General features: G+C 72.8%; 52 protein-coding genes and 2 pseudogenes (1 of these 54 cut by a window edge). 23 read left to right on the top strand and 31 right to left on the bottom strand.

Annotated elements, in window-relative coordinates:
* Positions 1-1,221 carry the 5' portion of an enoyl-CoA hydratase-related protein gene (locus AB0C59_RS30020; protein WP_363010127.1) on the bottom strand. The gene continues 510 nt to the left of window position 1, outside the view, so 1,221 of the gene's 1,731 nt are visible here — the first part of the coding sequence; the start codon lies at positions 1,219-1,221; the stop codon falls past the left edge of the window.
* A gap of 396 nt (positions 1,222-1,617) precedes the next feature.
* On the opposite strand from AB0C59_RS30020, the gene AB0C59_RS30015 reads away from it, so the two are divergent.
* Positions 1,618-4,437: a SpoIIE family protein phosphatase gene (locus AB0C59_RS30015; protein ID WP_363010125.1), complete on the top strand. Its 2,820-nt coding sequence runs from the start codon at positions 1,618-1,620 to the stop codon at positions 4,435-4,437.
* Between the two features lie 35 nt (positions 4,438-4,472).
* Here AB0C59_RS30015 and AB0C59_RS30010 read toward each other — a convergent pair whose 3' ends face one another.
* Positions 4,473-4,859, bottom strand: a complete 387-nt coding sequence (locus tag AB0C59_RS30010; protein WP_363010123.1) for a phage holin family protein — start codon at positions 4,857-4,859, stop codon at positions 4,473-4,475.
* A 225-nt stretch (positions 4,860-5,084) separates the two neighbouring features.
* On the opposite strand from AB0C59_RS30010, the pseudogene AB0C59_RS30005 reads away from it, so the two are divergent.
* The 7 genes and pseudogenes from AB0C59_RS30005 to AB0C59_RS29975 form a co-directional block, all read left to right on the top strand.
* Positions 5,085-6,113, top strand: a pseudogene (locus AB0C59_RS30005) (hypothetical protein); the annotation flags it as partial.
* 255 nt (positions 6,114-6,368) lie between these two features.
* Positions 6,369-7,355, top strand: coding sequence for a hydrogenase expression protein HypE (locus AB0C59_RS30000; protein ID WP_363010175.1), 987 nt, complete (start codon positions 6,369-6,371; stop codon positions 7,353-7,355).
* Between the two features lie 43 nt (positions 7,356-7,398).
* Positions 7,399-9,192: a nickel-dependent hydrogenase large subunit gene (locus tag AB0C59_RS29995; protein WP_363010121.1), complete on the top strand. Its 1,794-nt coding sequence runs from the start codon at positions 7,399-7,401 to the stop codon at positions 9,190-9,192.
* The gene (locus AB0C59_RS29990) at positions 9,185-9,757 is read left to right on the top strand and encodes a NifU family protein (RefSeq protein ID WP_363010119.1); all 573 of its coding nucleotides are present in this window, start codon (positions 9,185-9,187) and stop codon (positions 9,755-9,757) included. The genes AB0C59_RS29995 and AB0C59_RS29990 overlap by 8 nt, the downstream gene beginning before the upstream one ends.
* On the top strand, positions 9,754-10,341 hold the full coding sequence (locus AB0C59_RS29985; RefSeq protein WP_363010117.1) for a DUF5947 family protein: 588 nt from the start codon (positions 9,754-9,756) through the stop codon (positions 10,339-10,341). The genes AB0C59_RS29990 and AB0C59_RS29985 overlap by 4 nt, the downstream gene beginning before the upstream one ends.
* Positions 10,342-10,351: 10 nt before the next feature.
* Positions 10,352-10,558, top strand: coding sequence for a hypothetical protein (locus AB0C59_RS29980; RefSeq protein WP_363010115.1), 207 nt, complete (start codon positions 10,352-10,354; stop codon positions 10,556-10,558).
* A 29-nt stretch (positions 10,559-10,587) separates the two neighbouring features.
* On the top strand, positions 10,588-10,737 hold the full coding sequence (locus AB0C59_RS29975) for a hypothetical protein (RefSeq protein WP_363010113.1): 150 nt from the start codon (positions 10,588-10,590) through the stop codon (positions 10,735-10,737).
* A gap of 103 nt (positions 10,738-10,840) precedes the next feature.
* Here the strand turns inward: AB0C59_RS29975 and AB0C59_RS29970 are convergent, their stop codons facing one another.
* The 3 genes from AB0C59_RS29970 to AB0C59_RS29960 all read right to left on the bottom strand — a co-directional run bounded on the left by AB0C59_RS29970 (position 10,841) and on the right by AB0C59_RS29960 (position 14,626).
* Positions 10,841-11,866, bottom strand: coding sequence for an RNA polymerase sigma factor (locus AB0C59_RS29970; RefSeq protein ID WP_363010111.1), 1,026 nt, complete (start codon positions 11,864-11,866; stop codon positions 10,841-10,843).
* Between the two features lie 71 nt (positions 11,867-11,937).
* Entirely contained in the window at positions 11,938-12,975 is a 1,038-nt protein-coding gene (locus tag AB0C59_RS29965; protein ID WP_363010109.1) for an amidohydrolase family protein, read from the bottom strand.
* Between the two features lie 31 nt (positions 12,976-13,006).
* Complete coding sequence (locus AB0C59_RS29960; protein WP_363010107.1) at positions 13,007-14,626, bottom strand: FAD-dependent monooxygenase; 1,620 nt, start codon at positions 14,624-14,626, stop codon at positions 13,007-13,009.
* Between the two features lie 280 nt (positions 14,627-14,906).
* Between AB0C59_RS29960 and AB0C59_RS29955 the strand changes: the two genes are divergently transcribed.
* Positions 14,907-16,181: a cytochrome P450 gene (locus AB0C59_RS29955; RefSeq protein ID WP_363010106.1), complete on the top strand. Its 1,275-nt coding sequence runs from the start codon at positions 14,907-14,909 to the stop codon at positions 16,179-16,181.
* A 27-nt stretch (positions 16,182-16,208) separates the two neighbouring features.
* Here the strand turns inward: AB0C59_RS29955 and AB0C59_RS29950 are convergent, their stop codons facing one another.
* From AB0C59_RS29950 to AB0C59_RS29925, 6 genes are all read right to left on the bottom strand, one after another.
* A complete protein-coding gene (locus tag AB0C59_RS29950; RefSeq protein ID WP_363010104.1) occupies positions 16,209-16,790 on the bottom strand; it encodes a PadR family transcriptional regulator in 582 nt (193 codons plus the stop codon).
* A 127-nt stretch (positions 16,791-16,917) separates the two neighbouring features.
* Positions 16,918-19,137 carry a catalase/peroxidase HPI gene (gene katG, locus AB0C59_RS29945; RefSeq protein ID WP_363010102.1) on the bottom strand — a complete coding sequence of 740 codons (2,220 nt, stop codon included), beginning with the start codon at positions 19,135-19,137 and terminating at the stop codon, positions 16,918-16,920.
* 60 nt (positions 19,138-19,197) lie between these two features.
* Positions 19,198-19,635: a Fur family transcriptional regulator gene (locus AB0C59_RS29940; RefSeq protein WP_363010100.1), complete on the bottom strand. Its 438-nt coding sequence runs from the start codon at positions 19,633-19,635 to the stop codon at positions 19,198-19,200.
* Positions 19,636-19,698: 63 nt separating this feature from the next.
* Positions 19,699-20,493, bottom strand: coding sequence for an SDR family oxidoreductase (locus AB0C59_RS29935; protein WP_363010098.1), 795 nt, complete (start codon positions 20,491-20,493; stop codon positions 19,699-19,701).
* A gap of 122 nt (positions 20,494-20,615) precedes the next feature.
* A complete protein-coding gene (locus tag AB0C59_RS29930; RefSeq protein WP_363010096.1) occupies positions 20,616-21,479 on the bottom strand; it encodes an aminoglycoside phosphotransferase in 864 nt (287 codons plus the stop codon).
* Between the two features lie 74 nt (positions 21,480-21,553).
* Positions 21,554-22,822: an aminotransferase class V-fold PLP-dependent enzyme gene (locus AB0C59_RS29925; protein ID WP_363010094.1), complete on the bottom strand. Its 1,269-nt coding sequence runs from the start codon at positions 22,820-22,822 to the stop codon at positions 21,554-21,556.
* 299 nt (positions 22,823-23,121) lie between these two features.
* Here AB0C59_RS29925 and AB0C59_RS29920 point away from each other — a divergent pair, with 299 nt between their 5' ends.
* Both AB0C59_RS29920 and AB0C59_RS29915 read left to right on the top strand, forming a co-directional pair.
* A complete protein-coding gene (locus tag AB0C59_RS29920) occupies positions 23,122-24,948 on the top strand; it encodes an ABC transporter ATP-binding protein (RefSeq protein WP_363010092.1) in 1,827 nt (608 codons plus the stop codon).
* A gap of 255 nt (positions 24,949-25,203) precedes the next feature.
* Positions 25,204-27,069 carry a M1 family aminopeptidase gene (locus AB0C59_RS29915; RefSeq protein ID WP_363010090.1) on the top strand — a complete coding sequence of 622 codons (1,866 nt, stop codon included), beginning with the start codon at positions 25,204-25,206 and terminating at the stop codon, positions 27,067-27,069.
* 66 nt (positions 27,070-27,135) lie between these two features.
* On the opposite strand, the gene AB0C59_RS29910 is transcribed toward AB0C59_RS29915, so the two are convergent.
* Positions 27,136-30,639, bottom strand: coding sequence for a BTAD domain-containing putative transcriptional regulator (locus AB0C59_RS29910; protein ID WP_363010088.1), 3,504 nt, complete (start codon positions 30,637-30,639; stop codon positions 27,136-27,138).
* Positions 30,640-30,780: 141 nt separating this feature from the next.
* On the opposite strand from AB0C59_RS29910, the gene AB0C59_RS29905 reads away from it, so the two are divergent.
* Together AB0C59_RS29905 and AB0C59_RS29900 are read left to right on the top strand one after the other, a co-directional pair.
* Positions 30,781-31,470, top strand: a complete 690-nt coding sequence (locus AB0C59_RS29905; RefSeq protein ID WP_363010086.1) for a hemerythrin domain-containing protein — start codon at positions 30,781-30,783, stop codon at positions 31,468-31,470.
* A gap of 4 nt (positions 31,471-31,474) precedes the next feature.
* Positions 31,475-32,401, top strand: coding sequence for a pyridoxamine 5'-phosphate oxidase family protein (locus AB0C59_RS29900; protein WP_363010084.1), 927 nt, complete (start codon positions 31,475-31,477; stop codon positions 32,399-32,401).
* A 103-nt stretch (positions 32,402-32,504) separates the two neighbouring features.
* Here AB0C59_RS29900 and AB0C59_RS29895 read toward each other — a convergent pair whose 3' ends face one another.
* Entirely contained in the window at positions 32,505-33,296 is a 792-nt protein-coding gene (locus AB0C59_RS29895; RefSeq protein WP_363010082.1) for an MgtC/SapB family protein, read from the bottom strand.
* A gap of 202 nt (positions 33,297-33,498) precedes the next feature.
* Here AB0C59_RS29895 and AB0C59_RS29890 point away from each other — a divergent pair, with 202 nt between their 5' ends.
* From AB0C59_RS29890 to AB0C59_RS29865, 6 genes are all read left to right on the top strand, one after another.
* The gene (locus AB0C59_RS29890) at positions 33,499-33,978 is read left to right on the top strand and encodes a hypothetical protein (protein WP_363010080.1); all 480 of its coding nucleotides are present in this window, start codon (positions 33,499-33,501) and stop codon (positions 33,976-33,978) included.
* A 113-nt stretch (positions 33,979-34,091) separates the two neighbouring features.
* Complete coding sequence (locus AB0C59_RS29885; RefSeq protein WP_363010078.1) at positions 34,092-34,682, top strand: hypothetical protein; 591 nt, start codon at positions 34,092-34,094, stop codon at positions 34,680-34,682.
* A gap of 282 nt (positions 34,683-34,964) precedes the next feature.
* Positions 34,965-35,471 carry a SigE family RNA polymerase sigma factor gene (locus tag AB0C59_RS29880; protein ID WP_363010076.1) on the top strand — a complete coding sequence of 169 codons (507 nt, stop codon included), beginning with the start codon at positions 34,965-34,967 and terminating at the stop codon, positions 35,469-35,471.
* Positions 35,464-36,168, top strand: a complete 705-nt coding sequence (locus tag AB0C59_RS29875; protein WP_363010074.1) for a hypothetical protein — start codon at positions 35,464-35,466, stop codon at positions 36,166-36,168. The genes AB0C59_RS29880 and AB0C59_RS29875 overlap by 8 nt, the downstream gene beginning before the upstream one ends.
* Positions 36,169-36,341: 173 nt before the next feature.
* Positions 36,342-36,734 carry a nuclear transport factor 2 family protein gene (locus AB0C59_RS29870; protein WP_363010072.1) on the top strand — a complete coding sequence of 131 codons (393 nt, stop codon included), beginning with the start codon at positions 36,342-36,344 and terminating at the stop codon, positions 36,732-36,734.
* A 71-nt stretch (positions 36,735-36,805) separates the two neighbouring features.
* Positions 36,806-37,474 (top strand): methyltransferase domain-containing protein, encoded by a 669-nt coding sequence (locus tag AB0C59_RS29865; RefSeq protein WP_363010070.1) that lies wholly within the window; start codon positions 36,806-36,808, stop codon positions 37,472-37,474.
* Positions 37,475-37,737: 263 nt separating this feature from the next.
* On the opposite strand, the gene AB0C59_RS29860 is transcribed toward AB0C59_RS29865, so the two are convergent.
* Positions 37,738-38,334 (bottom strand): XRE family transcriptional regulator, encoded by a 597-nt coding sequence (locus tag AB0C59_RS29860; protein ID WP_363010173.1) that lies wholly within the window; start codon positions 38,332-38,334, stop codon positions 37,738-37,740.
* Between the two features lie 150 nt (positions 38,335-38,484).
* On the opposite strand from AB0C59_RS29860, the gene AB0C59_RS29855 reads away from it, so the two are divergent.
* Entirely contained in the window at positions 38,485-39,474 is a 990-nt protein-coding gene (locus AB0C59_RS29855) for an alpha/beta hydrolase (protein ID WP_363010068.1), read from the top strand.
* 137 nt (positions 39,475-39,611) lie between these two features.
* Positions 39,612-40,103, top strand: a complete 492-nt coding sequence (locus AB0C59_RS29850) for a hemerythrin domain-containing protein (protein WP_363010066.1) — start codon at positions 39,612-39,614, stop codon at positions 40,101-40,103.
* A gap of 87 nt (positions 40,104-40,190) precedes the next feature.
* Here AB0C59_RS29850 and AB0C59_RS29845 read toward each other — a convergent pair whose 3' ends face one another.
* The 4 genes from AB0C59_RS29845 to AB0C59_RS29830 all read right to left on the bottom strand — a co-directional run bounded on the left by AB0C59_RS29845 (position 40,191) and on the right by AB0C59_RS29830 (position 41,454).
* Positions 40,191-40,547 (bottom strand): PRC-barrel domain-containing protein, encoded by a 357-nt coding sequence (locus tag AB0C59_RS29845; RefSeq protein ID WP_363010064.1) that lies wholly within the window; start codon positions 40,545-40,547, stop codon positions 40,191-40,193.
* Between the two features lie 106 nt (positions 40,548-40,653).
* Positions 40,654-40,911: a hypothetical protein gene (locus tag AB0C59_RS29840; RefSeq protein WP_363010062.1), complete on the bottom strand. Its 258-nt coding sequence runs from the start codon at positions 40,909-40,911 to the stop codon at positions 40,654-40,656.
* Between the two features lie 102 nt (positions 40,912-41,013).
* Positions 41,014-41,286, bottom strand: coding sequence for a DUF4190 domain-containing protein (locus AB0C59_RS29835; protein ID WP_363010060.1), 273 nt, complete (start codon positions 41,284-41,286; stop codon positions 41,014-41,016).
* A gap of 3 nt (positions 41,287-41,289) precedes the next feature.
* Positions 41,290-41,454, bottom strand: coding sequence for a hypothetical protein (locus AB0C59_RS29830; RefSeq protein WP_363010058.1), 165 nt, complete (start codon positions 41,452-41,454; stop codon positions 41,290-41,292).
* Positions 41,455-41,795: 341 nt separating this feature from the next.
* Between AB0C59_RS29830 and AB0C59_RS29825 the strand changes: the two genes are divergently transcribed.
* Positions 41,796-42,320 (top strand): GNAT family N-acetyltransferase, encoded by a 525-nt coding sequence (locus AB0C59_RS29825; protein ID WP_363010056.1) that lies wholly within the window; start codon positions 41,796-41,798, stop codon positions 42,318-42,320.
* Between the two features lie 43 nt (positions 42,321-42,363).
* Positions 42,364-43,203, top strand: coding sequence for an alpha/beta fold hydrolase (locus AB0C59_RS29820; protein ID WP_363010054.1), 840 nt, complete (start codon positions 42,364-42,366; stop codon positions 43,201-43,203).
* A gap of 24 nt (positions 43,204-43,227) precedes the next feature.
* Here AB0C59_RS29820 and AB0C59_RS29815 read toward each other — a convergent pair whose 3' ends face one another.
* The 13 genes and pseudogenes from AB0C59_RS29815 to AB0C59_RS29755 form a co-directional block, all read right to left on the bottom strand.
* Positions 43,228-44,106 (bottom strand): sterol desaturase family protein, encoded by an 879-nt coding sequence (locus AB0C59_RS29815; protein WP_363010052.1) that lies wholly within the window; start codon positions 44,104-44,106, stop codon positions 43,228-43,230.
* A 79-nt stretch (positions 44,107-44,185) separates the two neighbouring features.
* A complete protein-coding gene (locus AB0C59_RS29810) occupies positions 44,186-44,812 on the bottom strand; it encodes an HAD family hydrolase (protein WP_363010050.1) in 627 nt (208 codons plus the stop codon).
* Positions 44,809-45,684: a sugar phosphate isomerase/epimerase family protein gene (locus AB0C59_RS29805; protein ID WP_363010048.1), complete on the bottom strand. Its 876-nt coding sequence runs from the start codon at positions 45,682-45,684 to the stop codon at positions 44,809-44,811. The genes AB0C59_RS29810 and AB0C59_RS29805 overlap by 4 nt, the downstream gene beginning before the upstream one ends.
* 37 nt (positions 45,685-45,721) lie before the next feature.
* The gene (locus AB0C59_RS29800) at positions 45,722-47,167 is read right to left on the bottom strand and encodes an FAD-dependent oxidoreductase (RefSeq protein WP_363010046.1); all 1,446 of its coding nucleotides are present in this window, start codon (positions 47,165-47,167) and stop codon (positions 45,722-45,724) included.
* Between the two features lie 56 nt (positions 47,168-47,223).
* Entirely contained in the window at positions 47,224-48,219 is a 996-nt protein-coding gene (locus tag AB0C59_RS29795) for a GNAT family N-acetyltransferase (protein WP_363010044.1), read from the bottom strand.
* A gap of 88 nt (positions 48,220-48,307) precedes the next feature.
* Positions 48,308-49,555 carry a DegT/DnrJ/EryC1/StrS family aminotransferase gene (locus tag AB0C59_RS29790; RefSeq protein ID WP_363010042.1) on the bottom strand — a complete coding sequence of 416 codons (1,248 nt, stop codon included), beginning with the start codon at positions 49,553-49,555 and terminating at the stop codon, positions 48,308-48,310.
* Between the two features lie 31 nt (positions 49,556-49,586).
* Positions 49,587-50,666, bottom strand: coding sequence for a GNAT family N-acetyltransferase (locus tag AB0C59_RS29785; protein ID WP_363010040.1), 1,080 nt, complete (start codon positions 50,664-50,666; stop codon positions 49,587-49,589).
* Positions 50,663-51,688 (bottom strand): glycosyltransferase family 9 protein, encoded by a 1,026-nt coding sequence (locus AB0C59_RS29780; protein WP_363010039.1) that lies wholly within the window; start codon positions 51,686-51,688, stop codon positions 50,663-50,665. Before AB0C59_RS29780 ends, AB0C59_RS29785 begins: the two co-directional genes overlap by 4 nt.
* A 62-nt stretch (positions 51,689-51,750) precedes the next feature.
* Positions 51,751-52,311: a GNAT family N-acetyltransferase gene (locus AB0C59_RS29775; protein ID WP_363010171.1), complete on the bottom strand. Its 561-nt coding sequence runs from the start codon at positions 52,309-52,311 to the stop codon at positions 51,751-51,753.
* Between the two features lie 69 nt (positions 52,312-52,380).
* Positions 52,381-53,349 (bottom strand): NAD-dependent epimerase/dehydratase family protein, encoded by a 969-nt coding sequence (locus AB0C59_RS29770; protein WP_363010037.1) that lies wholly within the window; start codon positions 53,347-53,349, stop codon positions 52,381-52,383.
* The gene (locus AB0C59_RS29765; protein WP_363010169.1) at positions 53,346-54,974 is read right to left on the bottom strand and encodes a PfkB family carbohydrate kinase; all 1,629 of its coding nucleotides are present in this window, start codon (positions 54,972-54,974) and stop codon (positions 53,346-53,348) included. The genes AB0C59_RS29770 and AB0C59_RS29765 overlap by 4 nt, the downstream gene beginning before the upstream one ends.
* Positions 54,963-55,520: pseudogene (locus tag AB0C59_RS29760) on the bottom strand (SIS domain-containing protein); the annotation flags it as partial. The pseudogene AB0C59_RS29760 and the gene AB0C59_RS29765, both read right to left, overlap by 12 nt.
* Positions 55,517-55,948 carry a VOC family protein gene (locus AB0C59_RS29755; protein WP_363010035.1) on the bottom strand — a complete coding sequence of 144 codons (432 nt, stop codon included), beginning with the start codon at positions 55,946-55,948 and terminating at the stop codon, positions 55,517-55,519. The gene AB0C59_RS29755 and the pseudogene AB0C59_RS29760, both read right to left, overlap by 4 nt.
* Positions 55,949-56,296: the final 348 nt, after the last annotated feature.

Genomic DNA, 56,296 nt, shown 5'->3' with positions numbered 1-56,296 from the left:
CCACACCTCGTCGGCCGCGAGGGCCAGCATCACCCCTCCGGCCGCCGCGTTGCCCGCGAGCGCCGCGACCACCAGCCGGTCGGTGGTCGTCAGGACCGCCTCGACCAGGTCGTTCATCGCGTTGATGTTCGCCCACGCCTCGGCCGCGGGGTCCTCGGCCGCCTCGATGACCCCGAGGTGGATGCCGTTGGAGAAGAAGTCCCGGGGTCCGCCGAGGACGAGCACGGAGGTGGGGCGCGCGCAGGCCCGCCGGTAGGCGGCCAGGAGGCGCTCGCACTGCTCGGTGCTCATCGCCCCGCCGGGGAAGGAGAAGGCCAGGAAGCCGGCTCCCGCCTCCTCCCGGTAGCGGATGTCCGTCCAGGTGCCGGGGTCCGCCTCGTCGGGCGCGGGCAGCCGGGGCAGGGGCGGCAGGCGGTCGCCGAGGGCCGTCACGGCGGGGAGCTTGACGGGGCGCGGCTGTCCCGGACGGCGCCGTCGGCGCAGTTCGGGGATCCACACGGCGCCGTCGGCCGTGGCCCGGCAGATCGCCCCGTGGCGGGTGGCGAGCAGGTCCCCCGGCGTGCCGCGCAGGACGTCCTCGGGGTGGCCGCCGTGCAGGTACCACTCCTCGCCGAGCAGGGTGTCCAGTACGCCGGGCCGGGAGTCGGCGGCGCGGAGCTTGGCGAGGACGGTGCCGGTCGGGTCGGCGGCCCAGTCGATGCGGCGCAGGCTCTGGTCCAGGTAGGGGCGGGGGCGGGCGGTGTCCTGGGGCAGGGGGGTGTGGGTGCGGGAGGCGAACCGCTGCACGGCGAGCAGGACGGCGGCCAGGGCGGCGTCGGCGATCTCCCCCCGGTACAGGTCGCTCTTGGCCAGCGGGGGCAGCGGGCAGGCGACGCTCGCCCAGACGTCACCGCTGTCCATCTCCTCCTGGGCCTCAAGGACGGTCACGCCCCACCAGCCGGCCCCGTCCTGGACCGCCCGGTCCAGGGAGGAGGGGCCGCGGTCCCCGACCGGGCCGGGATGGACGATGAGGCACGGGTACGCCGTCCGCACCTCGCGGGGGATCGCCGTCGTCAGCATCGGCGCCAGCACGAGCTGCGGGTCGTGCCGCCGTACCGCCTCGGCCAGCGGGGTGTCGGGCAGGGCCAGTTCCACGGAGACGGTGTGGCCGCGGTCGCGGAGTTCGGCATGGACGCGTTGGGTGAGGCTGTTGAACGCGCTGGCCACGAGCAGGACATGCACGGCGGACTCCCGGCGGACGACGGTGCGGGCACCGTAGCCGCGGCGGGCGCCCCGGGCCGGTACGCCCCGCCCGCACGTGGCCCGGACGCGCCGCCGGGTCACCCGAAAGCGGGGGCCGGTGCCGCGGCGGGCGATGTTCGCCCGTCGAGGAGCGGTGTCCGGTGCGTGCTCTCGCCGTGCCGGGCGGAAGCCCCCCGTACTGGACGCACTCGGGATCTCGGCCGGTGCGGCGAGTGGGGGTCCCCCTGCTCGCAGAGCTTGGGGGAGCGTGCCGGGCGCCGGAACAGGGCGAACGTCGCCTGTCGCGGCCCTGAGTCCCGCCCCGGCCGACGGATCCGGGCATCACGGTGTGTGACGCCCCTCGCCTCAGGAGGCGCGGCAGTGTAGACAAGGCACATGGCGCGGCCTTCACGTCGGACCGGTACCCGGTCGACCCTTCCCATCGGTCGGCGCGCATCCCGTGCGCGCCGCCTCGGCCCGGCGCCCGGGAGCGGCGCGCCCCAGGTCCGGCAGGCGGGGCGGGCCGGGCTGCGGCCCGAGGCCGGGGAGCGGGGCGCGACGGGCGGCGTGGTGCGGCCGGGGGCGCTCACCGAGCTGCGGTCGGCGCTGAGCGGGCGCAGTGTCGCGGGGCAGGTCTTCTTCCTCCAGGTGTTCATCGTGCTGCTGCTGGTCGTCGCGGCGGTGGTGGCGCTGTTCCTGCAGGTCGGGCACGACACCACGCAGGAGGCCCGCAACCGTTCCCTCGCCGTCGCCGAGACGTTCGCCCACGCGCCGGGCACGCGGGAGGCGCTGAGCGGCCCGGATCCCTCGGCGGTGCTGCAACCGCGGGCGGAGGCGGCCCGCCGGGCGGCGGACGTCGACTTCATCGTGGTGATGAACACCGAGGGGATCCGCTACACCCACCCCAAGCCGGACCGCATCGGCAAGAAGTTCGTGGGAACCATCCAGCCGGCCCTGAACGGCGGTGTGGTGGTCGAGGAGGTCAACGGGACCATCGGGCGGCTCGTCCAGGCGGTGGTGCCCGTCAAGGCGCCGGACGGCAAGGTCGTGGGGCTGGTCTCGGCGGGCATCACCACCGAGCACGTGGGCGGCGCCACGAACCGGCAGATGCCGCTCGTCCTCGGCGCCGCCGCGGCCGCGCTGGTGCTGGCGACGGCGGGGACGGCACTGGTCAGCAGGCGGCTGCTGCGCCTGACCCACGGTCTGGGACCGGGCGAGATGACCCGCATGTACGAGCACCACGACGCGGTCCTGCACTCGGTGCGGGAGGGAGTGATCATCGTCGGCGGCGACGGGCGTCTGCTGCTCGCCAACGACGAGGCGCAGCGGCTGCTCGACCTGCCGCCCGACGCCGAGCGGCGCCAGGTGACCGACCTCGGTCTCGCGCCGAACATCGCCGAGCTGCTGGTGTCCGGCCGCCTCGCGACGGACGAGGTGCTGCGGGTCGGGGACCGGCTGCTGGCGGTGAACCAGCGGCCCACGGACCTGGAGGGAGGGCCTCCCGGCCATGTCGCGACGCTGCGCGACTCCACCGAGCTGCGCGCCCTGTCCGGGAAGGCGGAGGTGGCCCGCGAGCGCCTCACGCTGCTCTACGACGCCGGTGTGGGCATCGGGACCAGCCTGGACGTGACGCGCACCGCCGAGGAGCTGGCGGAGCTGGTCGTGCCCCGGTTCGCGGACTTCGTCACCGTGGACCTCTTCCAGGGGGTTCTGGGCGGTGAGGAGCCGGAGCCGGGCGGCGGGCTGCGCCGCACGGCGTTCAGCGGGATCCGCGACGACTGCCCGCTCTACCCGGTCGGCGAGCGGATCCGGTTCGTGGACACCACTCCGCAGGCGCACAGCATGGGCACCGGGGCGTCGGTCATCGCCCCCCGGCTGGGCGACCACTCCGGGTGGCTGGCGCAGGATCTCGACCGCACCGCACGGGTCGTGGACTACGGCATCCACTCACTGATCACCGTGCCGGTGCGGGCGGGGTCGCTGGTCCTCGGCGTGGTCAACTTCTGGCGCTCCGAGAAGCCCGAGCCGTTCGACGAGGAGGAGCTGGCGCTGGCGGAGGAGCTGGTGGCCCGGGCCGCCGTGTCCATCGACAACGCGCGCCGGTACACCCGCGAGCACGGCATGGCGGTGACGCTGCAGCGCAGTCTGCTGCCGCGCCAGCTGCCCGAGCAGAGCGCCCTGGACATCGCCTACCGCTACCTTCCGGCGCAGTCCGGGGTGGGCGGCGACTGGTTCGACGTGCTCCCGCTGTCCGGGGCGCGTGTGGCGCTGGTGGTGGGCGACATCGTGGGCCACGGTCTGCACGCCGCGGCGACGATGGGGCGGCTGCGCACGGCGGTGCACAACTTCTCCGCGCTGGACCTGCCGCCGGACGGGGTCCTCGGGCTCCTGGACGAGCTGGTCGGCCGTATCGACCAGGACGAGACGCCCGACGGCGCGGGCGCCCCCGTCACCGGCGCCACCTGCCTGTACGCCATCTACGACCCGGTCTCCCGGCGGTGCACCGTCTCCCGTGCCGGGCATCCGCCGCCCGCCGTGATCCTGCCCGACGGGACCGTGGAGTTCCCCGACGTGGCGGCCGGCCCCCCGCTGGGCCTGGGCGGACTCCCGTTCGAGACGACCGACCTGGAGCTGGCCGAGGGCAGCCGGCTCGTCCTGTACACGGACGGGCTGGTGGAGGACCGCGACCAGGACATCGAGGCGGGGCTGGGTCTGCTGGGCGAGGCCCTGGCCGAGGCGGGTCCGTCGCCGGAGGACACCTGCCGGGCCGTCCTGGAGGCGCGGCGCACGCACCGGTCGAGCGACGACATCGCCCTGCTCGTCGCACGCACCCGGGCGCTCACCGCGGACCGGATCGCCGAGTGGGAGGTGCCGTCGGATCCCGCGGCGGTCGGCGCGGTACGGGCGAAGGTGACCCGGCAGTTGGCCGACTGGGGGCTCGACGACCTCGCGTTCACCACGGAGCTGATCCTCAGCGAGCTGGTCACCAACGCGATCCGCTACGGCAGCGCGCCGGTCCGGGTGAGGATGCTGCGCGACCGCAACCTGATCTGCGAGGTCTTCGACGCCAGCAGCACCTCGCCGCATCTGCGCTACGCGGCCATGACCGACGAGGGCGGGCGCGGGCTGTTCCTCGTGGCGCAGATGACCGAGCGCTGGGGGACGCGCTACACCCCGACGGGAAAGGTGATCTGGGCCGAACAGCCGCTGCCCTGACGTCGCGCGGGCACGCCCCGCGCCCCTCGGGACGGCTACCGGTCGGGATCCTCCGCGGACACGAACCCCTCTTCGGGCGCCCTGGCCGCCGCGCACAGCCGCTCGCGGGCCGCGAGGGCAAGGGCCACCGCGCCCGCGGCGTACGCCCCGCCCAGGAGGGCGGGGGCGCGGGCTCCCGGCAGCACCGGCTCCAGCGACCGCAGCAGCGTCTCGTGGGCGGACCGCAGCGCGAGCACAGCGCACGCCCCCGCGGCCCCCAGCAGGACGCCACCGGATCCGATGCGCCGCAGCGCCGCCCGGGCCTCGCTCTCCAGCACGAGCAGCTCGTGCCGCGCCATCTGCGCCGTGTCCCGTGCGAGGCGGGCAGCCGCGTCGTCCTCCCGGTCCCTGCCGTCCGACGAGCCGTCGCCCTGGGTGCGCATCGCCGCCTCCGTCCCGCTCCGTCGCGTACGGGAGCCCCCTGACTCAGTACCCGTCCGACGCGCCCATCACCCATACGCCACCAATACGGGATCTTCTCCGCAAAAGGTGTGATCGTTGTAAATCACTGCATGCAGACAGTCGGTGAGTGAGGAGCGACGGTGAGCGACCCTGAGCCGCTGTCCGGGAGGGCGCGGCAGGCCCCTTCCCCGATGGAGGCGGCCTGCGCGGTGGCCGACGCCATCCTCTACGAGGGCTATCTGCTCTACCCGTACCGCAGGTCGTCGCCCAAGAACCGGGTGCGCTGGCAGTTCGGGATCCTCGCCCCGCGCGCCTGGGCCGAGGCGCACGGCCCGGTGGCACCGAGCGTCTCGGGGTCCGTGGAGTCCTGGCGGCAGCGGACCGAGTGCGTGCTGCGGGCGCGACCGGACGCCCTGGTCCAGGTCCGCGTGCGCTATCTGCAGACGCTGGCCCGATGCGTGGAGCGCCGGGACGAGACGGGCCGCCACCGCCCGGTGGACTCGCTGCACACAGCGGGTGCCGTCCATCTCTCCTTCGACGAGGCGGTGCCGCACGAGGCGGACTTCACCGCCACGCTCGCCGAACTGCTCGCCGGGAAGAAGGAGTTCACGTTCGGTGCGCCCGGCGGCGAGGAGAGCGAGGAACTGCCCGGCGGCGAGGGCCGGCTGGTGCGCCGCCGCCGACCCGTCCAGGCACGCACCGTGCTCGGCGCCGAGCGGCTGCCCGGCCCGGATCCGCTGTACCGGCTGACGGTGCGCACGGAGAACCGGGGCGAGTCGACACCGCCCGGCACCCCGCGCGACGAGGCCCTGCGCCACGCCCTCGTCGCGGCGCACACCTTCATCGGCGGCGAGGGCATCGCCTTCTTCTCGTCCCTGGACCCGCCCGACCAGGCGGCCCCGTGGGTACGGGACTGCCGCAACGTGCACACCTTCCCGGTCCTGGCCGGTGAGGAAGGCGCGGCGGGTGAGCCGGGGACGGCCCCGCTGCTCCTGTCCTCCCCGATCATCCTGCCCGATCATCCGCAGGTCGCCCCGGAGAGCCCGGGCGACCTGCACGACGCGGCCGAGATCGACGAGATCCTGACCCTGCGCACGCTCGTACTCACCGACGACGAGAAGCGCGAGGCCCGCGCCACCGACCCCAGAGCCGCGCTGATCCTGGACCGGGTGGAGACCATGCCGCCCGAGGTGCTCGCCCGGCTGCACGGCGCCATCCGCTCCCTCGCCCCCGCCCGGGCGGCCCCGCACGCCGCCGCACTCGGGCAGGAGGGCGCAGAAGGGGGGTCATGGGCTCCGTCGAGTCACTGACGCACGAGCGGGTGCTCCCGGACGCGGACTCCGGGACCGACTGCAAGGAAGGCCGAGCGCATGACCAAGACCACGAAGGCCGCGAAGCACGCCGGCAAGGCGGAGAAGGCCGAGACCAGCAACAGGGCCGAGGGCAAGGGCGGGTTCGACGAGGTCCATATCCTCTGGATCTCCGAGGGCATGAGCTGCGACGGGGACACCGTCTCCATGACGGCGGCCAGCCAGCCCGCGATCGAGGACGTCGTCCTCGGGCTCGTCCCGGGCCTGCCGAAGGTGAACCTGCACAACAAGGTGCTCTCGCCCACCCTGGGCGGCGAGGAGTTCCTCGCCCCCTTCCGCGCCGCGGCACGCGGCGAGTTGAAGCCCTTCATCCTGGTCATCGAGGGGTCGATCCCCAACCAGAACATCATCCAGGGCGAGGGCTACTGGACCTCGTTCGGCAACGACCTGGAGACCGGCGAGCCGCTCACCCTCAACTGGTGGCTCGACCGTCTCGCGCCGCACGCCTGGGCGGTGGTCGCCGCCGGCACCTGTGCCACCTACGGCGGGATCCACGCGATGGCGGGCAACCCGACGGGCTCCATGGGCCTGGCCGACTACCTGGGCTGGGAGTACCGCTCGCAGGGCGACCTGCCCATCGTGAACGTGCCCGGCTGCCCGATCCAGCCAGACAACTTCATGGAGACCCTGACCTGGGTGCTCTACCACGCGGCCGGTTCCGCGCCGCCGCCACCGCTGGACCACATGCTGCGCCCGCAGTGGCTGTTCGGGAAGACGGTGCACGAGGGCTGCGACCGTGCCGCGTACTACGAGCAGGCCGACTTCGCCAAGGACTACAACTCACCGAAGTGCCAGGTGAGGGTGGGCTGCTGGGGCCCGGTCGTCAACTGCAACGTGCCCAAGCGCGGCTGGATGTCGGGTCTGGGCGGCTGCCCGAACGTCGGCGGGATCTGCATCGGCTGCACGATGCCCGGATTCCCGGACGCCTTCATGCCGTTCATGGACGAGCCGACGGGCGCCACCTTCTCGTCCGCGCTCATCCGGCCCTACGGGGCCGTGATCCGGCGGCTGCGCGGCATCACCAACATGGCCGTCAACCGCGAACCGAGGTGGCGTCACGACAAGGCCGAGCTGACCACCGGCTACGACGCGCACTGGCGCGCCTGAGACCCGATCAGCGAGAGAGAACGAGAGCGAGGAACGCACGGACATGACGGCAACCGACGCGCGGGGCGCGGGGCGCAAACCCGCGCAGATCGTGGACATGTCCTGGGACCCGATCACCCGGATCGTGGGCAATCTCGGCATCTACACGAAGATTGACTTCGCGAACCGGGAGGTGGTGGAGTGCCACAGCACTTCCTCGCTGTTCCGGGGCTACTCCGTGTTCATGCGGGGCAAGGACCCGCGGGACGCGGGCTTCATCACCTCACGTATCTGCGGCATCTGCGGCGACAACCACACCACGTGCTCCAACTACGCCCAGCAGATGGCCTACGGGATCAAGCCGCCGATGCTCGCCGACACCATCGTCAACCTGGGTGAGGCGGCCGAGTACATCTTCGACCACACCATCTTCCAGGACAACCTGGTCTTCGTGGACTTCTGCGAGGCCATGGTCAAGTCCACCAACCCCTCGGTGCTGGCCCGGGCGGAGCGCACCGAGGCGCCGAACGGCCGGATCCACGGTTTCAAGACCATCGCGGACATCATGCGCGCCTTCAACCCCTTCGAGGGCGAGGTGTACAAGGAGGCGCTCAAGGTCAGCCGGATCACCCGGGAGATGTTCTGCCTGATGGAGGGACGCCATGTCCACCCCTCCACCCTGTATCCGGGAGGCGTCGGCACGATGCCGGAGCCGACCACGTTCACCGACTACCTCTCCCGGCTGGTGCGGGTGATGGACTTCGTGAAGAAGGCCGTCGTGATGAACGACGACGTGTTCGACTTCTTCTACGAGGCGCTGCCCGGCTACGAGGAGGTGGGCAAGCGCCGCATCCTGCTGGGCTGTTGGGGCGCCTGGCAGAACCCGGACGTGTGCGACTACCGCTACGAGACGATGAACGACTGGGGCAAGGCGATGTACGTCACCCCCGGCGTCGTCGTCGACGGCCGGATCGTCACCAACGACCTGGTCGACATCAACCTCGGCATCCGGGTCCTGCTGGGCAGCTCGTACTACGAGGACTGGGTCAACGAGCAGCCGTTCGTCACCCACGACCCGCTGGGCAACCCCGTGGACATGCGCCATCCGTGGAACCAGACGACGGTCCCGATGCCGCAGAAGCGCGACTTCGACGGCAACTACAGCTGGGTGATGAGCCCGCGCTGGTACGACAAGACCAGCGGCGACCATCTCGCGCTGGACACCGGCGGCGGCCCGCTGGCCCGCCTGTGGACGACGGCCCTCAGCGGGATGGTCGACACGCCGTACGTGAAGTCCACCGGGCACAGCGTGCAGATCTCGCTGCCCAAGAGCGAGCAGCTGCCGGAGATGACCCTGGAGTGGAAGATCCCGCAGTGGAGCAACACGATCGAGCGCGACCGGGCGAGGCCGTACTTCGTCGCCTACGCCGCCGCGATGGCGTTCTACTTCCTGGAGCGGGCGATGGGCTTCGTCCGGGCCGGCGAGACCAAGGTGTTCGAGAACTACGAGGTGCCCGACGAGGCGATCGGCTGCGGCTTCCACGAGGCGGTGCGCGGTGTCCTGTCCCACCACCTGGTGATCAAGGACCAGAAGATCGCGAACTACCATCCCTACCCGCCGACGCCGTGGAACGGCAGCCCCCGGGACATGTACGGGACGCCCGGGCCGTACGAGGACGCCGTCCAGGGACAGCCGATCTTCGAGGAGAACGGGCCCGACGACTTCAAGGGCGTCGACATCATGCGCACCGTCCGCAGCTTCGACCCCTGCCTGCCCTGCGGCGTGCACATGTACCTCGGCAAGGGCAAGGAGCTCACCAAGCTGCACTCCCCCACCTACGGAGCGGCACATGCCTGAGACGGCCACGGCCCCGACCGCGCGGCTGGACGAGGCGACGGTCGCCGAACGGCTCACACGCCTCGACCTGCTCCTGGAGCAGATCGAGGGCGCGCCCGGCCCCATGACGGGGGCGGCGATCGAGGCGGTGCAGGTCCTCGCCACGGTGTACGGGGAGGCCCTGGCCCGGGTGCTGGACGCCGCCGACGCCGGTCTGGTGGAGCGGATGGCGGACGATCTGCTGATCGGGCATCTGCTGGTGCTGCACGACATCCATCCCGAACCGCCGGAGCGCCGCGCCGCACGTGCCGTCGAGGGCATGCGGCCCTCGGTGCGGGAGCGGGGCGGAGAGGTCGAGCTGACGGGGGTGGAGGACGGGGTCGCCCGGGTCAGGCTCGCCGCCAAGGGGTGCGGCTCCTCGTCGGCGACGGACCTGGAGGAGGCGGTCCGCGAGGCCGTGCTCGCCCTGGCACCCGAGCTGTCCGGCGTCGAGCGCGAGCCGCGGGACGGGCAGCGGGCCGGCGCGTTCGTGCCGCTCGACTCGATCGGCCTGCGGCCGTCCGCCCCGGCCGAGGAGCCGGCATGACCTCCGGCGCGCTCGCCCGGGTCGTCCGCGCCGCCGCGGACCGGCGGCCGGACGCCGAGCCGTGCGATCTGTGCGGGGACGCGACCCCCTCCGATCACCGGCACCTGCTCGACGCGGGCCGCGAGGAGCTGCTGTGCGCCTGCCGCCCCTGCTCCCTGCTGTTCGTGGCGGCCGAGGCCGGCGAGGGCCGGTACCGGCTGGTGCCCCAGCGGCGGGTACGGCTGCCTCCGGTCCGTACGCAGGCGCTGGGGGTTCCGGTGGGGCTAGCCTTTTTCGTACGGCGCGCGGACGGCACCGTGTCCGCGCACTACCCGAGCCCGGCGGGGGCCACCCGCTGGGAGGCGGAAGCCGGGGCGTGGGACGACGTCGTCGCCGCGTGTCCGCCGCTGGCCACCCTCGAACCGGATGTGGAGGCGCTGCTGGTGAACACCGCCTTCTCCGCGAACCAGCACTGGATCGCCCCCGTCGACGACTGCTTCCGCGTCGTCGCGCTCGTACGGCGGGAATGGCGGGGCCTGTCCGGCGGCAGCCGGGTGTGGCCCGCGGTCGACCTGTTCTTCGCGGAGCTGACCGAACATCCGTAAGGAGCGAACCATGGGCAGTATCCGAGTAGGCAAGCCCGACGTGCGGCCCGACACCCCCACCCATGTCCCGGGACTGCACCAGGGCAACCAGAGCCCGCACCGGCGCCAGCGGGGTCACCACAAGGACGGCACCGCCGACGCCCGCCGCTCGACCGGAATCCACTCCAAGGAGCACGACGCGATCACCAAGACCATGCCGAACCTCCCGCCGGCCTGAGCCGGCGGGCGACGACCGAGGAGCCCACGATGATGGCGAGGAGAGTGCTGATCGCCGAGGCGATGCTGGTGACGGGTGTGGCAGCGGTCGTGCTGCTGCGCGAGATGCCCGGCCTGGTCCGCGAGGTCAGGATCTGGCGGATGGTGGGCCTGCCGGGCGTCACCCGGCGCCGCCGCTGACCGCCCCTGCCCCCCACGGCCGCGGGCCGGGTCGCGCGCCCCTCACGGGCGGGCGGTCCGGCCCGCGGCTCGGTCCTGGCGGCTCCTGGCGGCTCCTGGCGGCTCAGTCCTGGCGGAGGTAGATCCTCAGGGCCCGGGCACGCGAGGGGTGGCGCAGCTTGCTCATCGTCTTGGCCTCGATCTGCCGGATGCGTTCACGGGTGACCCCGTACACCTGCCCGATCTCCTCCAGGGTCCGCGCACGCGCCCCGAAGAGCCCGTACCGCAGGGTGATGATGCCGGCCTCCCGCGGCGGCATGTCCGCCAGCAGGTTCTGGAGCACCTCCTGGAGCAGCCCGAAGGTGACGAGTTCCCAGGGCGAGGGCGCGTCGTCGTCCACGATGAGGTCGGCGAACCGGGTGTCGCCGTCGTCGGTGACCGCGGTGTGCAGCGAGACGGGCTCCCGGGTGTACCCGTCGAGCTCGGTCAGGCGCTCCACCGGCACCCCCGCCTTCTCGGCCAGCTCCTGCGGGGTGGGCTCGACCCCGGTGTCGTGCAGGACCTCCCGGCGCACCCGGGCCACCCGGTTGATGGTCTCGACCGTGTGGACGGGCACGCGGATGGTGCGGCTCTGGTCGGCGAGGGCCCGGGTGACCGCCTGCTTGATCCACCAGGTCGCGTACGTCGAGAACTTGAAGCCCTTGGTGTAGTCGAACTTCTCGACGGCCCTGATCAGGCCGGTGTTGCCCTCCTGGATCAGGTCGAGGAACTGCAGCCCGCGCCCGGTGTAGCGCTTGGCCACGGCGACGACCAAGCGCAGGTTCGCCTCGATGAGGTGGGTCTTCGCCCGCCGGCCGTCCTCGCACAGAGCGGTCAGCTCCTCGCGGGCGCCCTGGATCGCGCCGGGGCACTCCGCGAGCAGGTGTTCGGCGTACAGTCCCGCCTCGACGCGTTTGGCCAGGTCCACCTCCTGCTCGGCCGTGAGCAGCCGGACACGGGTGATGAGCCTCAGATAGTCGCGTACCTGGTCGACCGTGCCGCCGTCGGTGGAGAGCCGGGGACCGGGTGCGGCGGCCTCCTCCTCGTCCTCGTCCGAGAGGAGGAGCTCCTCCGGGTCCTCCACCTTGGCCTCGGTGTCCAGCACGCTCATAAAGCCTCCAGCGGTTCACGCGGGAACGGTCCGGTGCGCGGCACCCCTGCGAAGACGGCCGTCGCCTCCCGCTACGAGCGGCCGGCGGCGAGTGCCGGCAGAAGTCGGTGCGCGTTGTCGCGGTTGATGCGCCGGCGCTGCTCCTCGTCCAGGGCGGGGTCGCCGTCCAGCGCGGGGGCGGTGACCTCCGCGACCAGACGGGCCGGGGTGGGGGGCCAGTCGCTGCCGTACAGGATCCGGGACGCGCCCGCCGTGGCGAGCAGACTCGGCGTGGACGACGGGGACATCGGTCCAGCCGTGTCGAAGTAGAAGCGGTGCAGGTGGTCGCGGACCCGGGCCGGATCCACCTTCGGCGTCAGCCAGTCGGCGAACGTCTGGAGCCGGCTCGCGATGTAGGGCAGGAATCCGCCGCCGTGCGGCAGGATGAAGGTGAGGTTCGGATAGCGGTCCAGGGCCCCGCCCACGATGAGGCTGAGCGCCGCGCGCGTGGTGTCCATCAGGAAGTCGCACAGGAACGGCGGGACGCCTTCCAGTCCCTCACCGCCCCCGCCGGGCACCTCCATCGGATGCGTGCTGACCACCGCCGAGCGCTCGTCGAGCTCCGCGAGGATCCGGTCCTGGGACGGATGGCCCAGATGCACGCCCTTGACGCTCGTGCGTACGCTCGCCCCGACCGCGCCGAGTTCGTCCATCCCGTGGGCGATCGACCAGCTCGACAGCTCCGGGCTCTCCAGGAACACGGGGGTGTAGAAGGCGAACCGGCCGGGGTGGTCCACCGTGAGGTCGTGGGCGGCCCGCAGCGCGACGCGGGCGCTCTCCTTGCGCAGCGCGGGATCCTGGAGCCGTCCGAGCATGGCGACCGTGAACACGCTCGTCCCGATCCCGGCCCTGTCCATGAGCGACAGCGCGCTGTCGAGGTCCCACGCGGCCCACGGCGGCAGGCTCCGGGGGTCGACGATCCCCCGTTCCCGCGCCCACTCGACCCACTCGGGCGCGGTGTAGTGGTGGTGGACGTCGACCCGTTCCCGGCGGGCGTCCCCCTCGCCGGGTCGTCCGTCGTGGGCGTCGGCCACCGTGCCGGTGTCCTCGGGCGTCTGCAGTGTGGTCATGCCAGGTCCCCTTCCGTCGGCAGCCGTGCGTTCAGCGCCCGAGGACCCGGAGCAGAACGTCGCTCAGTTCGCCCTCCATGTCCGGCGCGCCGCCCGCGGACCTCCAGGCGACGATGCCGTCGGGCCGCACCAGGACCGCTCCCTCGGGCGTCGTGCCGTGGGTGGCGGCCCAGTCGGGGCCGTCGCCGGTGTCCAGGTCGGCGTCGGCGCCGGTGCCGACGACGTAGGCGTCGAGCGGCACGTTGGTCCGGGCCGCGACGGCCGCCGCCGCGTCCCGCCAGCCGGGGCGTCCGCTCAGCAGGACGAACGAGCGCTCGTACAGGTCGATGGTGGACACGACCTGCCCCGCGCGCCGGACCCACAGGTGCGGTGCGCGCGTCCCGGGTTCGGCGTCCAGGGTGAGGGTGTCGGGGATGGTCGGCTCGTCCGCCCGGGCTCCGACCACCGCCCCGGACACGTAGCGGAAGCCGAGCGCCACCGTCATCAGGTCGGCGTAGTCGCCGGACGTGGTCCGCACGGTGTAGCCGGGGTGCTGTTCGCGGGCCGCCTGGAGTGTGGCGCGGGCGCTGGTGGCCCGGGCGACCGGGCGCCGTTCGAGTTCGTAGCTGTCCAGCAGCCGGGGGCCCGCCCAGCCGCGCAGCACGGCGGCGAGCTTCCAGGAGATGTTGTGGGCGTCCTGGATACCCGTGTTGGAGCCGAACGCGCCGGTCGGCGGCATCTCGTGCACGGAGTCGCCGGCGAGGAACACCCGTCCCTCGCGGTAGCTGTTGGCGACGCGGTCCGCCGCGTGCCAGGGGGCCTTCCCGGTGACCTCGACGTCGAGTTCGCGGACGCCGACGGCCGCCCGGACATGCTCCGTGATCACGTCGTCGGTGAAGTCCTCCAAGGTCTGTCCGCGCTCGGGGAACCACGGCACGTGGAAGACCCACTCCTCCTCGTTGTCCACGGGCAGCAGCACGCCCTCGCCGGCGGGGTCGGTGACGTAGCAGACGACGAAGTGGTCCTCACCGGCCACATGGCGCAGCTGCTTGCTGCGGAAGGTGACGCTGACGTTGTGGAACAGGTCGCCCGAGCCCGAGTGCTCGATGCCCAGCCGGGTGCGGACGGGGCTGCGGGGGCCGTCGGCGGCGATCAGGTAGTCCGACGTCACGGTGCGGGTCTCGCCGGTGGTCCTGTCCTGCACGAGCGAGTGCACGCCGTCGGCGTCCTGGGTGAAGGACAGCAGTTCGTTGTGGAAGCGCACGTCCCCGCCGAGTTCGCGGGCGCCGTCGAGCAGCACCGGCTCCAGGTCGTTCTGACTGCACGCGCAGCGGATCGTCGAGCAGATGTCGGACTCCGGGGGCCTGCCCGTCATCCGCGCCGACAGCCAGCGCCGGTTGCCGCTGTGCAGGGTGTCCACCTGGAGGATGCCGTGGTTCCTGGAGAGGGTGGCCGCCGCCTGGCGGATCCGGGGTTCCAGGCCCGCGGTGCGGAACAGCTCCATCGTGCGCATGTTGTTGCCCCGGCCGCGCGGGTGCGCCGAGGTTGCCGCGTGGCGTTCGACGACACGATGCTGGATGCCGAGGCGTCCGAGGAACACGGATGCGGACAGGCCCACGAGGGAGCCCCCGACGACCAGGACGGGCACGTAGTCGTTGCCTCGATCGTTCATCGCGCGTTCTCCTTAGCGGTCAGCATCGTCGTGACGCGGTGGCCGAGCGCTTCCGGGCGGGCTCGACCCTCGTTCTTTGCCATGCGGCGCGGGACGGTATTCAGCAATCACCCGGACAGCGGCCCCTTCGCCAGGTGCGCCCCGATCGGGGGAATCGCGTTTACGGCCGGGAGGCGACCGGGGAATGCTTGACCGACCGTCATACAGCTGCTGTCCCGTGGCCACGCAATGGAGCTGCTGTCCTGTGGCCGGGGCGGGAACATTCAGAAAGGCCGGGAGAATGACTCAGCTCGACGAACGGGACACCACGACAGCGACGCAGGAAGCGGCCACGGCGGCGTCGCGCGGCTCGGCCGAGTACCGGGCCAACCCCTATCCGGTGTACAAGTGCCTGCGCGAGACGGCCCCCGTTTGTCAGCTCTCCCCGCCGCACGGCGTGGACACCTACCTGATCACGCGGTACGACGACGCGAAGCTCGCGTTGACGGACCCCCGGATCAGCAAGGACATGTACGCCGCCTTCGACGCGTACCACACGATCTTCGGCGACTCCTCGGTCGCGCTCGACGACAACATGCTCTTCGCCGACCCGCCCAAGCACACCCGGCTGCGCCGCATCATCAACAAGGCGTTCACACCGCGCCGGATCGAGTCCCTGCGGCCTCGTATCCAGCAGATCACCGACGACCTGCTGGAGCGCTGCCCCACCGGCGAGCCCGTCGACCTGCTGGCCGCGTTCGCCTTTCCGCTGCCGCTCACCGTCATCTGCGAACTGATGGGTGTCCCCGAGGAGGAGCGGGCGGACGTCCAGAAGTGGTGCTCCACCGTGGCGCGCACCGGATTCAGCAAGGAGGACAAGGAGCGGCTGGCGCTGGCCGAGGGCGCGCTCAAGGACTATTTCATGAGTCTCATCGCGCGCAAACGGCGCAGCGCGACCGACGACCTGCTCAGCGACCTGATCCGTACGCAGGACGAGCAGGGCGCGCTGAACGACGGCGAACTGCTGTCCACCTTGTGGGTGCTGCTGTTCGCGGGCCACAAGACGACGGCCTATCTCATCGGCAACGCCGTGTTCAACCTGCTGACCCACCGCGACCAGCTCCAGGCGGTCCTGGCCGAGCCGGACCTGCTGCCCAACGCGATCGAGGAGGTCATCCGCTACGAGGGCTCGGTCGAGAACGCGACGTTCCGGCACGCGCTGGAGGACATCCCCCTGCGGGGCGAGGTCATCCCCAAGGGCGCGCTCGTGCAGGTCGCGGTGGCGTCCGCGAACCGGGACCCGGAGAAGTTCGCGTCGCCCGACACCTTCGACGTGCGCCGGCAGGGTCTGCAGAGCGCGCACCTCGGCTTCGGCAGCGGATCGCACTACTGCCTGGGCGCACCGCTGGCGAGGATGGAGATGCGCATCGCGCTGACCACGCTGTTCGAGCGCTACCCGGACGTAGCCCTCATGGCCCCGGCCGAGGAGGCCGAATGGCTCAAGGTCCCCTTCCCCGCCTTCCGGGGTCTGGACCGGCTTCCCGTGGCCCTGGATCCGTCGCGGCTGCGCGGCTGAGGGCAGGGAGCGCGGGCCCTGGGGTTGTCAGTCCCCGGCGGGCGCGGCGAGGGGGGCGGTGCGCTGCTGAAGCCTTCTGAGGGCGAGTTCGCCCCACTGGAGGTTCTCGCGTTCCAGGGCCAGACCGCGCAGGCAGGTGAGATAGGGGCCCACCCGCTCGGCCGTCGCGAAGAACTCGTCCTCGGTGCGTCCGTCGAGCAGGCGCTCCCGGATCCGCTCGAAGCGGGCGATCTTCGCGGTGGCCAGTTCCATGCGCTCGGCGATGGCCCCGCTGACGGCCTCGATGTCGCCGACGTCGACGCACTGGACCTTGACGAGCAGTTCGTCCCGGATGGCGGTCGGCTTGACCGGCGGCTCGGCGGTGTAGGCGCGCACGGTCTCGAGGCCCGCCGCGGTCAGCGAGAAGAGCCTCTTGTTGGGCCGGCGCTCCTGCTGGACGACACGCGCCGCGATGAGCCCTTCGCTCTCCATGCGGTCCAGCTCGCGGTAGATCTGCTGCGGCGTGGCCATCCAGAAGTTCGCGACCGAGGACGCGAACCCCTTGGCGAGGTCGTAGCCGGACGCCTCGCCCTCCAGAAGCGCCGCCATGACCGCGTTGCGAAGTGCCATGGGCCTCAACCTAACAGCCGTGTGATCGGCGGGTGGAGGGCCGCGAGACGGACCGCGGCGCCCGTACCGGCAGGTGGAGGCCGGTACGGGCGCCGCTTCGCCGGTCCCGCGCGGGACCGGGCGGGGATCAGGCGAGGTCGAACCGGTCCAGGTTCATGACCTTGGTCCATGCCGCGGCGAAGTCGTTCACGAACTTCGCCTTGGCGTCGTCGCTCGCGTAGACCTCGGCGATGGCCCGCAGCTCGGAGTTCGAGCCGAAGACCAGGTCGGCGCGGGTGCCGGTCCACCGGACCTTGCCGGTGGCGTCGTCACGGCCCTCGAAGGCCGTCTGGTCCTGCGAGGTCGACGTCCACGTGGTGCCCAGGTCGAGGAGGTTGACGAAGAAGTCGTTCGTCAGCTTGCCCGGGGTCTCGGTCAGCACGCCGTGCGAGGACTGCTGGTGGTTGGCGCCGAGGACGCGCAGACCGCCGACCAGGACGGTCATCTCGGGGGCGCTCAGGCCCAGCAGGTTCGCCCGGTCGAGCAGCAGGTACTCGGCCGGCAGGCGGTTGCCCTTGCCGAGGTAGTTGCGGAAGCCGTCGGCCTTCGGCTCCAGCGCGGCGAAGGACTCCGCGTCGGTGTGCTCGTCGGTCGCGTCGACGCGGCCCGGCGCGAAGGGCACGTCGATGTCGAAGCCCGCGTCCTTGGCGGCCTTCTCCACCGCGGCCGAGCCGCCGAGGACGATCAGGTCGGCCAGGGAGACCTTCTTGCCGCCGGCGGACGCGAAGTCGCGCTGGACGCCCTCCAGGGTGCTGATGACCTGCGCCAGCTCGTCGGGCTGGTTGACCTCCCAGCCGGCCTGCGGCTGGAGGCGGACGCGGGCGCCGTTGGCGCCGCCGCGCTTGTCGCTGGTGCGGAACGTCGAGGCCGACGCCCACGCCGTGGACACCAGCTGCGCGACGGTCAGTCCCGAGTCCAGGAGCTTGGCCTTCAGCGCCGCGACGTCGGCCGCGTCCAGGGTCTCGCCCTCGGCCTCGGGCAGCGGGTCCTGCCAGAGCAGCGTCTCCTCGGGCACCTCCGGGCCGAGGTAGAGCGACTTCGGGCCCATGTCGCGGTGGGTCAGCTTGTACCAGGCGCGCGCGAAGGCGTCCGCGAACTCGGCCGGGTTCTCGTAGAAACGGCGGGAGATCGGCTCGTAGACCGGGTCGTAGCGCAGCGACAGGTCGGTGGTGAGCATCGTCGGCAGGCGCTTCTTCGACGGGTCGTGCGCGTCGGGGACGGTCGCCTCGGCGTCCTTCGCCACCCACTGGTGGGCGCCGGCCGGGCTCTGCGTCAGCTCGTACTCGTACTCGAAGAGGTTCGTGAAGAAGCCGTTGCTCCACTGGGTCGGCGTGCTGGTCCAGGTGACCTCCAGGCCACTGGTGATCGCGTCGCCGGCCTTGCCGCTGGCGTAGGTGCTCCTCCAGCCGAGGCCCTGCTGCTCCATGGGGGCGGCCTCGGGGTCGGGGCCGACGTGGTCGGCCGGGCCCGCGCCGTGGGTCTTTCCGAAGGTGTGGCCGCCCGCGATGAGGGCGACCGTCTCCTCGTCGTTCATCGCCATGCGGCGGAAGGTCTCGCGGATGTCGCGGGCGGCGGCGATCGGGTCCGGGTTCCCGTTGGGGCCCTCCGGGTTGACGTAGATCAGGCCCATCTGGACCGCGCCGAGCGGGTTCTCCAGCTCGCGGTCGCCGGTGTAGCGCTGGTCGTCGAGCCAGGTGGTCTCCGGGCCCCAGTAGACGTCCTCCTCCGACTCCCACACGTCCTCGCGGCCACCGCCGAAGCCGAAGGTGTCGAAGCCCATGGTCTCCAGGGCGACGTTGCCCGTGAGGATCATGAGGTCGGCCCAGGAGAGGCTCTTGCCGTACTTCTTCTTGACCGGCCACAGCAGGCGGCGGGCCTTGTCCAGGTTGCCGTTGTCGGGCCAGCTGTTGAGCGGGGCGAAGCGCTGCTGACCGGCGCCGGCGCCGCCGCGGCCGTCGCTGATCCGGTAGGTGCCGGCGCTGTGCCAGGCCATACGGATCATCAGCGGGCCGTAGTTGCCGAAGTCGGCCGGCCACCAGTCCTTCGAATCCGTCAGCACCTCGGCGATGTCCCGCTTCACCTCGGCGAGGTCGAGGCTCCGGAACGCCGCCGCGTAGTCGAACTCCTCGCCGAGGGGGTTGGCCACGGCGGGGTTCTTGGCAAGGATCTTCAGATTGAGCCGGTCCGGCCACCACTGGGCGTTTCCACCCCCCTGGGTGGGGTGCGGGGCGCGCCCGTGCGCGACCGGGCAGCCTCCCGCCTCCCCCGTTTTCGAGTCGGTGACGACGGCGTCGTGGTTCTCAGACATGGGAATCCTTCCGAGCTGGGCGGATCACACTGCTGGATCGAACTTGCTTCATCATTCGGCTCACGCCTTGCGAGCGGTGGAACAGTCGGGGCACACGCCCCAGTAGATGACCTCGGCCTCGTCGATGGCGAAGCCGTGGTCGTCGGAAGCGGTCAGGCAGGGGGCCTCGTGGACGGCGCAGTCCACGTCGGCGACGACACCGCACGAGCGGCACACGACATGGTGGTGGTTGTCCCCCACGCGGCCCTCGAACCGGGCCGGGCTGCCGGCCGGTTCGATACGGCGTACGAGGCCCGCCATGGTGAGCGCGTTCAGTGCGTCGTAGACGGCCTGGAGGGAGATGTGTCCCACGCGGTCGCGTACTCCGGAGGCGATGGCCTCGACGCCGAGGTGGTCACCGTCGCGGACGGTTTCCAGCATCGCGACACGGGCCGCCGTCACCCGAAGGCCGACACCGCGCAGCTCGTCGGCGGTGCTCGGGGTCCGGTATCCGGTCATGACGCCAACCTAGCGCCACAAACACGAGAGATTCAAGGAAACGAACGAATCAGGTCTGACGGGTCACGGAAGGATGGCGTCGACGTATCCCCCGTCGACACGCAGGGCACCGCCGGTGGTGGCCGAGGCGAGGGGAGAGCTCAGGTAGACCACCATGTGCGCGATCTCCTCGGGCTCGATGAGCCGCTGGAGCAGCGACTGCGGCCGGTGCTCCCGCATGAAGACGCGCTGGGCTTCGTCCCAGGAGAGCTCACCGCCGACCAGGTCGCGGACGAAGTCCTCCACCCCGCCCGTGTGCGTCGGTCCCGCGATCACGGAGTTGACGGTCACGCCCGAGCCCGCCGCCGCCTTCGCGAAACCGCGGGTGAGCGCGAGCAGCGAGGTCTTCGTCAGGCCGTAGTGGATCATCTCGGCGGGGATCACGACGGCGGAGTCGCTGGCGATGCACACGACGCGGCCCCAGCCGCGCTCGATCATCCCGGGCAGGTAGGCGCGGATCATGCGTACGGCGGTCAGGACGTTCACCTCGAAGTAGCGCCGCCACTCGTCGTCGTCGATCTCCAGGGGAGGTGCCACCCCGAAGACGCCCAGGTTGTTCACCAGGATGTCGGCCTCGGGCACGGCGGTGACGACGGCCTCCGTGCCCCGGTCCGTGGCGAGATCGCCGGGCGCGGCCACCAGGTGATCGCTTCCGGCGTCGGCGCGCAGCCGTGCCACCGCCTCCTCCACCGAGGCCGCGCCGCGGCCGTTGACGCAGGTCCGGGCGCCGGCGCGGGCCAGCCCGGCGGCGATGGCGTACCCGATGCCCTGGGTGGATCCGGTGACGAGCGCGGTCCTGCCGGAGAGGTCGATGTGCACGGCACCATCCTCGGGGGACGGGGGGCCTCGACGGCGCCGGTGCGGCCACGGCACCCCCCGAAAGTCACCCGGCCGGTCGGTCCGCGGCCGCGCCTCGGCGGCACGGCCCACCCAGCGGCGGCTCAGTTCGACGGGAGTGCCCAGGGTGAGGCGGCGAGGAACCTCTCCAGTCGGGCGGCGTGCCGGGCCCCGGCGGTCCGTTCGGGGGCCGGCTCGGCGTCGGCCCGCTCGCGCCGCGCCCGGGTGATCGCCGCGGCGAAGGCCGCGACGGCCTTCGGGTCGGCCGTGCGCCAGGACGCGAGGCGGCGCACCCAGGTGACGGCGTAGCCGGGTCCCTGGCCGGCCTCCACCATGCGCAGGGCGAGCAGATACGGATCGATCCACGGGGCTCCGGCGGTGGGCCGCGACCAGCCGGTGACACGGACCCGGCCGTCGGCGTCGACGAGGACGTCGTCGGGTGCGAGATCGGCGTGCAGCGGCGTGCGTCCCGCGAAGAGGTGGGCGGTGCCCTCCGGGGCCCAGGCGGCCCATCGCCGCTCCGCCGTCCCGATGTCCGTGCCGGCGGGGAGGGCCGCCTCCTGCAGTTCGCCGAGTGCCGCGAGGACGGCCACCAGGTCGCGCGAGTCGGGGCCGTAGTCGGCGGGGCGGCCGTCGATGAACTCGTGGCCCGCCAGGCACCATCCGCCCGCCTCGGCCTGCCACAGCAGCCGGGGGCAGACCGCGGGCAGATGGGGGTGGGCGGCGGCCTCCTCGGCGAGGAAGGCGGCGCGCGGGTCCGCGGCCGGGATCCCCTTGACGAACACGTTCCCGGCGAGCGTCTCCAGGACCGCGGCCAGGCCCGGGCGCGTGCCGTCCCCGCGGTTGTGCGCGGCGGTGACCGGGCCCGTGAACCGTGTCACCGCGTGGCGGGCCACGGTCGGCAGGGCATGGAAGTCACAGCGCGGCAGGGACACGGGCGTGCGGTCCTTCATTTCGGCAAGAGGCACGTCCAGCCTAGGCAATGACCCCGCCCCATGGGGCCTGACCTGTGGATTTCACACACCCGGTGACGGTATCTGGCTCATTTCGAACGCCCGGGCGGCGCCGCCGGGGCGCGCCGGGCGGCGCGCGCCCACTCCCCGAGGACGGGGACGCAGGTCCGGGCGAAGTGCTCGTAGTCGGCGGGGGTGTTGTAGACGTGCGCGGACAGCCGCAGGTAGCCGATGCCGTCGAAGCTGGTGAAGGCCGCCTCCACGGCCAGCTCCCGGGCGACGCGGTCACGTAGGCCGTCGGCGTCGAGGCGGTCGCGCCCCAGACCGTCCGGCAACCGCACCAGCCGCATCCCGGGGACGGGCATGCCCACGTCGGCGAGAGCCCCGGCGTCCGTGCCGGCGTCGGCCAGCCGGGCGAACGCGGCGCCGATCACCTGGGCGCCATGGTCGGCGAGGCCGTCCATGTAGGCGCGGGCGGTGTCCCAGCCCCAGGTGCGCTCGACGAAGTCGATCGCCGCGGGCGCCGCCAGATAGGCGGTCGCGTCCACGGTGCCCTGCTGGTCGAAGCGGTCGGGGTAGGGTTCGGCGGCTCCCCATGAGTCGATCAGCGGGTGGAGCCGGTCGCGCAGCGGGCCGCGGGCGACCAGCGCCGCGGTGCCGCGGGGCGCGCAGGCCCACTTGTGCAGATTGCCGATCCAGAAGTCGCAGGTCACGCCGTCGAGCGGGGCGGCGAGCAGGGCGGGCGCATGCGCGCCGTCCACGAGCAGGGGGATGCCGCGCCGCCGCGCCTCCCGCCCGATCCGTGCCACCGGCAGCAGACGTGCGGTGGCCGAGGTGACCTGGTCGACCACGACGAGGTCGGTCGCCTCCCCGAGTTCCGCCACGACGGCCTCGTACGCCTCCTCCTCCCCCGCGCCCAACGGCACATGGGCGGTGCGCACCCGGCCGCCCCAGCGGCGCGCCAGCCGCTCGGCGCCCATGGTGACGGCGCCGTAGCCGTGGTCGGTGACGACGATCTCGCCGCCGCGGCGCCGGGTGAGCGCGGCGTACACGACGCCGGCGCCGGCGCTCGCGTTCGGCACCAGCGCCAGATCGCCGGGTTCGGCGCCGAGGAAGGCGGCGAGTTCCACCCGCGCGGCGGCGATCCGCTCCGGGAGCGCCGGGAACCACACCACGGGGGCGCGCTCCATCTCCGCGCGCAGGGCGGACTGCCGCTCCTGGGCGACGACGGGGACCGCGCCGAAGGAGCCGTGGTTGAGGTGCCCGAGCGCGGGGTCCAGCGACCACGCGTGGGCGGCGGGGGCGCCGTGGGGCAGCAGCAGGGGGCGCGGGGCCGCGACGACTTCGGTCTCGCTCACGTGACTCCACATCCGGGGGGTGAGTTCCGAAGGCCATCAAACCGCACGCCCGCAGCGGGGCGAGCGGCGGGGACGGGCCGGGGTCCGACCTCGCGGGACGGGTACGGGAGCGCACCCACGGGTCGGGCATAGGGGAGAAAACGGCTCGACCGCGCGGGACTCGTCACGTCAGACTGCGGTGTGCCGGGCAGACGGCCGCGAGCTGCGCTCCGGGGCGGTCCTGACGGCGCGTCCACGCGTACGCGGGCGACCTCCCCGCCGGGGAGCGGTCGCGCCCTCGTACACCTCACGAGGTGGAAATGGGACGATTCGGATCTCGCGAGAAGGTGCCGGGCAGGGGCCCGGTGCTGCTCGCCCTGCGCTGCTACGGACAGGAGATGGCCCGGCTCAAGCGGCTGACGGTGCCCGCGATGCTGCTGCCGGCGCTGGGCAACATCGGCATCAACTACCTCGCGCCGCTGGTCGTGGCGAAGCTGGTCGGGAGGATCGCCGGTGACGGCGCCGTCGCCTTCCGCTCGACGCTGCCCTACGTCCTCGCCTTCGCGGGGGTGCTGCTGGTGGCGGAGGCACTGTGGCGCATCGGGCTGCACTGCCTGAACCGCGTCGACGCCCTCGGGATCGAGCGGCTCTACGTGAGAGGCATGGACGAACTGTTCGCCAAGGACGCCGCGTTCTTCCACGACAACTTCGCGGGGTCCCTGACCAAGCGGGTGCTGAGTTTCGCCTCGCGCTTCGAGGAGTTCGTGGACACGCTCACGTTCAACGTCGTGGGCAGCTTCGTGCCGCTGCTCTTCGGGTCGGTGGTGCTGTGGCGCTACGATCCGCTGCTCGTCGTCGGACTGCTGGTGATGATCGTCGTGACGGCGGTCTGCGTGACGCCCCTCATCCGGCGCCGCCAGGCACTGGTGGCTCGGCGCGAGGAGGCCATCGCCCGCGTGTCGGGCCATGTCGCCGACAGCCTGATGAACATGGACACGGTACGGGCGTTCGCCGCCGAGGACCGCGAGGCCGCCGAGCACCGCTCGCGCGTGGCCGAGTCGCGGAGACTGCAACTGCGTTCCTGGGACTACGGCAATCTGCGCATCGACACCCTGGTCGCGCCGATGTCCGTGCTGACCAACGCCCTCGGCCTGCTGCTCGCGATCGCCCTGGGCGGGGGCGGGCACGGCGTGGAGGCGGTCGTGGTGGCCTTCACCTACTACAGCAACGCCACCCGCATCATGTTCGAGTTCAATCAGATCTACCGCCGCATGGAGAGTTCGATGACCGAGGCGGCGCAGTTCACGGAACTGCTGCTGACGCCGCCGAGCGTGCTCGACCCGAAGGTGCCCGAGCCGCTGCTCGACCGGCCCGCCGACATCCGTTTCGAGCGGGTGACCTTCGCGCACGGGGGCGGTGAACCGCTGTTCGAGGACCTCGACCTGTCGGTGCCCAGCGGAACGCGGATCGGTCTTGTGGGCCGCTCCGGGGGCGGCAAGACGACGCTGACCCGGCTGCTGCTGCGGATGACGGACGTCGACGGCGGCCGGATCCTGATCGGCGGTCAGGACATCACCGCGCTGCGCCAGGCCGACCTGCGCGGTCTGATCGCCTACGTGCCGCAGGACCCGGCCATGTTCCACCGCACCCTGCGGGACAACATCGCGTTCGCCCGTCCGGGCGCCACCGACGCCGAGATCCGGCGGGCGGCCCAGGCGGCGCATGTCACGGAGTTCGTGGACGCGCTGCCCGACGGGTTCGACACCATGGTGGGCGAGCGCGGGGTCAAGCTGTCGGGTGGCCAGCGCCAGCGGGTCGCCCTGGCCCGGGCCATCCTGCGCGACGCGCCGATCCTGCTGCTCGACGAGGCGACCAGCGCGCTCGACTCCGAGAGCGAGGTCCTCGTCCAGGAGGCGCTGTGGCGGCTCATGGAGGGGCGCACGGCGTTCGTGGTGGCGCACCGGCTGAGCACGGTGGCGCGGATGGACCAACTGGTGGTCATGGACCGCGGGCGGATCGTCGAGCGGGGCTCGCACGAGGAGTTGCTGGCCTCGGACGGCGTCTACGCACGGCTGTGGGACCACCAGTCGGGCGGCTTCCTCGACGGGAGTGCCGACCAGGCACCGGCACCGGCCGACGCGCGCTGAGACGGAACGCCGGTGCCGGTCCCGGCGGTTCACGCGGGAAGGGCCCGACCGCCGGACAGTGGCATGTTCTTGTCAGATCTGTCACTCTTCCGGCAGTGCGGCCCACGCCCTTCCCCAGAGGAGACGGGGCCGGCACCTCTCCACCGTTCACACACACCGTTTCGCGCAGCCCGCGGCCCGTCACCGGCACACCCTCGCCGGGGCGCGGCCCACCGAGCAGGCCGGTGACCACCGGCCGCGTCAAAGGAGTTCCGTGTGAGACACACTCCCCACAAGGGTCTCGCCGTGAGCGCGATCGCCATCGCCGCGCTGGCCGCCCTGTCCGTCCCCGCCGCCCCGGCGGCAGCCGCACCTGAGGCGGCAGCCCCGCCCCCGGCCGCCACCTGCACCCCGGCCCAGGTCGTCACCAACGGCGGCTTCGAGAGCGGCACGTCCCCCTGGACCCCGTCGTCGAGCAGCGTGATCACCAACCGTTCCGGCCAGAGCGCGCACGGCGGCACCTCGTTCGCGTGGCTGGACGGCACCGGGCGGACCCGCACCGACAGCCTCTCGCAGAGCGTGGCCATCCCGGCCGGTTGCGCGCACGCGACCCTGAGCTTCTGGCTGCACATCGACACCGCCGAGACGACCTCGTCCACGCAGTACGACAAACTGACGGCCAAGGTCGGCAGCACGACGCTGGCGACGTACTCGAACCTCGACAAGAACACCGGCTACGCGCAGAAGTCGTTCGACGTCTCCGCGTTCGCGGGCCAGACCGTGACCGTCGCGTTCACCGGCTCCGAGGACTCCAGCCTGCAGACGAGCTTCGTGCTGGACGACATCGCGCTCGACACCTCGGGCGACTCGACCCCGCCGGCGGACTCCACCCGCACCCCGGCCTCCCCGTCGTACACCGTCTCCCTGAGCAGCGACACCACCGGCAGGAGCTGGACCGGTCACGAGAGCGCCACGTTCACCAACGCCTCCTCCACCGCGCTGAGCGAGGTGTACCTGAGGCTGTGGGACAACTACCACGGCACCTGCTCCGCCCCGCCGATCACCGTCACCCATGTCACCGGCGGCACCGCCGGCGCCCTCTCGGTGGCCTGCACGGCCCTCCAGATCAGCCTGCCCACCCCGCTCGCCCAGGGGCAGAGCGCCACGATCGGTTTCGACCTCGGCATCACCGTGCCCAGCGGCGCGGACCGGTTCGGCTACGACGGGGCGTTCAGCCTCATCGGCAACGCCCTGCCCGTCCTCGCCGTCAAGGACGGAGCGGGCTGGCACCTGGACCCCTACACCAACAACGGCGAGTCGTTCTACTCCCTGGCCGCCGACTTCACGGTGACCCTGGACCACCCCAGCGGCCTGCTGGTGCCCGCCACCGGCACCTCGGTCGACACCCCCGGAACCAGCGGGCGCACCGTCACCACGGCCACCGCCTCCAAGGTCCGCGACTTCGCCTGGGCCGCCGGACCCTTCACCAAGATCTCCGGCACCTCCGGCGCCGGCGTCCCGGTGAACATCTACTCCGTGTCGGGCATCAGCTCCTCCAGCGCCCAGTCGATGCTCAGCACCGCGAAGTCCGCCGTCGACGCCCACGCGGGACGGTTCGGCACCTACCCGTACGGCGAACTCGACGCGGTGATCGACAACAACTTCTGGTTCGGCGGCATGGAGTACCCCGGCTTCGTCCTCGACCTGGTCAGCACCACGGCGCTCACCCATGAGATCGGCCACCAGTGGTGGTACGGCATCGTCGGGGACGACGAGTACAACAGCCCGTGGCTGGACGAGGCGTTCACCGACTACGCCACCGATCTCGCCCTGAACATCAGCGGCACCAACTGCTGGAACAACGTCTCCTGGTCGTCGTCGGCGGAGAAGATCACCAACTCGATGGCCTACTGGGACGCCCACTCCTCCCGGTACTCCACCGTCGTCTACACCTACGGCAAGTGCGCCCTGCACGACCTGCGGCGCACGATCGGCGACACCGCCATGACCAAGCTGCTGAAGGACTACGCCACCGCACACTGGTACGGCGTCTCCACGACGGCCGAGTTCAAGGCCGCCGCCCAGGCCGCCACGGCCACCGATCTGACCTCGTTCTGGTCCACCCACCGCATCGACGGCTGAACCGGCCGACGCGGGGACCGGGCACCGCGGAGGGCGCCGGATGCCCCCTCCGCGGTGCCGTCCGGGTCACGGCAGGATGATCCTCCGCCGCTCGCGGGCCGCGGCCAACTCGGCCGCGGCCCGTCGCGCGCCTGCCGCCAGATGCGGTGAGTCCCAGGCCAGAGCGGTGCGTTCGGCCAGCGCATAGTGCTCCGCCGCCTCCCGGTCCCGGCCCAGGAAGCGGTGCAGGTCCGCGAGCGCGTGGGCGAGCGGCCGGGTCGCATACGCCGCGCCGGCCACGCCGCCCAACTGCTCACGCACCGGGTGCAGCTGGGCGACCAGCGCGGAGGCGGTGTCCCGGTCGTCGCCGAGGATGGCGAGTTCGGCCCGGAAGTCGAGGTCCATGCCGTACAGATGGTCCGTGACGGGCTCGGGCGGGCACCGCACGGCACGGGCCTCGTCCAGCCTGCCGAGCCGGGCCAGGACGAGGGCGAGGGCGACTCCGACCGGGGCGCCCACGGCGTCGTAGACCTCGCGCATCATCGGCTCGATCTCGGCCGTACGGCCTTGCGCGAGCCCGATGGTGAACAGGCCCAGGGTGCGCAGCGCCGTGGCGTGCCGGGCCCCGACCCGCCGCAGCAGGCCGTCGGCCTCGGTGTACGCGGCCCGTGCCGCCTCGAATCGGCCGGCGACGGTCGCCAGCATGGCCGAGGTCAGCGTGCCGAGTCCCTGCGCCCACACCAGCCCGTAGCGGTGGGCGAGGTCCCCTCCCCGAGCGGTGCGCAGACGCACCTCGGCCGGGTCGTTCAGCGTCGCCGCGGTCATCGCGTCCAGGTGCTCACACACCCAGCGGTAGGCGGGCAGGTCATGGGCCTGGGAGAGCTGCCGCAGCTCGGCGACCAGCGGCACTCGGGAGGAGCCGTGCACCTCGTGCGGCAGCAGTTTGGCGGAGGTCATCAACGCGGCTGCGAGCAGCCGGGGTTCGCCGCCCGCCCGGGCCAGCGCCAACTGGGTGCGTGCCGCCTCGCGGGCGCGTGGCGCGTCCACGGCCGCCACGACCTCGACGAGGACCTGGAGCACGCGGGCCCGCACGGAGTCGTCGAGCCCGGGGTCGGCCGCGAGCCCCTCCAGGCGGGCCAGCGCGGCGGGGTCGTAGAAGCCCTCCAACCGGCTTCGCCACGGCGAGGGTTCGGTCCAGGCGCCGTAGACCGCCGCGACGAGGTCGCCCCGGTCTGCCTGTTCGGCCAGCGCGACGGCCCGCTGACGGGTGCCGAGGGCCGCGTCGGTCGAGCCGGCCCGGATCTGCGCGCCGAGCAGCCGCACCAGCAGGCCCACCAGGCGGTCGGGCCGGGTGTGCGTGTCGACCGTGGCGGTGATGTGCACGTCGATCGCCTGCTGGACGAGTTGCACCGCCACGTCGTGGGCGTAGCGCCGCTCGGCCACTTCGGCGGCCCGCAGCGCGTAGTCGATGGCCAGGGGCGCGTGCACGGTGCTGCCCGAGCGGGCGAAGTGGTGGGCCAGGGCCGCGAGGTCGTCGGGCCGGTGGCGGCGCAGGGTGCGCGCGATACGGGCGTGCAGACGGGCCCGCCGTGCTCCCGGCAGATCCGTGTAGACGGTGTCGCGGACCAGCGCGTGCACGAACCGGACACGTCCGGGGCCCGGCTCGGCGAGCAGTTCGGCGGCCAGCGCGGCGTCGAGGCCGTCCAGCACCTGCCGCTCGTCCCCGCCGCCGGCCTCCGCCAGCAGGGCCACCTCCGCCTCGAGGCCGGCGACGGCCGCGAGCTGAACCGCGGTCAGCGCGGCGGCGGGCAGCAGCGCGAGGCGCCTGCGCAGGACGTCGCGCACACCCTGGGGGACCTCCGAGACCGCGACGAGGGCGCCCTCGCTGGCCAGCAGGCGCGCGCTCTCCAGGACGTAGAACGGATTGCCCCCGGTCCTCTCGGCGAGCACCGCCATCGTCCTCGCGTCGACGGCCTCCGTGCAGACTGTCTCGACCACGGTGGCCACGTCCTGCGGCGGCAGACCGCGCAGCGCGACCCGGTGCGGGAGGCCGGCGGCGAGGTTGGCGAGGGTCTTGACCAGGGGCTCGCCCACCTCGGCCGGCCGGTAGCTGGCGACGGTGAGCAGGGGTGCTCCGGTGACCTCGGCCGCCGCTTCGAGCAGGGCGAGTGTCTCTCCGTCGGCGCGGTGCAGATCCTCCAGGACGACCGCGAGCGGCACATGGGCCGCCGCGTCCCGCAGCCAGGCGGCGAACGCGCGGTGCATGCGGAAGCGGCCGGCGGTCGCCTCGTCCCGGTTCGTGGCGCCCGCGCTCTCGGGCTCTCGCAGCAGGACGGCCAGCTCCTGCGGACGCCGGGGAGGCAGGTCGCGGGCGAGCGCGCCGAGCGCCTCCACCCACGCCCAGGCGGGCGGCGCGCCCTCGTACTCCGGGCAGCGCCCGATCACCACCCGCCACCCGTCGGCGCGCAGCCGCGCACAGGCCCGGCCCAGCAGCGCGCTCTTGCCGGCACCGGCCTCACCGGTGACCAGCGCCATCGCGCCCCCGTGGCGGGCCGCGCGGGCCGCGTCGTCCAGGGCGCGCAGCTCGGCGCCGCGGCCGACGAACAGCCCGGAGGCGGCGCGGACGGGTTCGGCGGCGGGAACCGGCACGGGATCCGGCACAGGATCCGGACCGCCCGCGCCATCGGGGCGGGTGGGGGGACGCGGACGGAGCCGGGGAGCGTGCTCGGATGACGAGGGGTGCGGCGGCGACGCGTCCACGGGCGGGGCCGACGCGTCGCGGGCGGGCACGCGCGGCGGCGCGGGCACGCCGAGCGGGCCACCGGGGACGGCGGCACGGAGCACGTCGAGCCGCCGGGTGAGCACGGCGTGCTCCAACTCGGCCAGGGCAGGGCCCGGATCGCAGCCCAGTTCGTCGCGCAGCACGGCGGCCGCGCGGCGGAGCGAGGCAAGGGCGTCGGCCTGCCGGCCCGCGGCCCACCGGGCCAGGGCGAGCAGCCGCCACCCCTCCTCCCGGAGCGGGCTCTCCCGGACCAGGGTCTCGGCCGCCAGCCCCGCCTCGGCGGCGCGCCCGGCGGCGAGGTCGGCCGCCACGGCCAGCTCCCGGGCCTCGGCCCGCAGTTCCGTCAGCCGGGCCACCTCGGGCGCGGCCCAGTCCTCGTCCGCGTGCTCCGCGAAGGCGGGCCCCCGCCAGCATCCGAGCGCCTCGGCGAGGAGCTCCCTGGCCTCCTCCGACGGCGCGTGCCGTGCCCGGCGCACCCAGGACTCGAAGCGCCAGGCGTCCACCGCGTCCTCGGGCAGCCGCAGGGCGTAGCCGGGGGGCGCGGTGACGAGAAGGGCCGCCGGGGAGCGCGGGGGCCGTCCCGGCTCCAGTGACCGGCGCAGGTTGGACACGTAGGAGTGCAGGGACGCCAGTGCCTTCGCGGGCGGCGCTCCTCGCCACAGCTGGTCGGTCAGCCGGTCGACCGGCACCACTCCGCCGCGCGCCACTATCAGCAGGGACAGGACGGCTCTTTGCCGCGGAGCGCCCAGGTCGACCGGGCTCGACCCGACTTCGGCGTCCAGCGAACCCAGGACTCGAATACGCAGCACGCCGCGCGAATCTACCGGAGCCGCAGGTCCAGGCCGTCAACGGACGATAAACGCGGCACGCGTCGGCGCCAAGCGGACGCCAAGAGCGGTGCGGATGCTGGACGACTGTTGTCGGCATCACGATCGTTGGAGCAAGTGAGCGTGTCCCCCAGTAACACCACAGGCGGGCTTCCCGCCGCCGAGCGTCCCTACACCCACGAGATGGTGGTGGTCCACCGGATCTTCCGCCGCGAGTCGGCGCTGCTGCCCCGGATGGTGCGTGCCGTGCCCGAGGGCGACACCGCACGGGCGGCGAAGGTCGCGGCGTTCGTACGCGACTACGTGGATGGTCTGCACCTCCACCACGCCGCGGAGGACGACCTCCTGTGGCCGCCGCTGCGCGACCGTGTCACGGACACGGCGCTGGTGGCCCGGATGCGGGAGCAACACGAGCGGATCGACCGGAGCCTCGAGTCCGTCGCCGTGTGGACACCCACGTGGGAGCGCGCGGCCGACCCGGTAGCCGGTCAGGAGCTGGCGCTGGCGTTGGAGGAGCACCGCGCGGCCCTGCTGGAGCACCTCGACGACGAGGAGCGGCTGCTGCTGCCGCTGGCGGCGGAGCACCTGAGCGTGGCCGAGTGGGACGCGGTCGGCGAGCGGGGGCTCGAGGAGCTGCCCAAGAACAAGCGCCTGCTGGCCCTCGGCGCGATCCTCGAGGAGGCCACACCGCAGGAGGCCGCGTACTTCCTGGGCCGCGCGCCGTGGCTCGGCCGGGTGCTGTGGAAGGCGGTCGGCCGGCGCCAGTACGCCGCCCACTGCCGGGACATGCGCACGCCTGTGGACGGGGAGTAGGACCGTGACCGTACTCGACTCCGCGCCCGTCGACGTCCTGGACGCCTATCGGACCTGCGAGTTCGCCACGCTCGGCCGGGACGGCACCCCGATGGCCTGGCCGACGGCGTTCCGGCGCCGCCCGGACGGGACGCTGCTGCTGAGCACGTCCCTGGCGTTCGCCCAGAAGGCGCTGAACATACGCCGGGACGGCCGGGTCGCGCTGCTGTTCTCCGATCCCACCGGCAGCGGTCTCGACCAGCCCCCGCAGATTTTCGTCTCCGGCAGGGCCGTGTGCCCCGACACGGTCATGGCGGGTCCTGAGGGCGCCGAGGACTACTGGCGGATGCTCTTCGAGCGCCAGCCGCACAGCCGGGCGTACGTCTCGGCCGCCATGCGGCCCCTGATGGACTGGTACTACCTGCGGCTCCTGATCACCGTCACCCCCGAGGAGGTGGCCACGCGGCCCTCGGCGCCCTCCACTCCCCCGCCCGGGCCGCCCGCGACCGGCACCCTCACGGGGGCCGCCCTGTTGGCCCGCTTCGGGACCGCGGTGCTGGCCGCCCGCGACGCCGCCGGCGCACCGGTGCTCGCGCGCACCCGGCCGCTCGCCACGGCCGAGGGTTTCGCGGTGGACGCGCCGCCCGGCCTCGCCGTGGCACCGGGTCCCGCCTCCCTGCTGGTGCACCGGCACGACGAACTCCTCAACCACATGAGCAACGCCGTCGTGCGGGGCGAACTGAGGGCGTCCGGCGACGGGTGGCTGCTCGTGCCCTCGGCCGTGGTGGAGCCGATGGGGACCGGGCGCCCGACCGACGCGATCCGGGTCCTGCGCCGGACCAAGCGGGCGACGCGCCGCTACCTGGAGCGCCGCGGCCTGCCACGGCCCCGGGTGCGCTGGGACGAGTTCCGGGCCCTGGCGTCGGCGGCCCGCTCGCGGTCGGGCGGCTGATCCACGGCCGGACCCGGATACGAGGCGGTGGCCGGGGCGGCAGGGGGCCGGGGCGGGACGCCCCGCCTGGCTCGTCGTCCTCGCCCCCGCCGCCCCGGATCCGTCACTCGCCGAGCAGCGGGCTGAGCGAGCAGGCCAGCACGCCGGGCACCGCGACGAGTCGGGCCGTCAGCTCGCGGGTGTCGCCGATCCCCTCGACGGTCAGCAGGATCTCCACGGTGCGGTCCGCCTCCGCGTCCGCCGGTGCCGGTGCCGGTGCAGGTCCGGGCGCCTGGGGGCCGAGCGGCCTGATCCTGCCGTAACTCTCCACGCGGCCCAGTGTCACGAGTTCGACCACGGAGAAACCCGACCGGGAGACCTGCCGCACCAGTTCACGCAGCGCGCCCGCGCCTTCCAGATAGGAGACGCGGTAGCGGATCGGCGCCGCGCGAAGCCGCGGCAGCCGGTGCAGCAAGGGCGCCAGCAGGTACGAGACCACGAAGTAGGCGGCGGTGGTCAGGGCCGCCAGGAGAGGGAGCCCCGCAGCGGCGGCCGTCCCGACGGCGGCGGTCAGCCAGACGCTGGCGGCGGTGGTCAGTCCACGCACCGACCCGTGTTGTACGAAGATCAGACCGGCACCGATGAAGCCGAGCCCGACGACGATCTGGGCGGCGACCCGGGAGGGGTCCAGGACCACCTGTCCGGTGCGCAGGACGTCGGCGAACCCGTACGCGCTCACCTGGGTGAACAGGGCCGCCCCGATGCCGACGATGGTGTAGGTGCGCAGGCCCGCGGCCTTCTGCCGGATCTCGCGCTCGGCGCCGATCGCGCCGGACAGCACGAAGGCGACCGCGAAGTCGGCGACCTGTGACCATCCCTGGCCCGACGGCTCGATGAAGGACGCGAGGAGCGGCACCGCGCCATGATCCCTCGCACACCCCCGCGCGCGGGCGCGCCACACGGGCCCTCGGGCAGGTGGCGGCGACACGGCTGCCACCAACATTTTTGATCAAATACGCACAAATTTGACGTTTATTCATAGAATCCCGTTGGCGGATGTCCGATTTTGCGATCTCTGCTCATCCACTCCGCGCTTGCCACGCCATGTGAGGGGTCAAGTGAACAGCGTCAACGACTTGCTGCGCAGACCGCGGCGCCAACTCGTGCTGGGCGGAGCACTGATCGCCACGCTCGTCGTGCAGTCGGCCGCGCTCGTCGACCAGCAGCTGCAGATCGACGATCTGCAGGTACAGCACATGGACCTCCAGGGCATGAAGGTCCTGCGCGGCCCGACCGGCCCGGCCGGCCCCACCGGCCCGAGCGGCCCGCGCGGCCTGGAGGGCAGGGACGGGAAGGACGGCCAGGACGGGCAGGACGGCCAGACGGGGCGGGACGGCCGGGACGGCAAGGACGGGACGAACGGAAGCGCGGGCAAGGACGGCAAGGACTCGACGGCCACCGCGTCGCCCTCCGGCTCCGCGCGCCGCGGGCGCCACCGGCACGGCTCCACGAGAGCCCTTCCGGGGCCGTCGGCCGCGGCCTGCGGCGCCGAGGGGCCGTCGTCGGACGACCCGCGGGGGTGCGGGCAGTCCCGGTGACCTCGTTCACCACAAAAGTCACCCCATGTCACCATCCACGCGAAACGGGTGACAAGCACCATTCCGTCATGGGAGGTTGGTGGACCTCAGCACGACGGAGGGGGACACCCGCCATGCCCAAGTACGCCGAGAGCGACAAGGAAGCCAACGAGAGCCTCCTGGAGTACTGCGAGTCCATCGGCTTCGACCCCGAGTGGATCTCGCCCGACAAGTGGGACACGACGATCAGGATCGCCCGGAGCAAGGACAAGGGGTACGTCGAGGCGTACAAGGCGATCGACAGCGACCGCCTCGACATGGTCAAGTCCGGCGCCCGCGAGGCCCGGAAGAAGAAGGTCGACAACGACGCCGCCAACCTGATCGGCAAGATCACGTCACATTACGCCCTCAAGGACTCCCTGGTCCTGACCGTCGTCAAGCAGTGCGCGGCGGCCTACGTGGGCGGGGAGCGCGTCAACCTGGGCCTGGGCGGCTCCCCGATGGACGCCTCCGCCTACGCGGAACTGCGTGAGGAGTGGGACGAGGCGGCCCCGCTGGCCACGGGCGGGGTCTACACGGAGTTCCACAGCTTCCCGCCGCAGGACAAGGCCGCCCTGGGCAAGGGCAACGTGGGCGACACCCTGGCCAAGCGGAAGGTGCAGGGCAACCTGCTGCTGAAGGTCGCCGGGGTCAAGTTCAACATGCACATCGACATCGCCGAGTAGCGGATCCGCCCGGGGCCGGCCCGGACGACTCCGAGCGGGAACGGCCGGCGGCCGTTCCCGCTCCGTGCCGTGCGGCCCACGAAGCCGTGCCGGACCCGACCGCCCCGGTCCGGTCCCGAAAAAGTTTCCGGTCCGGTGCAACCCGGCGCCGCGCCCGTGCGTAGTGAAGTGGACAGCCGCACTTCACACGGGGGATCCCATGCACCTGGACCGTTCCGCCGGCCCGACCGCCGACGGCGTCGGCGCCGCCGCGCCGCACACCGCGGAAGAGGGCACCACCAGGTGACCGAGGACGAGTTCGACCTCTTCTACACGGCTTCCTATCCCCGCCTGGTCGGCCAGCTGTACGCCCTGACGGGCGACCACGCCGAGGCCCAGGACGTGGTGCAGGAGGCTTTCGTGCGTGCCTGGGACCGGCGTTCGACCGTCCTGAACGGCGACCGGGAACCGGAGGCATGGATCCGCACGGTGGCGCACCGTCTGGCGATGAGCCGCTGGCGGCGGGCGCGCCACTGGTGGGAGCTGGTCCGGAGCACGTCCGCCCCCCGGGCAGCGCCCGAACCGAGCCCGGACCACGTGGCGCTGGTCACCGCCCTGCGGCGACTGCCGGAGGCGCAGCGGACCGCGATCGTGCTGCATCACCTGTGCGATCTGAGCGTGGAGCAGATAGCCACCGAGACCGGGACCGCTCTCGGCACCGTCAAGGCGCGTCTGTCTCGGGGCCGCACCGCACTCGCCGGTCATCTGACGATCGAGGAACCCCGCCTCACGGAGGAAGCCCGTGCCTGAGCAGCAGCCTCCGCAGCCCCTGACCGAGGCGGAACTGTCCACCCGGCTCCACCTCCTGGCCGCACAGGGCACGGCGGCCGCCCCGACCACCGGCGCACAGGTCAGGGGGCGGGCGGTACGCCGCCGCCGCGCCCGACGCGGCGCGCTCTGCGCCACCGCGCTCGCGGCCCTCGCCGCCGTCGCAGGCGGCGCCCCCGACTCCCCCACCAGGGCGCCCGTGCCGCCGGCCGCCCCGCCCCCGGCACCCGTCCAGCGGGTGACGATCGACCTGGACGCCCACACACTCGCCGTCGAAGGCAGGAAGTTCCGCATCAGCGGGCTGGACGAAGCCTGCCCGATCGGCGAGACGCTGGTCACCGTCAGGGCGAAGCACCCCGCCCTGAAGATGCCGCCCAACAGCGCCGCCAAGTACGTCGCGAGCGCCCGCGTCAGGCGCTGGGCGGTCACCTTCACGGACCGCGCCCACCGTCAGCGGCTCCTGATGGGCGCGCTGTACCCCGTCGAAGGCCTCGGAAGCATCGGCAACGACGCCGGGCCCGGCTCCGTCGACCTCTCGCCCTCGGACGGGAAGTGGGTCTACGACGCGATCAGGGTCGGCGCGCGCGTGGAGATCAGGGGCCATCAGGGCGCGAAGCCGGCCCCTGACTCCGAGTGCTACGAGCGCATGCCCGTGGGCGGCGACGCCGGCACCGGCTGACGCCGCACCGCGCGCCTGACCGCACCCGCCCGTCCTCTGTATCCGGGGCGGCACCCGCCACCCCCCAATCGCGTGCGCTGCGCACGCATCAGGTGTTACAGTTTCAGCGAAGCGTGCGTAACGCACGCATTGATCGCTCGGCGTTCCCTGCTTCGCCCCGAAAGGACACCACCATGACCCTCACCCGCATCGAGGCCGCCCTCAACGACCTGCTCTTCAACCGCGACCTCCCGCTGGAGGAGGCCGTCGACCGCCACTTCGCCCCCGACTACCGGCAGCGCACGGACGGCGAGTGGGCCGATCGCGCCGGGTTCCTCGACCACATCGGCCACCTGCGCGGCATCGTCGCCGACGGCAGGGTCGAGGTGCACGAGGAGCTGTGCGACGGCAGCAGGTACGCCGACCGGCACACCTGCCACGTCACCAAGACCGACGGCAGCACCGTCGCCATGGAGGTGTACGTCTTCGCCGACCTCACCCCCGACGGCCGCTTCCGGCGCATCGAGGAGACCACCCTCATGCTCCAGGGCAGCGACGCCGACCGCGACCTCGGCAGCGCCCGCTGACGTGACCGAGCGCCGGTCGCGGGAACGGCCGATCACGAGCGGTCCCGCGCCGGCGACTGTACGGTTCACCGATGCGCGCACACCGTATCGACCGCCCGGCCGATCTCGACGTGGTCCGTGACTCGTACGACCGCGTGGCCGACAACTACGCCCACATGGTGCTGTCGACGGGAATCGGCGACATCCGCCGCCATCCCTGGCAGAAGGCGTCGATCGACGCCTTCGCCGACAGCGTGGGCGGGCTGGGGCCGGTTCTCGACGTCGGCTGCGGACCCGGCACGGTGACCGGCTACCTCGCCGAACGCGGACTCGACGTGTCCGGGGTCGACCTGTCGCCCCGCATGATCGAGAACGCGCGCCGCCTTCATCCGGGATGCCGCTTCAGCGTCGCCTCCGCCACCGAACTCGACCTGGCGGAGGCGTCCCTGGGCGGCGTCCTCGGCTGGTGGTCGCTGTTCAACCTCCCGCGCGCCGTCCTGCCCCAGGTCCTCGCCCTGTTCGCGCACGCCCTGAAGCCGGGTGGGCACTTCATCACCGCGACCCACGTCGGCGACGTGGACGCGGTGCGCACGGAGGCCTACGGAGGTGTGCCCGTGCGCTGGACGACGCACAAGTGGCGGCCGGAAGAACTCGTCGCCCTGATCGAGGAGGCCGGGCTGCGCCCGGTCGCCGAACTCCGGCTCCCCGGGGAGGAGTGGAGCGGCCCGGGCGTGGTCGTCATGGCCGAGCGCCCCGCCTGAGCGCGCCGTCCGCGCCGCTGACGGGACGGCGCCGCCAAGCACCCGGCCGGCGGGACCGCGCGGGGCGCCCGGCACCGGATCCCCGACATGACGTTCCGGCGCCGCTCGGGCGGGTGGCGACAACCTCGACGGGGGCCCGTGGGGCCCTGGGAGTGCGCCGGGCCGCCACCGGTCGGGACACGGCGCGGCCCATGCCCCAACGGGCCGTCCGCCCGTGCGCGGCGCCGTGCACGGGAGCGGCTCCCGGGCGGTGGCGCGGTCGGCTACCCGGGTCCGCGGCCGGGGGGCGGTCCCGTGCGCGGGCGCGGACGCTCTCCCTGGGGACCGAACATGACCAGGTACTCGACCGGCCCGCCGGTCCCGGCGTTGGCGACCCCGTGCGCGACGCGGGTGTCGAACTCGGCGACGTCCCCGGCGCTCAGGACGAGGTCCTGCTCCCCCAGCGCCAGCCACAGCCGCCCGTACAGCACGCACAGCCACTCGTGGCCGTCGTGGGAGACCTGCCGCGGCCGCGCCGCAGGCTCCTCGACCGCGGGCAGGACGTGCTTGTGGGCGTGCAGACCGCCGACGTAACGGGTCAGCGGAAGCACCGCCTTGTCGTCGCCGAAGCGCCGCGGGACCGGCGTACGGGGCTCGGTCGGCGCGGCGGGTGCGGTGCCGGCCAACTCGTCCAGGCCCACGCCGTACTCCCGCGCCAACCGCAGCACCACCTCCAGGGTCGGCCTGCGCCGGCCGGTCTCGATGCGCGAGAGCGTGCTCAGCGAGATGCCGGTCGACCGGCTGACACCGGTGAGCGTGGCACCGCGCCGCTCGCGCACGGCCCGCAGCCCGGAGCCCATCGCCGCCATCGTCTCGGCCATGCCGTCGTCCACCACCCTGACCCCGCCCCCTCCGGCCACACCGCCCTGTCCTGCCAGTTTGCCAGGGCGGCAAGAGTGATCGCGTCGGACGGCCGCCGCGCAGCATGATCGACGGGTACCCCGCGTCCGCCCCGATCCGAGGAGAACCCCATGCGCTCCCAGCCGTCCAGTCAGCCGCGCCACCGCACCATCGAGGCTCCCGCCGGGCGCCTGCACCTGGTCGAGCAGGGCAGCGGCCCGCTGGTCCTGCTCGTCCACGGCTTCCCCGAGTCCTGGTACTCCTGGCGCCGGCAGCTCCCGGCCCTCGCCGCGGCCGGGTACCGGGCGGTGGCGCTCGACGTGCGCGGCTACGGCCGCTCCTCCAGGCCCGCAGAGAGCGACGCCTACCGGATGCTGGACCTGGTGGAGGACAACGTCGCCCTCGTCCACGCCCTCGGCGAGCGGAGCGCCGTGGTCGTCGGACACGACTGGGGCTCCCCCATCGCGGCCACGTCCGCCCTCGTGCATCCCGAGATCTTCCACGCCGTCGCCCTGCTGAGCGTCCCCTACGCGCCGCCCGGCGGCCCCCGGCCCACCGAGGTCTTCGGCCGGATCGGCGGCCCCGGCCAGGAGTTCCACGTCTCCTACTTCCAGGAGCCCGGCCGCGCCGAAGCGGAGATCGAGCCGGACGTCCGGGGCTGGCTCGCGGGCTTCTACGCGGCCCTGTCCGCCGACACCATGCCCGCCCGGTCCGAGCCCGACCCGCACTTCGTGGCCCGCGACGGCGGCAGGCTGCGCGACCGCTTCCCCGCGGGTCGGCTCCCCTCCTGGCTGACCGAGGACGACCTCGACGTGTACGCCGGGGAGTTCGAGCGCACCGGACTGACCGGTGCCCTCAACCGCTACCGCGCCATGGACCGCGACTGGGAGGACCTCGCCCCGTACCGCGGGGCACCGATCAAGCAGCCGTCCCTGTTCATCGGCGGTGCCTCGGACGCCTCGACCACCTGGATGGCCGACGCCATCGACGCCTTCCCGACGACCCTCCCGGGCCTGGCCGCCTCCCACGTCCTGGAGGGCTGCGGCCACTGGGTCCAGCAGGAACGCCCCGACGAGGTCAACCGCCTGCTGACCGACTGGCTCGCCTCCCTCCGGTACTGAACCCCGGGCGCCCCTGCCTCGCCGGGCCGGCGGGCCCGTCGTGGGGGCGGCGGGCGGCACGGCCCGCGAGCCATCGATGACGAGAGCGGGGGTAGGTGGTGGTGACCTCATCCGTTCGCACGAGAGTGGTGCCCCGCATGGCCGATACACAGGACGTCGTCGAACTCATCCTTCAGGACCACCGGCGCATGGAGGACCTGTTCCGTCTGATGCGCAGCGTCGAGGCCGACCGGTCCGCGGCCCTCGACGAGTTCGCGGGCCTGCTGATCGCGCACGCGGCGGCCGAGGAGGCCGAGGTGTATCCCGTCCTGAAGCGGTACGAGCGCATCGACGACGAGGAGGTCGAGCACGGGGAGCACGAGCACGACGAGGGCAACAAGGCTCTTCTGGACCTCCTCGAGGTGGAGGAGGTCGGCTCCGAGGAGTGGGACTCCAAGCTGGAGGACCTGGTGGCGGCCATCACCCACCACACCGACGAGGAGGAGCGCACCATCCTCAACAGCGCGCGCGAGAACGTGGCGATGGGGCGGCGCGAGGAACTGGGGAGGGCGTTCCGGGAGGAGCGCGAACGCCGGCTGAAGGACGACTGCGGCTCGCTCCGCAACGTGCGCGGCATCGTCCGTTCCTGACGGCGCCCCGGCGGGGGTCGGCCCCCGCCGGGGCCCCGGGCTGTTCGAGTACAGCGGCTCGGCCCGGCAGCACGTGCCCGGGCGTGCTCAGTGGCCCGGGCCGCCGCTGCCGTAGTGGCCGCTGATCTGGTCCCGGTAGGACGGGTCGCCCAGGTGCTTGTCCTTGTCGAACTCGGGCGCGTTCTTGATCTGCTCCTTCGACCGGGCGACCCTGATCGTCCTGTCGTCGTGGTCGACGGCCGTGACGGTCCCGGCCGGAAGCAGGACCTCCTTGCCGAAGATCCACACGCCGGTGTCGACGACGATGTACTGGGAGCCGACGTCGTTGGAGTGCTGGTCGACCTTGCCGATGTGCCCGTCCATCGCCTCGACCTTGTACCCGGTCAGGTCGGTGTCGGGGGTGTGGCCCGCCGTCGGCGCGTAGTTCCAGATGCTCTGAGTCACAGGAGTCCTTTCGCACAGGGTCTGCAAGGGGTGGCTGCACCGCGTGTTCCGCGGCCCTCCTCCAGGTGTCCTCGACCTCGGACGGCAAACGCCGGGAGGGAACCGCTCACCCGTTCGGACGTTCCGTCCGGGCGTCGCCGGTGAAGTGCAGCTGCTCCTCGGGGCGCAGGCCGAGGACGACGGAGTTGCCCTCGTGGACCACTCCGTCGAGGGTGACGTTCACGAGGTCGGGACGGATCTCGACGAAGGCGACGCGGGCGTGGAAGACCACGCCCTCGTGGTTCTCGTACGAGAAGGTCTCGCCCACGTGGGAGTCGGTCAGTTCACCGGCGGCGATGACGTGTGCGTTGTGCGCGACCTTCACTTGTTCTTCCCCTTCGACGGTCGGCCCGACTGCGGGCCGGTGGGCTCCCACCTACCCTCCTGGCGGGCGGCGAAGCCCGGCACCTCGCCGGCCGCCGGGGCGTCACCAGGTGAGGTGCCACGACATGCCGCCGTCGGTGGACGCGAGAGCGACGAAGAGGACGAGGTCGGCGATGCCGAGCCCCAGTCCCAGCCGGGCGCGGAAGGGGCGCGGTGTCCCCCGCTTCAGGGCGAGGGAGGCGAGAACGATGGCGAGGGGTCCGAGCACCAGGTTGAGGACCAGCAGGCCCACGAGTCCCAGGACGAACGAGGCGACCGCCATGCCCTCGGTGTCGCGGCGGCCGGTGGCTCGCGACGGTGCCGCGGTCAGGCGCATGGGTCAGGCCCTCCTCGTTCCGGCCCGGCGATGCCGCTCCCGGACGGCGAACACCGCCAGCCAGGTCAGGACGATCACGGCGGCGATCACGGTGACGGGCCAGGGCAGGTACGTGACCGACCCGAGCAGCAGGGCGAGGACGACGAACGCGACGACCAGGAAGAGCATGGCCTACCTCCCCGTCACCGCGTGCGGCTGCCGGTGGGAATGTGTCTGCGGGATCATGGCGGTACGGGTTACCCGCCGGTCACTTGGCATGCCTGCGATTCCGGCCGTCGTGCGGCGTCACAATCCGGCCATCGCGGCGGTGCGTTCGGACGGCAGGCGGCCGAAAACCCGTTGCCCGGGTGATGGCGGGATGGCTAGCGTCGACCCGGCGCGAAGGACGCGTGATCGCCGGATGAGGAGGCGATGACCATGGCTGCCCTCGGCCGTCGTCAGCATGCCCTCATCCGGCGCGCGCGAGAGCACAGCGCGGCCGGTCGTCTCCCACGACCGAGGAGCGATCCGTGTCCACCTCCCCTTCCTCCCCCTCGTCGGCCCCCGCACAGCTGACCACCGACCGCCTCGTCCTTCGGCCCTGGACCGCGGCCGAGGCGACCGCGGTCCGCACCGGCACCAGGTCGGCGCACTGGGCGGACGACTTCCCCGCCGAGGGCGACCACGTCATCGCCGGCCTCCTCGCACAGCACCCCGCCTGGCTCGGCGCACACGGCCACCGCCTGATCATCGAACGCGACCGTCACCTCGTGGTGGGATCCATCGGCCTGTTCTGGCCGCCCGCCGAGGGCACGGTCGAGATCGGATACGGTCTTGTGGCGTCCCGCCGCGGCCGGGGCTACGCCACCGAGGCCACCCGGGCCCTGGCCGGCTTCGCCCTCACCCTGCCCGATGTCCACACCGTGGCCGCGAGCACGGAGCTGTCCAACCCGGCCTCTCTGCGCGTGCTGGAGAAGGCGGGCTTCTCCCGCGTGGCCACCGAGGGCGACCTGGCCCGCTTCAGGATCACCGGACCCGACCGGTGGGAGCGGTGACCCGAGGGGCCGGCGCACCCGGAACGGCTTGGAGGCCTCTCGGATGGAGCTTGCGACCGACGAACGCTGGACGCGTTCGGGAGTGAGACTGCGTCGGGCGGCGGTGCGCCCGGGGCCGTGGAACTGGCTCTTCGTGCCGGGCGGCCCCGGCCTCGGTTCCGCATCGGTGGCGGGGCTGGCGCGCGTGTCCTCGGTACCGGGCACGACGTGGCTGGTCGACCTGCCCGGTGACGGGTCCAACCGGGGCTTCCCGGCCGTCCCCACGCGCCCGTTCGAGCGGTGGCCGGACGTGCTCGCCGAGGCCGTCGAGGGCATGGCGAACGTGGTGATGGTCGGGCATTCGACCGGCGGGATGTTCGCGCTCTCGGTTCCCGAGCTGGAGCGCGGCCTGTCCGCGCTGGTCCTGGTCAGCAGCGCTCCGCACGCGGGCTGGCGCCGCACGTTCGAGCGGTGGGCCCAGGCGCGTCCGCTGCCCGGGGTGCAGGACGCGCTCCGCCGGCACGCCGCGCAGCCCGGTGACGAGACCCTGCGCGCGCTCACCCTCGCCGCCGCCTCGTGGAACTTCACCCCGGCCGGGCTGGCGCGCGGCCGACGGCTCCTGGAGGGTCTGCCCTACTGCCAGGAGGCGGTCGCCTGGGCCGAAGCGCACTTCGACGAGTCGTACCGCGCGCTCTGGACGCCGCGGACGCTCCCGACCCTCCTCGTCAGTGGCGCCGAGGACCACGTCGTCGACCAGGACATCTGGCGGCAGGCCGAGGGCTTCGACCGGCCGAACGTGCTGCGGCGCCACATCGCGGGGGCCGGGCACTTCCCGTGGATCGAGAACCCCGACGCCGTCCGCGAGGCCTTCACCGATCTGATCGCCCTGCTCGAACGCTCCTGACCCGCCCGGTGCGCCCGCACGCGCCTACGCGGCGGGTTCCTTCGCCACGGACACCACCGGGACGGGCGGCTCCTCCTGCGGGCGCCAGCCGGGGCCGCGGAACACGAGACCGGCCCGCTCGCTCCAACTGCGGGCCGTCCTCACGTCCTTGGCGATGGCCAGGTACTCGTGCGAGGCGACCTTCAGCGGGTTGTACGTCCGGATGTTCTTCGTCAGCCCGTAGACGGGCCGTTCGGTCTCCGGGGTGAACGTCGCGAACATCCGGTCCCAGACGATGAGCACCCCGCCGAAGTTGCGGTCCAGATAGCTTCCCTGGGAGGCGTGGTGCACCCGGTGGTGCGACGGCGTGTTGAAGACGGACTCGAACCATCGGGGCATCTTGTCGATGCGCTCGGTGTGGATCCAGAACTGGTAGGCGAGGTTGACGGAGGAACAGAACGCCAGCACCACCGGGTGCACCCCGAGGGCGACCATCGGGAGGAGGAAGTACCCCACGGTGAACGTCATCCAGGGCTGGCGCAGCGCGGTGGTCAGGTTGAACCTGCGGCTGGAGTGGTGGACGACGTGGCAGGCCCACAGGATCCGGACGACGTGGTGGCTGCGATGGCTCCAGTAGGACAGGAAGTCCTGCGCGAGCAGCATCAGCGGAAAGGTCCACCACAGCAACGGCACGCGCAGTGGCGTCAGTTCGTAGACGACGCTGTAGATCGCGACATCCTGGAACTTCCACAGGAAGGTGAAGAAGAGACTGCCGATCCCCATGCTGACACTGGTCGCCGCGTCCTTGGCCTCGTAGCCGGCGTCCTCTTCGTGGGGATGCAGCCGGACGCTGACGATCTCGACGACGGCGAGCAGCACGAAGGCGGGGACGGACCAGACCACGACATCAGGGAGGTTTGGCATGGAAGGAACCGTATAGTGCCCTCCCGTCCGGGAGTTGACACCCGTTGCCCGGTGGGCGACTGATATTGCTGCCCCGGTGTCACGGCCGGGTCCGCAGACCGGACGACTCCGTATCGTCGTCGGCGGTGTCCAGGATCGCGGTGAGCGCCTGGGCGGTCGTGGTCCGGTACAGGGTCGGTACGACGCCGGCGGGGGGCCGGGGGCCGACGAGGGCGGTGCGGGTTCCGGCGCGATGACCGGCGTCGACATCGCAGGCGGAGTCGCCGACCGTCCACGAGGAGGGCAGGTCACGGCCGAGGTCGGCCGCGGCCTGACGCAGCATTCCCGGGGCGGGCTTGCGGCACGAGCAGGCGATGGCGAACCGCGGCACGGTGCCGTCCGGATGGTGCGGGCACAGGTAGATCCCGTCCAGCCGGACCTGCCGGCGGGCCAGGAGTTCCCGCAGTCGCCGGTGCATCGGCGCGATGGCGGCCTCGTCGACCAGACCGCGGGCCAGCCCGCTCTGGTTGGTGACCACGATCAGGGCGAAGCCGTGGCGCCTCAGGGCGCGCAGCGGTGGCCCGATGCCCTCCTGGAGCACCAGGTCCTCGGGGCGGGACGGGTAGTGCCGGGGCTCGGTGAGGGTGCCGTCGCGGTCCAGGAACAGCGCGGGTCGCCGAGGGGCGCGGTGGACGGTCGGACGGGTGGGAGGGGGGTTCCGGGTCATCGGCGGGAGGGTGCGCGGCCTTCGACCATGTCGCGCAGGTGGTCGGCCGCGCCGGCCGTCTCGGTCAGGAGGAGGGACCGCGCGCAGTGCGGTTCGAGCGTGAGGTACCCGTCGTAGCCCGCGCTCGCCAGGCCCTCGATCACCGTCGGCCAGTCCACTTCCCCGGTGCCCAGAGGCACCGTGTCGTAGGCCCTGCCGTGATCGGTGTACCGGGTCCAGCCCTCGGGCGGCTCTCCCGCCGGTGCGCGGCGCACGTCCTTCACGTGGACGTGGCGCACCCGGGACAGGAGCAGGGGCAGCGCGTCGCGGGCCGGGTGGACGTCCGCGCACAGGAAGTTCGCGGCGTCGAAGGTCAGTCCGAACCAGGGCGAGTCGACCCGGGCAGCCAGGGCCGCGAGTGCCTCCGGCCGCCTGCTGACGTCGGACCCGGCCGGGTCCCATCCGAACGCGTCGAACTCGTTCTCCAGCACGACCACCACGTTCTGTGCCGCGGCGTGGTCGAGGACGGGCGCCAGCGCGCCGGCGTACGTCTCGATGGCGTGCCGGTCGTCGACCACCGGCGCGTGGCCGAAGTAGGTGTTCACCCGGTGGCTGCCCGTCCGTGCCGCCAGCGTGATCGCCTCGCGCAGCAGCGGGACGGAGTCCGCCGCGCCGGTGCCGTAGAGCTGGCTCGGGGTCGACACGCAGGCCGTCCGCAGCCCGGCGCGTTCGAGCTTGCGCAGTGCGCCGTCGACGCCGTCCCGCAGCGCGTTCTTCGGATACCAGAACTCCACCGCGTCGCATCGGGCGGACCTGGCCATGTCGATCAGGCCGTCGACGCCGTCGGTGTCGGTGAACTCGGTGCCGGAGACCGCGATCGGCATGTCCCGCATCAGGAGTCCCTCTCTGCTCGTTGCCACTGCCGCCTGTTCATCCGGCGAGGAGCGCCCCCAGCCGCTTGCCGAGCGCCAGCGTCGTCATCGACGGGTTGGCCGCCCCGGTGCGCGGCATCACCGACGGCCCGCACGCGTACAGGCCCGGGATGTCGGTGAACTGGTGCTCCTCGTCCAGGACTTCGCCGAAGGCCAAGGTGCCGGCCTCGTGCTGCTCGGAACCGAGCGGAAAGCTGTAGGTCAGGGGTGTCGCGGTACGGACCGCTGTCAGCCGGTCGGCGAGATCGGGCGACCCGTGGCGCGGCGAGAAGCGCAGCGGGTCGGCCCGGACGCCGAGGAGTCGTGCCGTCTCGGCCCACAGTTCGCCGAGCAGCTGCCGCTGGGCGGCGAGCACCGCTCCGTCGGCCGCCGCGAGGGGGGCGTGCACGGTCGTCGGCCAGGGCCAGGCGCCGCCGTCGTCGCACCGCACCCGGCCGTGCGGGCCGCGGCGCTGCTCGCCCATGGTCCAACTGTCCATGACGACCGTGTCGTTCGTGCCCCGGGTGAAGCGCACGAACTGGTTGGACCGGGTGGCGGCGGTACCGGTGCGGTGGTGGACGTGGCCCTCGTCGGCCGCCGCCCGGACGGCCTCGGTGAGCCGTTCGGTGTCGCTGAAGGCGACCGTGAACCCCTGGGAGATCTTGTCCACGAGCCCCGGCAACGCGCGTGGTGCGGCGCGGTCCGAGGCGGTCAGCGCCTGGATGGCCAGTCGGCTGTTCACGACCGTGCCGGCGGCCAGGACCACCCGGTCCGCACGCACGTCGCGCAGCTCACCGTCGTCCGTGCGCACCACCACGCCCGCCGCTCGGCCGCGGGCGACGCGCACGCCCAGCACGTCGTGGCCGGCGAGGATCGGCACGTGGCGCACCCTCGCGTCGCCGTCACCGTCGTCGTCCCACCACGCCAACGGGCTGAACGCGCTCCACCTGCCGCCGGGTTCCGCGCGGGTGGCGTGCGGCGTGCGGTCGAACTCCATTTCACCGACGGTCAGTCCGGGTTTTCCCGGCGGCTCGGCGCCCCAGCCGACCACGTCGTCCACGACCCGCTGGTACAGCGACGGCCCCCCGTCCCAGCTCTCGGTCAGTTCGGTGACGACCGCTTCGGGCCACTGCTCGGAAAGGGCCCAGCGCTCGACGGGCAGCAGCACGCCGCCCCAGTAGAGCGAGCGGCCGCCGACCCGGCGCCGCAGGCCGGCCAGGTCGCGGTAGCCCCCGTCGACCGTCCGGTACGGACGGCGGAAGTCGGGGTCGGTCTCCGGGCGCAGCCAGAGCCGGAGCGCTTCGGCCGAGGAGTGCGCGTGCTGGATGTGGGTGCGCCCCCGGTCGGGTCCGGCCTCCAGCACGGCCACGGAGCCCCGGCCCCGGCGGCCGAGTTCCGCCGCCGTGGCGAGACCGGCCATGCCCGCGCCGACCACGAGCGTCTCCACGTCGGCCAACGATTCCACTGACACCTCACGGTTGTTCGCGGTCCGGATGCTGTCTTCGGGCGGTCTTCGGGCGGTCACACCGGGCACGGTCGCTCTCGACTGGCCGTCATGGTGGGCGCGCGCCTGTGGGGCAGTTCGAGCTTGTAGGCGTGGGCGCCGCGCGTCAGGTCGAAGGTGTCCGTCCCCTGGGCGGCGAGTTCGGTGACCATCGCGGCCGTCAGCAGGTGTCCCGGCGAGTCGCGGCCGTGGTCCAGGGCGTAGGCCGCGCGGTAGGCGTAGTACGTGCGCCGGTGCCGGAAGCCGAACCACCCGGCGAGCAGGGTGTCGTCCAGCCACAACTCGTGCAGCCGCGCGGCGCTGGACGGCTCGGCCGCGACGGCCGCGTACGTGCGGTCGACCACGCCGCCGTCGAACGGCGCGACCGTGTCGGGCCGTTCGCGCCACTGCCGGGTGTGCAGGTCGATGAACGCCGGCAGGCGGGCGGCGACCCGCGCCGAGGTGTCCGCGCAGGTGAGCCGGAGTGTGCCGGCCCGCCCGAGCCGGCGGCGCTTTCGCCGCATGTCCCGGCGCTCGCTGACGCGTCGGACGACGTCGGGGTCGGTGAGGTCGAGCCGGAAGACCGTGTCCGACGGCCGGGGCACGGCGCCCAGCGCCGACACGGCGCGCAGCAGCGGCCCGCCGGCCATCAGGTCGGTCAGCTCCAGCCGGGCGCCGAACTCCCGCTGGCAGCCGTCGATCGCCTCGGCCAGCGCCGCGATGTCGGGCTCGGATGCGGTGGGCGGCCCGTCGCCCACCTGCGCGACCTCGTTGTAGTCGGCCCACGGCCAGGACAGCGGGCGCAGGAGTGCCGTGCCGCCGTCCTGGTGCAGTTGCAGGCCGACCACCAGGGTGGGCCGGTCAGAGCGCGTCAGGTGGACGAGCACCGGGGTCGCGCCCTCGGCGTCCGCCGCCTCGCGTATCCACGCCCGCCACCAACCGCGGGTCTGGAACGGCGTCCGCGCCGAGAGGCGGTGCGCGTCCAGGAAGTCCGTCGCCGCCCGCGCACCGTGCTCGAACGCGACGGCGTTCATCCGGTGCGCCTCCGCCGCCCCGGCGCCCGGCCGTGCGGTGCGGGAGGCGCGGCCCCCGCCGGGCCCGCGCCGGGATCCGGTCCGCCGCTCATGACGCCGCCTTGGCCGCGTCCTGAACCGTGGTCCTGAACAACCGCGCCGCCGCCTCGATCGCGTCGTCCTCGGCGGTCACGTCGATGCCCACTCCGCTGCCGAGGTAGGAGTCGACCACCCCGACGCTCAACGCGATGCTGCGGCCGAGGAGGTCGTCCGTGCGGGGCAGGCTGCCCGGCGGGTAGGACCGGCGCGGGACGGCGTGCTCCGGCCCGCGTGGTGCGGACGTCGCGGAGTCCAGGAGATCCGGCCGCAGCTGGGGCATGTTGGCGTAGTTGTGCTTGCCCGACCGGCTCAGGGTGATCGTGCCCAGTCGGGCCGCGACCTCCCCGGCCAGCGCGGCGGACGCGAAGGTGTACGCGAGCACCGTCGCGCAGTCGCCGTCGGGGTCGTGCAGTCGGCGAGGCGTCACCCCGGGCAGGTCGCCGATCGCGTCCGCGAGCTTGTCACGGTTGGCTCGCAGCGTGCGCAGGATGTCCGGCAGCTTGCGCACCTGGGCCAGCGCGACCGCGCCGGTCAGCTCGTGCATCCGCAGGTTCAGGCCGAACAGCGGCGGCCCGTCGGTGACGCCCGACCGCAACGGCGCGGCACCGTGGTCGTGCAGGGCGAACGCCGTCTCGTACAGGGCGTCGTCCTCGGTGAGCAGCACGCCGCCGTCGCCCGCCGTGAAGGTCTTGAAGACGTTGAGGCTGAACGCGCCGAATCCACCGAAGGTCCCCAGGTGCCGGCCACGGTAGGTGCCGCCCCCGGCCTGCGCGCAGTCCTCCACGAGCAGCAGCCCGTGCTCACGGGTGAGGGCGCCCAGCGCGTCGAGGTCGCACGGCGCGCCGAGCATGTGCACGGCGATCACCGCCTTCGTGCGCGGGGTGATCCTCGCGGCCACGTCCGCCGGGTCGAGCAGCAGGCTCTCGTCGATCTCGGCGAGCACCGGCTCGGCCCCGGTGTGCGCGACCGCGGCGATCGAGGCGATGAAGGTGTAGCCCGGCACGATCACCTCGTCGCCCGGGCCGACACCCGCGGCGAGCAGCCCGGCGTACAGGGCGCTCGTGCAGCTGTTCATGCCCAGGCAGTGGCGCGCGCCGGTCAGGGCGCGGAACTCCTGCTCGAACCGTGCGACCTTCGACGGGGGCGCGGCGCCCTCGTGGTCGTCGAAGCGGTACCGGCTCAGCTCCCGTTCCCGTATGACGCTCAGCAGTTCGGCCTCCTCCTCCGGGCCGATGCGGGATATTCCTGGTCCTGCCATAACGATCCGCCCTTCGTCCGGCTCTGTCCTGTCATCCGTGCCCGACCGCGGTCCGCGGCGCGGACGGCCCGCGGGCCAGGTCGCCGGGGACCAGGTCCATCAGCAGTGCGTCCCGCCGGGTGTCGCGGTGGCGTTCGTACGCCCTCATCAGGCCGACCTGCTGGAAGCCCACCTTCCGCAGGCACCCCAGGGCCGCCTCGTTGCCGGGGTGGGGCGCCGCGGTGACGCGGTGCCGGCCGGCGGCGAACACGGACCCGGCGAACAGCCTCAGCGCCCGTGTCCCGATCGACCGGCCCCGGTCGGCCGCGTCGGCCACCGCCACCGCGTCGAGCCGGACGTGGTCGACCTCCGGATCGTCCTCGGTGCGGTACTCCAGGAAGCCGACCGGACGGCCGTGTTCGAGCATCACCAGGCAGCGTTCGTGCTGGAACCGGCCGAGCACTCCGTCGGTCGGCTCCAGCGCTCGCCACGCCCGCACGTCGGCGTCGCCGAACGTCCGGCGGAACAGGTCGAGGTCCTCCGGTATCGCACGGCGCAGACCGATGCCGCTCTCGTCGGCCTGGTCGTCCTCGACGACGGCGGCACCGGGCCGCACCGACGCCTGCTCACCGGCCGCGATCAGCGTCTCCAGCAGGTCGACCAGCTCGGCGGCGTCCTCCGGTCGCGGGTCCGGCACGACGCGGCACGTGGGCATCGCGAACGCCTCGGCGGTCAGGAACGGATGGTCGCCCAGGACCAGCAGCGGGCGTCCGGTGTCCAGGGCGAGGCCGATCTCGGTGAGCGTGCCGTAGCGGCCCTCGAACGCGATCATGCCGTCGCCGCACCAGTTGAGGATGTTGCTCCGGGCCAGGTCCATCGACGTGGGCAGGGCCCAGGTGGTCCCGTCCTCGGCGTCCGACAGGCGGTTCCACTTCAACAGGGCGAGGGTGTCGCCGCCGACCGCCTGGCAGCCCTTGTTGGCCGCCGCGGCCACGCCGCCCTCGCCGCCGCTCACCAGGCCGTAGCCGCGCCGGGCGAGTTCCCGGCCGATCATCTCCGCCAGCAGCAGGGCGTCCCCTCCCGCGTTGCCGGGCCGGCCGCCGAGGACCGCGATCGCGCGCCGACGGGTCATTTGACCATCTCCTGGTGACCGGACTTCCGCATGCTCCACTCCAGTTGGTCCAGTTCGATCAGTACGTCGGCGGGGCGCACACCGGCCGCGCACGGAGCCGGGCATCCGGTGTAGTAGAGCCGGCAGGTGCCGTTCGGCTTCATGTGGGAGCAGGACAGCGCGAAGGCGCTCTGCACGATCCGCGAGATCTCGGGGGACGCCACCGGCGACCAGATGGCGCCGTCGGTCGCCAGGTACAGCGTGACCACCGGGCACCCGAGGGCGGCCGCCAGGTGCACGGCCAGCGTGTCGTTGCTGACGAGCACGTCAAGGCCGGCGATCCAGTCGCGGAGGGCTTCCAGGGAGTGCAGGAACCGCGTGTCAGCGACGCCCGGCACCGAGGACAGCCGTCGCGCCAGCGCCTGCTCCTCCTCCCCCCGGCCGACCGCGACCTCGGCGGTCAGGCCCCGGTCGCCCAGGTGGGTGATCAGCGTCGACCAGTCCTCAGCGGGCCAGCGTTTGACGGCGGCACTGGCGCCGACGTAGCACCCGACCACACCGGCGCGTGGTCGTCGGCGGTCGGCGAGCCAGGCCGGGTGGTCCAGGTCGACGGGGACGCCGTGTGCGCGCAGGAGGGCGGCGGCCTGCTCACCGAACGGCGACCGCTGCGGCCGCTCGCCCAGTTCGTGCAGGTCCCAGCACTCGACCCCCCTGCTCGTCGCCTCCGCACGGAACTGGAAGTAGTTTCCGTCCTCCTCGGCGGACTCCATCCTGAGGTTGACGACCAGGTCCACCCCCGTGCGGTCGACGAAGGTCCACAGCGCCTCCCGATCGGCCGGCAGGAACCGCCGCCACAGTGCCGGGACGCTCCCGCGGGCACCCCGCAGGCCGACCGCCGTGCGCACCCACGGGGCGTCGAGTGCGATGTTCGGTGCCATGAAGTAGCGCCAGCCGGGATGACGTCGCTCGAACGCCGCCAGGAGCGGCGCGGCGATGACTCCGTTGCCCACGCCTTCGTTCATGACGACAATTGCCGTACGCATACGTGCCCTTCTGGGTCGGCGTCCATGAAGTGGTGGATGGCCGGCGCGGCATGGATGACGCGCTAGCCGTCGGTTCCCGGTCGGGCGCTGAGACGGCTCAGGAGGCGGGGGGTGGCGAGCAGGCTCAGGTAGTCGGGCTCGTTGCGCGCCCGCTCGATGCCGGGGCGCAGGTCCAAGAGGTAGCGCACCGAGTCCACCTCCTGGCAGCCGACCCCCAGTTTCCTGGCCATCCGGTCGTACAGCCCCCGCGCGGCGCGGTTGTCCGGCTCGGTCTCGCCCTCCGCGAACTCGTAGCCGCGCCGCATCGCCTCCACGAACGCCGCGGCCACCAGGATCGCTCCGATGCCCCGCACGCCGCGCAGCGATTCGGTCACGTAGACGTCGTGCACATACGCCACGTTGTCGGCGAACTGGAGGTTCGGAAGGGGGTCGACCATCACCAGGCCCACCGCGGTGCCCGCTTCGACCGCCATGATCTGGAAGCTGGCCTCCCGGCCGACGATGCCCTCGAAGAAGGTGCGGGTGCCGGCGAGGTCCACCTCTTTCCCGCAGTCGTGCTGCTGCTCGACCACCAGAGGCATGAGCATGTCCAGTTGATCCTTGCTCACCACGACCGTGTCCATACTCACGTGCTCTCCATCCCTGCGGTGCTGGCACCGATCGGTCCGTTCCGTGCCTCGGCTGACATGCCTTCAGCTGCGGTTGTTCATGGGGTCGAAATGCAGGTACAACGCGTGGGCGGCGTCACGCAGGTCGTCCGGGCCCGGGCGGGGCCGGGTCGGCAGCGACGCGTCCAGAGCGGACATGTCGGCGCAGGTCCAGTACTGGTACCGGCCGATGTGGGGGTTCGGGACCAGCCGCACGGTCAGCGGCGTCCCGGCGAAGTCCGAGCACCAGCGCAGCAGTTCGGCGAAGCTGACCGCGTGGCCGGATCCGAGGTTGTAGATGCCGGAGGGCGCCGCGGGATCGGCCATGAGGACGCACGTCCGCGCGACCGTGGCGACGGGGACGTAGTCCCGGCACGCCTCCAGGGTGTCGGCGAACAGCGTGAGCGGCTCCTGCCGCGCGGTCGCGCGCAGCAGTTGGCCGATGATGGAGGCCATCGACTTCTTGTGCCGCTCCCCCGTGCCGAAGACGTTGGTGAACCGCAGGCCCGCCCATCCCGGTCCGTCGTCGGCGCCGTACCGCGTGGTCATCTGCGTGTCGAACAAGGCCTTCGACCGGGCGTAGGCGTTCAGCGGGCCGGAGCACGCGGGCGTCCCCAGTGCGGACTCCGGCAGCGGCCGCCGGTCGGCGATCTCGCCGTAGACGCTCGACGATGACGCGTACAGGAGACGGGTGCCGCTGCGCGCACAGCGCTCCGCCAGCGCCAGCGGCCCGGTGACGTTCGTCCGCTCCAGCTTCTGCCAGTCCTTCTCGACCGTGCTGCTGATGGCGCCGAGGTGCACCACCGCCGTGAACAGGCCGGCGTCCACCGCGTCGAGGATCTTCGGATCGTCGAAGGAGCAGATGTGAGCGGTGGCGTCCCGGCACAGGTCGGGGGGCGGTGCGATGGTGTCCACCATGGTCACCTGGTGCCCGGCGTCGAGGCAGGCCCGTGCCACGTGCCTGCCGACGAAGCCGGCCGCTCCGGTGACGAGCACGCCCTGTCGGGTCGTCATCGTGTTCGCGCCGACTCGATGAGCGAGGACGTCGACCAGCCGGCGACGAAGGGCACGACCACGGTTCGTCCGCCCAGCGAGCCGACCAGTTCGCCCTCGGGGATCCGCATCCCCGCGTAGTCGCCGCCCTTGACCCAGATCGCGGGTCGCAGCGCGCGGATGGCCGCGTCTGGCGTGTCCTCGTCGAACACCAGCACGGCGTCGACGGAGGCGAGCGCTTCGAGCACGAGCGCGCGTTGTGCCGCCGGGACGATCGGGCGCGAGGGGCCCTTCAGCCGGGACAGCGAGTCGTCGCTGTTCAGGCAGACGACCAGGCAGTCACCCAGTTGGCGGGCCTGTTCGAGCAGCCGGACGTGTCCTGCGTGCAGCAGGTCGAAGCAGCCGCCGGCGGCGACCACGGTGCCGCCCCTGGCGCGGACCGCGTCGGCGAGTTCGAGTGCCCCTCGCCCGGCGGTCGGCGCCCCTTGCCCGGTGGCCGCGGTCCGGGCGCTCGCGCGTCCCGTCGTCGGTGAGCCGTCCTCGGGCGGGTCGTCCAGGCACCTGGGCCCACCCGCCGCGACGTACGCCGAGGCCGCCTGGACCGCCGAGGCCACCGCCTCGCTGGGTAATCGGCCGCAGGCCAGGATGGTGGCGAGGTGACCGGCGAAGAAGTCACCGGCACCGCAGGGGTCGGCCTTCCCTCCCGAGGCGATCCTCGTGGGCACGACCAGCGGCGGCAGATCCGCGTCGGCGAGCAGGACGGCCCCGTGCTCGTGCCGGGTGAGCGCCACCTGGACCGGCCCCCACGCACGCGCCACCGCGCGTGCCGCGTCCACGTCGTCGGACAGCGTGTCGCCGCCCGCGAGGGAGCCGATCACACGGGCCTCCCGGCTGTTCGGCGTCACGACCGCGGTCTGCGGCACCGGCACCGCGCCGCGCGGATGCGGGTCCCAGACCAGCGGGGAGCGCCGGGCGGCCTCGGCCAGTACGGCACGCAGGCCGGTGTGCGCGGCGACGCCCCGACCGTAGTCGGACACCAGGACGCCGCCGGCCGCCATCAGCACGCGCCGTGCCGCGGCCAGCGCCGTCCCGCCCTCGCGGCCGACCGGCGGGCAGACGTCGTACTCGTCCAGCATCATCATGGTGCGTCCGGCGGCGCGGATCCGTGTCTTCACCGCGGTCGGGCCGTCGAGCCCGAGGTCGACCACCTCGACGCGCGCCTCGTCCAGCAGCGTGCGCAGCCGGTCGCCCACCGCGTCCATTCCGAGTGCGGTGACCAGGGTGACCGGGTGGCCGCCTCGCGCGCTCAGTACGGCGGCCAGCGCGGCGCCTCCGGGGCGCGTGTGCGTGGTGCCTCCGGTCACGACCAGGGCCGGCTCGTCGGACGCGACCCGCTCCACCCGGCCGAGGTGGTCGCGGTCGACGAACGCGTCGCCGACCACGACCAGGTGCGCGCGCTCCCCACGGCCCGCGGCGGACCTGCTCCGCCTCACGGGCTCCGGGGGCGAGGCGGGCGAGAGCTGCTGCGCGGACGCGGCGGTGTCCGTGGGGCTGTCGTCCCCGGCGGTGGCGGCGGCGTCGTCCAATGCGGTGGCGGCGTCGTCCAATGCGGTGGCGGCGGTGTCCGGGGCGGTGGCGGCGTCCATGGCGGCGCACATCAGGTGGATCACCACGAGGTGGCATTCCTGCACCGTGGACAGCTCCTGGGCCGTGACGGTCACCGCCTCGTCCACCAGTGTCGCCAACGGGTTGGGTGCCGGCCCCGTCAACGCCCAGGTCACCGCGCCGACCTGACGCGCGGCCTCCGCGGCGCGCAGAAGGTTGGGGCTGCGGCCAGATCCGGACATGAGCAGCACGATGTCGCCCGGCCGCGCGTGCGCCCTGACCTGCCGGGCGAAGACCTGCTCGTAGCCGTAGTCGTTGCTGATCGCGGTGACCGAGGACGTCTCGGCGTGCAGCGACAGCGCGGACACCGGTGGGCGCTCCGCCCGGAACCGGCCCACCAGTTCGGCCGTCAGGTGCTGGGCCTGCGCCGCGGACCCGCCGTTGCCGGCCACCAGCAGGCGTCGGCCCTCGCCGCCCGACCGGGCCAGCCGTGCCCCCCAGTCGGCGACCCGGGACAGGTCGAGTTCGGGCAGGGCCTCGGTGAGCTGTTTCAGGTACTGAGCAGCGGTCGGGATGTCGGCCGTCATGCCGGTGCTCCTCCTGCCGGGCGCCCCCGGAAGTCGTTGAGTTCGATGGTGTGGCGATCGGGGTCGGCCACGAACGCCACCGTCTCCTGCTCGATCCGGTGCGGCTCGGTGACCACGCGGTAGCCGAGCGCGCGCACGTGTTCCACCAGTGCCGGCACGTCGGCGACGCGGAACGCGACATGGTGCGTGGGGTGCGGGGCCGGCACGAGGTCCCGCTCCTGCCACAGTTCCACGCCCGCCGGTCTGCCGTCCGGCGCCATCTGCAGGATGACGCGGTCGGCCAGGTCGTAGCGCACGACGCGGGACAGGCCGAGCGCGTCGGCGTAGAACCGTTCGGCGGCGTCGATGTCCGCCACGTCCAGCCTGATGTGGTCGAAGGCCGTGACGCAGGTGACTGCGTCCACACGGTCCAGCGATTCGCTGCCCAAGCCGCGGTCCTCCTTCGGGAATGACGGGGATTCTCCACCTGACCCGGCCGCAATTTCCGGCCACAGGCGGCTGAAAGGGAGAGTGGAGGTCTTTTCCTGCGTCGACCGCCGGATGACGGCATGTGCGCAATGCCTTTGTTCCGGCGTCGCGTTGTCGGAATCCTTCGGTGCGGCGCCATTCCTGTCAACCCCCGGCCGGTCGCCGTTCCACCGGCCGTGAGGGCCAAGTCTAGGGAGTCGAGTCGGCGGCGGTTGACCGGACTTGCGCAGTGCATGGCCGATGTTGCGGGTGCTCCATGCATGTGCGCCGTGCGCCGGTCTGGAGACGACCGGCAGGCGGCGGGTGTC

The sequence above is a fragment of the Streptomyces sp. NPDC048664 genome, from assembly GCF_040650555.1.
Lineage (GTDB): Bacteria > Actinomycetota > Actinomycetes > Streptomycetales > Streptomycetaceae > Streptomyces.
The sequence above is the reverse complement of the archived record's forward strand: the minus strand, read 5'-3'. Positions and strand labels throughout refer to the sequence as shown.

Coding starts and splice junctions, on each gene's coding strand:
- AB0C59_RS30015 (WP_363010125.1), top strand. CDS start 1,618: ATGGCGCGGCCTTCACGTCGGACCGGTACCCGGTCGACCCTTCCCATC.
- AB0C59_RS30010 (WP_363010123.1), bottom strand. CDS start 4,859: ATGCGCACCCAGGGCGACGGCTCGTCGGACGGCAGGGACCGGGAGGAC.
- AB0C59_RS30000 (WP_363010175.1), top strand. CDS start 6,369: ATGAGCTGCGACGGGGACACCGTCTCCATGACGGCGGCCAGCCAGCCC.
- AB0C59_RS29995 (WP_363010121.1), top strand. CDS start 7,399: ATGACGGCAACCGACGCGCGGGGCGCGGGGCGCAAACCCGCGCAGATC.
- AB0C59_RS29990 (WP_363010119.1), top strand. CDS start 9,185: ATGCCTGAGACGGCCACGGCCCCGACCGCGCGGCTGGACGAGGCGACG.
- AB0C59_RS29985 (WP_363010117.1), top strand. CDS start 9,754: ATGACCTCCGGCGCGCTCGCCCGGGTCGTCCGCGCCGCCGCGGACCGG.
- AB0C59_RS29980 (WP_363010115.1), top strand. CDS start 10,352: ATGGGCAGTATCCGAGTAGGCAAGCCCGACGTGCGGCCCGACACCCCC.
- AB0C59_RS29975 (WP_363010113.1), top strand. CDS start 10,588: ATGATGGCGAGGAGAGTGCTGATCGCCGAGGCGATGCTGGTGACGGGT.
- AB0C59_RS29970 (WP_363010111.1), bottom strand. CDS start 11,866: ATGAGCGTGCTGGACACCGAGGCCAAGGTGGAGGACCCGGAGGAGCTC.
- AB0C59_RS29965 (WP_363010109.1), bottom strand. CDS start 12,975: ATGACCACACTGCAGACGCCCGAGGACACCGGCACGGTGGCCGACGCC.
- AB0C59_RS29960 (WP_363010107.1), bottom strand. CDS start 14,626: ATGAACGATCGAGGCAACGACTACGTGCCCGTCCTGGTCGTCGGGGGC.
- AB0C59_RS29955 (WP_363010106.1), top strand. CDS start 14,907: ATGACTCAGCTCGACGAACGGGACACCACGACAGCGACGCAGGAAGCG.
- AB0C59_RS29950 (WP_363010104.1), bottom strand. CDS start 16,790: ATGGCACTTCGCAACGCGGTCATGGCGGCGCTTCTGGAGGGCGAGGCG.
- katG (WP_363010102.1), bottom strand. CDS start 19,137: ATGTCTGAGAACCACGACGCCGTCGTCACCGACTCGAAAACGGGGGAG.
- AB0C59_RS29940 (WP_363010100.1), bottom strand. CDS start 19,635: ATGACCGGATACCGGACCCCGAGCACCGCCGACGAGCTGCGCGGTGTC.
- AB0C59_RS29920 (WP_363010092.1), top strand. CDS start 23,122: ATGGGACGATTCGGATCTCGCGAGAAGGTGCCGGGCAGGGGCCCGGTG.
- AB0C59_RS29885 (WP_363010078.1), top strand. CDS start 34,092: ATGCCCAAGTACGCCGAGAGCGACAAGGAAGCCAACGAGAGCCTCCTG.
- AB0C59_RS29870 (WP_363010072.1), top strand. CDS start 36,342: ATGACCCTCACCCGCATCGAGGCCGCCCTCAACGACCTGCTCTTCAAC.
- AB0C59_RS29865 (WP_363010070.1), top strand. CDS start 36,806: ATGCGCGCACACCGTATCGACCGCCCGGCCGATCTCGACGTGGTCCGT.
- AB0C59_RS29860 (WP_363010173.1), bottom strand. CDS start 38,334: ATGGCCGAGACGATGGCGGCGATGGGCTCCGGGCTGCGGGCCGTGCGC.
- AB0C59_RS29855 (WP_363010068.1), top strand. CDS start 38,485: ATGCGCTCCCAGCCGTCCAGTCAGCCGCGCCACCGCACCATCGAGGCT.
- AB0C59_RS29850 (WP_363010066.1), top strand. CDS start 39,612: ATGGCCGATACACAGGACGTCGTCGAACTCATCCTTCAGGACCACCGG.
- AB0C59_RS29835 (WP_363010060.1), bottom strand. CDS start 41,286: ATGCGCCTGACCGCGGCACCGTCGCGAGCCACCGGCCGCCGCGACACC.
- AB0C59_RS29830 (WP_363010058.1), bottom strand. CDS start 41,454: ATGCTCTTCCTGGTCGTCGCGTTCGTCGTCCTCGCCCTGCTGCTCGGG.
- AB0C59_RS29820 (WP_363010054.1), top strand. CDS start 42,364: ATGGAGCTTGCGACCGACGAACGCTGGACGCGTTCGGGAGTGAGACTG.
- AB0C59_RS29815 (WP_363010052.1), bottom strand. CDS start 44,106: ATGCCAAACCTCCCTGATGTCGTGGTCTGGTCCGTCCCCGCCTTCGTG.
- AB0C59_RS29810 (WP_363010050.1), bottom strand. CDS start 44,812: ATGACCCGGAACCCCCCTCCCACCCGTCCGACCGTCCACCGCGCCCCT.
- AB0C59_RS29805 (WP_363010048.1), bottom strand. CDS start 45,684: ATGCGGGACATGCCGATCGCGGTCTCCGGCACCGAGTTCACCGACACC.
- AB0C59_RS29795 (WP_363010044.1), bottom strand. CDS start 48,219: ATGAACGCCGTCGCGTTCGAGCACGGTGCGCGGGCGGCGACGGACTTC.
- AB0C59_RS29790 (WP_363010042.1), bottom strand. CDS start 49,555: ATGGCAGGACCAGGAATATCCCGCATCGGCCCGGAGGAGGAGGCCGAA.
- AB0C59_RS29785 (WP_363010040.1), bottom strand. CDS start 50,666: ATGACCCGTCGGCGCGCGATCGCGGTCCTCGGCGGCCGGCCCGGCAAC.
- AB0C59_RS29780 (WP_363010039.1), bottom strand. CDS start 51,688: ATGCGTACGGCAATTGTCGTCATGAACGAAGGCGTGGGCAACGGAGTC.
- AB0C59_RS29775 (WP_363010171.1), bottom strand. CDS start 52,311: ATGGACACGGTCGTGGTGAGCAAGGATCAACTGGACATGCTCATGCCT.
- AB0C59_RS29770 (WP_363010037.1), bottom strand. CDS start 53,349: ATGACGACCCGACAGGGCGTGCTCGTCACCGGAGCGGCCGGCTTCGTC.
- AB0C59_RS29765 (WP_363010169.1), bottom strand. CDS start 54,974: ATGGACGCCGCCACCGCCCCGGACACCGCCGCCACCGCATTGGACGAC.